Below are 57,671 nucleotides of genomic sequence, written 5' to 3'. Positions count from 1 at the left end.
CCGACGAGTTCGTAACGCATGTTTTGAACTCCTTGATTTGGTTTGAGTCGGAGGGACGTGTAGATGGGGCTTTATCGATCAAGCGCTGGTTGAAAGTGGCTTGCAGGGTAATCTATCAATTCCGTCTATCTCGATGAGTGGCATAATTCGAGCGTTGCGATCTCTCGCAACCGACAACTTTGGGAGAACAGAACATGGCCAATAGCGACTACAGGACGTTGAAGGCGCAACTCGACGCTTTGCAGGAAAAAACAGAAGCAGCACGCGTTGCGGAATTGGAGGCATTGGTTGCTGACATGCGCGCAAAAGTGGCGGAATACGGAATCACGGCCGAGCAGATTTTTGGCCGCCAACGCGTAGCCAAGGGCAAGAAGGTCGGCGGTCACGTGGCGGCAAAATACCAGAACCCGAAGACGGGTGAAACCTGGAGCGGTCGAGGCCGCGCGCCGGCGTGGATCAAGGACGTGAAGGACCGCACTCGCTTTCTCATTGGCGCAGCGGCTGAGACACAGGGTGCCTCCGGCAATGCCCCAGCTGGGGCCGCAGTCAAGAAAGCTGCGGCAAAGAAAGCCGCAAAGACCCGAAAGGGCGACGCGAAATCCGTGAAATCGGCCGGCGCGACGGCGGCTCGCAAGAAAGGGCGCGCGTTGACTACTGTTGCTGCAAAAAAGACGAGAAGCCGGCGCACTCCTGGCGTGAAAAAGGCGGCAGGCGCCGCTGTCAAGCCGGAAGTCGTCACCGAAGCCGCGAGCGAGTAAGACGGCGGTGGTCAGGCAGGCGGGTGGCAAGGAAAGGATTGTTCCCTGCCACTCGCTTTTATTGTTTGTTCCTGCTGACGTTGCATCGTTTTTCACCTGCTCCGGGTAAATCCGGCCCAGGGCCTGGATGCCGCCACAGTTGTGTAGGTGAGTTTGGAGTGCCGACATTTTTTGCGGATGATCCTGGCCCGCTGGCAACACGATCTTCGGATGGTTTTGCCCCCTCGAAGTGTGAAGTACGATCGGCCCGATTCAACTTCCAAAGATGACCACGCATCCGGCATCCCATCGCGTCCCCCGCATCGTTGTGCGGCGCTCTCCGATCCATGGCCGCGGCGTATTCGCTCGTTGCGACCTGGCCGCTGGTGAAATGCTCCTCGAATACGTCGGTGAGCGTATCGATTGGGAGGTCGCCATCAACAGACCGCCAGCCGATCCCGCCAATCCGGATCACACCTTCTTCTTCGATCTCGGCGATGGGCGCGTCATCGATGGCGCGGCAGCGGGCAACTCGTCGCGTTGGATCAATCATTCGTGCGCGCCGAATTGCGAGGCAGAAGATCGAGGCGGCCGGATTTTTATTCGAGCGCTGCGTGCGATCGATGCAGGTGACGAAATCAGCATTGACTATGCGCTCGCGGTTGACGGGCGCGTGACGCGCTCGATGCGCGACCGATACGCGTGCCGTTGTGGCGCGTCGACATGCCGCGGCACCATGCTGGCCATTCGGAGGCGCCGTAAGCAGGCGCATGAGGGCGGCCTAGTCAATACGGCGCAAGGTATGGATGATCAACCATCTGCAGTGCCTCCAGACGCGGTCCGGTCAACAGTACGCATTCTGGAGCGGCCGGGATCCGGCCGCCTCATTGTGTCGTGGCGGCAGGCCGGTCGGGGATGTTACAGCGAGCAGCTTTGGACTGCTGCGCTGGCGACTGCTGGCGGAATCTGCGTGGTGTCGGGACAGGCTTACGAACGTGGTGATGCCGTATTTCAGCCAACAGGTTCACCTGTACCGCTCAATCAGGCCGAGCGCATCTGCGCGGACAGTGTTGCGCACATTCCCCTCGACGAGGTCGCGTGACGATGTCGTTGCCGCCGAGTTTACCAAGTCAAACTAAACTTAGGGTTACACGGCCGTGATACCGTCGTTTTGCTCGCCCTTCACATGCGCGCTTCGTGGGCGATCCTGCATGCGGCAACGGGGGATGATCTAGATATGGCTTGGGCGGGTGGCCACGGTGCCGCCCTGACGGAGATCGGGAATCGGAGACGAGGCCGTTCCCGCCAGGAATCGCTTCAGCTGCTGCTCGGCGTCCATCACCTTGTAACGTGGCGCGACATTCAGTTGCCAATCATGCAGCACGAGCAGCCGTTCAAATGCCGACACGGCGTCCGCTGCGAGGATCCACTCATTCGACTCATCGGCATGCACGTGCGTGGTCTCTACCGCATGCTCGACTGCCTTGTAGCGTTCAAGAGGTTCGTCCCCGTAGCCAGCCTGCTGCAGGAACCACGCGATATACGTGGTGCGTATCAGCTCGTTGAAAAGATACGCGTTCCCTTGGCCGTCCCGACAGGCCGCCAGCGCAAGATGATGTGACAAGGACTGTGTCTGCACCGCCGTTTTGTCCAGCGGCAACAACATGGTTTTTGTTAGGGGGCGTCGCGGCGCGGCGGGCCGTCCGCGGTTTTTCTTGGAACTCATCTTGCGTCACATCGACCTGCTGGAGAAACTTCTCGCTGGGTGAGGCTGTTGTCTCAATACAGATCAGGTATTCACGGCATCTTTGAATGCTTTGCCGGCGGTAAACTTGACCGTTTTTGCGGCAGCGATCGTGATGGCTTCCCCGGTAGCGGGATTGCGGCCGGTCCGCTCGGCGCGGGCACCCGTGGAGAAGGAGCCAAAACCAATCAATTGCACCGTATCACCGCGGGTGACTGCGTGCGTCACGGCCTCGAGAATGGCATCAACAGCGGCCCCAGTGCTGGCTTTGGTGTCGCCGGTGGCAGCCGAAACAGCGTCGATGAGTTCTTGCTTGTTCATTCGTGGATTCCTCAGTCATGTCCGCTAAAAGCGGGTTGGCCATTACCCTATAACATCTACCGCAGGCAACGCAACTTCTGGATCTTTGTTGCAATTGTAATTTGCTCGACCGAGGTCAACCGGGGGAGAATTGCCCGCGTTGTACGCGCAGACATTACACGTATCGCTCGCCATGTACGACGTGCTGCGATGCTGCGATCTGAATGGGCGAGGAAGGGCCGGGACTGCTGACGCATGTAATGCGTGCCGTATGTTGGCGGCAAGTTGTCCCGAAAAGGTGCCATCATGATTGGCAGTGGCCAAACAGGCTTCGAAATCGCACCGCGACCGGCATGCTTTGCGAGCGCACGGTATCAATCAGCAGATTATTTACGATGACCAGTAAAATTCAGGCCCTGCACCAGCAGCTTGGCCACCTCAATTTGCTTCTTGATGAGGCACGGAAGAAGGAAAAGGCGGCAGTCCTCTCCGCGATTCGGGGGCAGGTGAAGGAGTACGGCATCACGGAGGTGGAATTGCTCCGTGCGGCCGGCTTTGTGAAAGACAAGCCCAAGCCGTTGCCAGCCAAATACTACGATCCTTCCTCTGGCAAATCGTGGACGGGACGCGGCGCGTGTCCGAAGTGGCTGGCTGGCAAAAACCTGGATGACTATCTGATCCGCCCGGCCGCAAAGCCTTGGTGGCCAGGGGAAAACTGATAGGCAAGACCCGTCTTTGCGCGTGCAAAGTGATCGATTGCGCGTATTCGGCAAAGCTGCTGTCACAGCGATTGGTCACTATGCCCCAAGGCCAATCGACGTAAACCAGTATCCTGTTGGCGCCCTCAATTGTGCGAGAATGCGTGCCGCTGCGGGTGTAGCTCAATGGTAGAGCAGAAGCCTTCCAAGCTTACGACGAGGGTTCGATTCCCTTCACCCGCTCCACCATGGGCCCGTAGCTCAGTTGGTTAGAGCAGTCGACTCATAATCGATTGGTCGTCGGTTCAAGTCCGGCCAGGCCCACCACACGAACCCGGATGGTGAACGCGGTAGACACTGCTGACCTAAAGTACGACTTTAGAGGGCGGCGGGATGTAGGCGCAATCAGCCATTGTATGGCGCTATCGCGCAATGCGAATGGCGACCTGCTCGTTGTGACCACCTATCCGCGACGGGCAACTCTCCACGACGTCGAGCGACGCAACCACCATCGACCGGTGGCGACGAGAACTCCGCGGCAATGCGTCCGCGTCTGTTCGACGGCGGCCCCAACGACACGTTCGGCCGCGCGCGGGGGAGTTTCGCCTCCTCCGATACAAATACGAGCGTGACTCAGCCGCAGTCGACGCTGTACACCTCCGATTCCACGCTTCCGGCCGGCGGTATCGCCGAATGCGCTACGGCTTTAGAAGCTCGAAGTGGACTTCACGTATCCGTTCGCGTCGGCATCCTATGTGGGTGCTCAATCTGTGTTGGGGAGTGTCCAGCACATCGACGCGCATGGCTCGACCGCCGATGGCCGTTCCACATTCCTCGACCTTATCGCGCTTGGACCTCATCCGATTCCGCGCAGGATGCTGGGCAGGGGAGCAATGTCGGCTAACCGAGCTGCGCGCTCATCGTTTCATCGTTAAATATTTTGATAAACTAAAAACATTCGCGAGAAATCGCCAAAGAAACCACGCGATTGGAGATTGTATGGCGAGCAAGACGCTTCAGCGCCTGATGGAGGAGGCGCCGCGCGGACAACCGCTAGACACGGAAATGCTGAAGGATATGGGCGTCAGCCCGGCGCTCGCAACCTACATGGTCAAGGCGGGGTGGCTGCAGCGACTCTCCAAGGGGGCCTACCTGCTCACGGGGGATAGCCCGAGCCGGGAAGGAATCGTCGCGTACCTGAGTCGACGCGTGCCGGGCTTGCATGTCGGGGGCAAGACAGCGCTCGACTGGCAAGGCGGACGTCACAACATCGACCTTCGTGCGAAGACCATCTTATGGGCGCAGAAGCCCTACGAGATCTCGTCGTGGGTTGAGGAGCACATGCGCTACGCGTTTCAGACCACCCAGATCTTCGACGACGCGCTGCCGTATGATGCAGGCCTCAATCCACTGGCGAACGGGAATCCGCATGTGTTCGTTTCCGTTCCGGAGCGCGCACTGCTCGAACTCGCCAGTGATATCGGCAAAGGACAATCGATGGAGGAAGCGGTCAACCTGATGGCTTCGCTGAGAAACATTCGGCCTAGCGTCCTCGAGCAATTCATGACGTACTGTAAGCGCGTCAAGGTGCTTCGGCTGGTTCGGGATCTGGGGAGGAGCGGTGACTATTCCTGGGGGGCAGACCTGCAACGACACGTTGACCGGGTTGGCGCTGGGAAGCGGTGGTCCAACGTGAACAAAGACGGCGAGCGCCTTACGCTCAATCCAAAATGAACGATGCATACCTCGATACGATCCGGTCGCACCGCTTGATCGCCCCCGACGTATTGCCGCGCCTGCACGCTGCTCGCAGTGTTCCCCATTGACCTTTGATTGTGCGTCGGGACCTCTGTCTGGTCCTCTGGAAACAATGCGACGACGTAATTGAAGTCACACACAACGCGTGCCTCATGGAACGACCTATATGTCGGACACTTTCGAACTGGTTGCCATCTCCCTGCCGCCCGACATCGCGCCGGAGGCGTTGCCGGCTGCGGTGAAGTCGATGGTTGCCGACTGCTGGCCCGGAATGAGTCGGGGACAACTCATTGCTCGCGTGCGTCGCCATGCCCTGCGACTTTCGTTGCGTGCGCGCGAAGCCTGCGCCCCGGGTGAGATCGGGAGGTTCTGTCTGTGCCTGACAGCAGACGGCGAATCCGTGCGTCTCATCGCGTACCTGCGACGTGTCCCCCGTCGTCGCAAGCCGATGCGGTCCGGGAAACCCGTGAGAAATTCGAGCACACCCGCACGGGATCCGCGTCAGACCTCGCTGTTTTGATCGCGATGTAGTGGTGAGTGCCGAGGCGGGAATACATCGGCCGAATGCAGTGGGGTGCCCCGCAATCAAAGCCCACCATCTCAGCGAACGTGAGCGCCGCCACGTCAGTCGTTGGACACGAGTGCATCGGTCGAAATGCATCACTCCCTGGCCGAGCTCGATACAATCATCGAATCAGCATGGGGGATTGCGATATGCGACAACGGACATGCGCACCTGCCTGCAAGCGTCATCGGGACGCAGGCGCTGACGGGTAACGCGATGATGGGCGAGGGAAAACCACCGCGTGATGACTGGAACACTCTCAAGCGTGATGAACTGCTGGCGGAATTGACGCGTCTTCAGGCAGAAAACGCGAGGCTCACCGCATTGCTGCCATCACAGGTCCGATCGCAGGACAAACCGATACGGATCGCTCCGTGCGAGCCATCCGCGGCGGCCCGAAACCCTGACACGCCAATGCTGTCGCCGCGGCAGAAGGTGCAGCTCTTCCGGCGGTTGTTTCGCGGGCGCACCGATGTTTATCCGCTTCGTTGGGAGAGCCGGACCTCTGGCAAATCGGGTTATGCGCCGGCCTGCGCAAATGAATGGCGGGCCGGAATCTGCGAAAAACCCCGCATCCGATGCGCGGACTGCAGCCATCGCGTGCTGCTGCCGCTCGATGACCAGGTGATCTATGGGCATCTGGCCGGCGATCATACGGTGGGGCTTTATCCGCTGATGCCGGATGGCACTTGCTACCTGCTCGCCGTCGATTTTGATGAGGCAGATTGGCGCAGCGATGCGGCAGCCTTCCGCCAGTCATGCCGGGAGCTGGGAGTCCCGGTGTCGATTGAAATCTCCCGCTCAGGCCAGGGCGCGCACGCCTGGATTTTCTTTTCGTCGGCAATCGCTGCGCGCGACGGGCGACGCATGGGCTCAGCAATCATCAGCCACACCTGTGTCCAGACCCGGCAGCTCGAACTGTCGTCTTACGACCGGCTTTTTCCGAATCAGGATCTGCTGCCTAAAGGCGGTTTCGGCAACCTGATTGCGCTGCCGCTGCAGAAGCAGCCGCGCGAACATGGATACAGTGTGTTCGTCGACGACGATTTCCAGCCCTACGCTGACCAGTGGGGCTATCTAGCGTCCGTACATGGGATGGACGGACGCGACATCGAGGGTGTGATCTTTCGCGCCACCGGTGGCGCGCACCCACTCGACGTTACGTTTATCACTGAGGAGGACCAGGCCGAACCGTGGAAGCCGCCATGCAGCCAGCCGAAGCGGTTGGCCGGAACGATGCCGGCGTCACTGACGCTGACATTCGCGAATCAGCTGTATCTCGAGAAGGCCTCGCTCCCGCAGGCGTTACTCAACCGGTTGATCCGGCTGGCGGCTTTCCAGAATCCGGAATACTACCGGGCTCAGGCGCGCGGCTTTAGTGTCTGGGATACGCCGCGCATCATCGGCCGCGCGGAGAATTGCCCGCGCCACATTGCGTTGCCGCGGGGCTGCCTCGACGACGTCATGACGCTGCTATGCGACAACGGCATCGCCTGCGATATTCGGGACGAGCGTTGCGCTGGCCAGCCGGTTACGGTTTCGTTCGCCGGTACCTTGCGCGATGACCAGCAGGCAGCGGTAGCCGACCTGTTGCAACACGATATTGGCATCCTGCATGCGCCAACGGCCTTCGGCAAGACCGTGACGGCAGCCGCAATGATCGCGCGGCGCGGCGTCAACACGCTCGTGCTTGTGCATCGCCGGGAGCTGCTCGAACAGTGGCGTGAGCGTCTGCAATCATTTCTTGCACTCGATTCGCGCGCCGTCGGGACAATTGGCGGCGGCAAGTCAAAAGCAACGGGCCTGATCGACATCGCGATGCTGCAGTCGGTCGCGCCGAACGGTGCCCGCGGTGAGCTGTTGCGGCGCTACGGTCAAGTTGTTGTCGATGAATGTCACCACGTCTCGGCCGACTCATTCGAAGCCGTGCTCAAGGCTGTCAACGCGCGCTATGTGTTGGGCCTCACGGCGACGCCTGTCCGGCGTGATAGCCAGCAACCGGTGATGTTCATGCTATGTGGGCCGGTGCGCCATGTGGCACGACCACCTGTCAACGCGCCGCAGCTGCTTGAGGTTCTCCCGCAAAGGCTCACCGCTCAGGTGGAGGTCGCGGCCGACGCGCCGATCCAGGAGGTGTTTGCGCGTCTGGCGCAGGACGCGTCACGCACGGCCATGATCGCCGATGCAATCTGCGAGCAATACCGACAGGGACGAAATGTGCTGGTGCTGACCGAGCGAACGGACCATCTCGAGAGCCTGCATCAGGCACTGGAGGATGCGGTCCATCCGTTGTTCGTGCTGCACGGGCGCTTGGCCAGGAAGGCGCGTGCGGCGCAACTGACTGCGCTTGGCGCGCTGGCAGATGATGTGCCGCGCGTCGTGTTGGCGACCGGGAGGTTGGTGGGCGAGGGTTTCGACCATCCGGCGCTGGACACGCTTGTGCTGGCCATGCCGATCTCGTGGAAGGGAACTCTACAGCAGTATGCCGGGCGGCTGCATCGAGAGCACGTGGCCAAGACCGGCGTACGGGTGCTGGATTTTGTCGATGGAGGACATCCGGCGCTGCTGCGCATGTGGGAGAAGCGCCAGCGTGGCTACCGGGCAATGGGGTACCGTGTGCACGAATGCGGGGAAGCGCTCCAGCTGGTGCTCGGCTGAAATCCGACAGGCTCATAGTAAAAAGGCTGCATCGATATTGCGTCCAAGTATCCGATGGACGGGCCCGTCGGTTCGCATTGGCCTACCATCGACACGGTATCTTGTCCGGCTGCGTCGACGCTGTCGAGGGCGCGCCGCACCTGGCACGGGCAGAGCGCCGATGGCGCTTGGGCCGAAGGCGGCTGAATTCTCTCCGCGGTGCGGAGAGAATGCTTGGCGTGCCGGTCGGGCGGTCGACTGTGGCGGGCTGATCGCGCGTCGCATCGTGTGTCCACGCTGCATGCCCGAACGCACCCGGCAATTTTCCGTACAGCAGCGCGAGGAGGTAACAACCTATGGCGACTACCCGCTTTGAAGCGCGCGTCGAGACCGACGTGCTGGCCGTGATCCGCCGGGCGGCCGAGATCCAGGGGCGCACGATGTCGGACTTCGTCGTGTCCGCCGCGCGAAGCCGCGCAACGCGCCATTTCCGACGCGGAAGTGATTCGCCTGTCGGTGGCGGATTCGGCGCGCTTCGCCTCGGCGATTCTGTCGCCAGCCCAGCCGACGGACGCATTGCAGCGTGCACTCGATCGTCACGACCAACTACTGCGTAACGAATGACCGGTCCGCAGCTGACGGTGGCTGCACTCGGCGAGGCCCATAATCGAACCGGTTTTGAATGTGGTACGCCGGCGCTTGACCGCTACTTGCGCGAGACGGTGACGCAGGACGTTCGGCGCCGCGTGGCCGCGCGCTTTGTGATGCTCGATCGCAACGTCGTCGTAGGCTACTACGCACGGTGTGCCGTCAGCATCGCCTTGGCCGATTTGCCCGTGAGGTGGCGCGCAAGTTGCTCTGCTATCCTGCGATCCCGGCGGTGCGCATGGGTCGGCTGGCCGTCGATCGCCGGTACCGGGGCAGGGGGCTGGGTGCGGCCTTGCTGGTCAATGCCCTGCGACGAGCCACCCGCTCGGAGATCCCGGCCGTCGCGTTGACCGTCGACGCGAAGGACGAGGGTGCCGCGGCGTTCTATGGACACTTCGGCTTCCAGTCCCTCACGCACGATCCGTTGGCATTGTTTCTGCCGTTGGCGACGGTGAAGTAGGCGGGGCCGCCGCCTCATGCGACGACGTCAAGTCGGCCGCGGCCGGTTTTTTTGGGGCGCGTCGTCAAGTCCGCTAATTCTTATTAGCGGCATTACGCTTTTGATGACAGTCGAGACGAACCCCAATGCATCACTTTTCCTGGGTGTTGGGGGGCGGGGGCATATAGATGTCGCCTAAACCCAGCCCCAGAAGGAAGATGTATCCGAGGATGTGCTGAAACCCGGCCTGCATAAAGAAATCCGTAATGTTGCCTACAACCGTCCCGTCAAGCTTGATTTGCTGGGAGCCGTAGTTCCCCCATTGTCTGTAATTCAGGGGGGCTGCCGTAACAATTATCCCGTCGATAAGCACCTTGATGACGTCGTTGGGCGGGGCAACTGAACCATATACCGTTTTCACGGCATCGATGGTGTATGCGTTCCATGCCATCGGCACGATGTCACACGTATTCCACACGCGGATCGCGTTGGCTTTCATTTGCTCGTCGAAGTAACCGGCAAAGATATCGTTACCCGCCGTCGGCGCGGCAAATGTTTGGCAAGTATATTTCAACGTCTGCGTCTGCAAGTCACGCTCGTTCTTCAGATACAAGACCAGCGCGGATGCTAGGGCCCCGCCCAGGCTGTGCCCGATAACATTGATCGTGCTCGAGGCCGGCACCGTCTTGAGAAAATCGACGAGCGTCACGCCGCTTGAGTCTGCAGTCAGGATAACTGACGATAATCCGATATCCGTTCCAGCCGAGATGCCAGCCGTGCTATGACACGAGGGCACGTACTTCTGGAACGACACGAGGGTTTCGTACAGGTTGTCCTCCAGAATGTCTTCGGGAGAATTGAAATCGGTGCCGCTGGTCACCACCGAATATTGTCCGGTGACTTTCGATTGCAGTACGACAGTGATGTTGGCCGCATAGCCATCCGAATCGGCGTACCGAAGCACGGCCGGCCCCCAGACGATACTGAACTGCTTGTTCTGGGCCATCCTGGAATAGCTCAGGCCATTCCTGATGTTCTGACCGCGGCGTGATCGACCACGCGGCAACGGCTGCAAGGCGCTGACCACTGGATTCGCGAAAGCGCGCCTCTCCCGAGCGGTCTGAGCACAGATGCGACCTTCGCTGCTCGAGTTTCGATCTCTTCGAGGGAAGCCATGTTCACCCCAGCAAAGGTACCGGACACGCTAGCAAAGTTAGTAAGCAGGACAACCGTCATTTGTTGCGTAACGGCAACAATCCGACAAATACTCCATTTCACCCAAACCCCTTGAAACTAGGTGGTTTGCGCTTGATCGCCGTTAGCATCGTTACTGAGCGCCGCTAGCGCTCATTGCGAACACTAACAGCAACTGCGATGACCACACGAAGAACGTTTCCTTCTTACTGCGTGAAGGAAACGTTCAATGGGAACTCGCGCCCGCCTACGATGTAACCTTCGCTCACAATCCCAAAGGAGAGTGGACCAGCCAGCACCTGATGTCGGTGAACGGAAAGTTCAAGGGCTTTGAGACCGAAGATCTGCTTGCGGAGGCCGATCGATTCAAAATTGGCACCGCGAAGGAAGGCATCGGTAAGCAGCCAGCGGTCCCCTCTTGACCGCGAGGACTTATTTGACCGACAGGAGGGCGTTAAGTCTCATCAACGCATTGTTCGCGTTGTTCTCGTCTAGTTCGCCGAAGGCATGCGCAATTGCAGCGCAGCCTAGTCTGAGCGATGCGAGGAAGTTCTCGTTAACATCGGGTTCACCCGGCTTCATCTCCGCATTTGTGTCTATGTATGCGCGCCTCGGCACATGTGTCATCGCCCATTTTAGGGTTGTCTCATGTTGCGTAATGTCCGCCTCGCCGGGATCGGGTTCGCCCCACCAATCGTCAACGAAATAGATGTGTGCATTCCCATTGCCGCTTCGAAAGCCGACAAAGATGACACTGTCGGATTTTGGCTGAATACTCCCGACTGTCGTGTCGAACCGACCGCAGACAATTTTCCCGATCCTAATCAGTGACAGGTTCGAGCTGATGCTAGAGGAAATCTGCTCACCGCCACCGACGCCCTCGACGGAGTGATCTTCTTTATGCCACGAACTCTCCTGCAACAACGTCGACGCAGAGTTTGCATTGCAACAGAAGGCAACAAGAATTCCAGTCAGTATTCTTTTCATGGGGCATTCTAGGGTTCGTCGAGTTGTCTGCCGCGTTCGGAGCGGCAGAGGCTTAATGGTGTTGCCGCGCCCGGCATCTACGGTCACGCGTTGTGCGGCCCCCGAATTTGAGAGGGGAATCGCGCCATCATGATAAGCTCCACATTCTGAATAAGCGTCCTTTATCCGTCGCCGTACTTACGCGAGATCAGGGCGGCTGCGCTTGAGGTCGAACATGGGGCGCCCGAGTCCCAGTGCAGCGAATCCACCACGCAGGTGCTGCTCCACCTGATTTGGCATGGACGGATGTGAGATGGCGAGATAATCGTAACCTCGCCATTTGAGCAGTCGCCCCGGATTGGCCTGGGCATTCTTCTTCACTCCGATCATCTTGGTTTGCGGTTCAACGAGCGGAAGCATATGGCGCCAGGCTTCCCCGCCCCAGGAAATGACGCTGGTGTTCTCAAACTTTGGTGCTAAGATTCTCAACACCTCAGCCAGCCCTTCAACACACTTAGGGTAGCTCAGCGCAGTGTTGTCTTTGATTGCACCCATTTTTCTGTCGTCCGGCTCACGGAAATCCGGGAATAGGTTGAGAAAGAAGACAGTAGGGGCATTCTTCTCGGAGTTGAAGAATGCCTCCGGGCAAGGACCGTGGTACTTTGGGGTCCAGTGAAGACCCTGGTCGAGCATCGGCGACTCGGGATCCTTACCAGCACCCAACGGGTACCAGTCATGACCTACGACCACGACCAGCCGACGGCGCGATGCCTTCGTGTCTGGGTCGAAGGTGCGCCACAGCAGATTGTCGGTCCATGGATTAAAACCCATGCTGAAACCAACGCCCTCGCTGATCGCCGCAGCTAGCAATTCATTACCCTTGTCTTTGGCCGTCAATTCATCGACACGACACCGGCGCTCGATGTTCACCGCCGCTTCGTGCAGCGCCAGCAGTTTATGCGGCGTTGCGGCATGGAAATTGGTGGTCAGGTGCGACCAAGTGCGTTGCCTGTCCCATCCCAAATAGGCGCGCAACGCTGGCGTGATTTCCTCAACAGGAAATAAGGTTCGATAGGCGGTGAGAATCTGCTCGGCTTCCGCCGGCTCGTAAATGCGGTGCTTGATGCGGACGGTTCGCGACATCTGAGATCGGATGACTTGAAAAATGAATGGTGTTTGCGTCAATGTCCCCCGGATTCTTGTTTCCGAGATAGCGCACACGACATTCGAGTTGGCTGACCGCAGAGTATCGTACCGTTAGGGAGGGCGCAACGATGAGAGTACCGGCTACCGCCGGCCGGTTTCGGACTTCGGCTGGCATCTCGACTCCGCTATTTGCGTGTCTCAAGCTTCCAGATATCCGACATTCGCAGGCAGGCGCCGACCGCGCGGTTGATCGACCTTATGGAAAGTTTCGCGTACGGCCGAGATTTAGTCCAAGACCGAAAGGAAACTGTCGGTCGTCTCCCGACAAAAGTCGTTTTTCCTCGATGCGCCGGTGAAGTCCAATGTCTGGGTGCGGAATGGCCGTGCGATAGACGCGCCTTGCAATTCAGCCGGACCCGCTTTGTTTCACATAAGCAATCGCGAGGAATGTAGGGTTTGCACTTAGCGAGGCAATGCAGGTTGCGCCTTGAGAATGCCTTATGCCGGCTATATGCTGATTCTTGTAGCGCCGCTGCCCGAACTGAAATCGAACGAATAACGCAAGGCGATTACTTCTTAGAGGGCTGCGGTCGCGTCGTATCTCGCGTCAAAGCGAGGATCGCATTTCATGCCCTACGAAACCATCTATGTCCGGCTGAGCCGGAGATGGGCCGTTGCACACAACGATCACCAGGCAACGAACGGGGGAAGGTCATGTGGAGGTCAACAGCTGTCCTAGTATTAGGCGCTTTCGCAGCGTTATGCTTTCCGCGGTTTGCCACCGATGCATCGGCACAGCAGGCGGTGTCCTCCGCAGCGCTTGCGGCAAGTGACCCAGTCCCCACGCCTGCCACGGGCGCGAGCGCGCCTGATGCCGCATCCAGCGGGGCAAATGCTACAGCGCCGGCGCCAGCTTCTAGTACTGCTCCCGAACCCAAGCCGATCGACTTCAGCAAGTATTTAAAGGACGACAAGGTCGGCTATGCCGGCCTTGCGGTTGAAAGAGCAACCATACAGAAGTCCCTCGCAGACGAACACTACCTGCGGGACGACCGCACGCATGCCGAAGCTTCCTATACGGCCACGATTGCCACCCTCGATAATGAAGCTCCCGACGAGAAGCTCACCGATACGCAGAAATCGGTCAAGAAATTGCTGCACGTGGATGTCGAATATCGGCTTCTAAACCTAAGCCTTGGCAACGACTTTTGGAGCGGCTACCGCACGGACAGGCCCAGCACGCCGCAGCAGCATCTGCTGATCTTGCAAGATCTCCAAAAGCAACTCGAAACGGATGTCAACGAAATCGATGACCTGCTTGCAAAGGGTGACCTGGATGCCGCCGAGCAAGCGCGACTGCAGGGCATGTCGATCGACCTACAGGGAAAGATTGAGGATCAAACTCTCGCCCAGGAAAAAGGAGCCATAGAAGCACGCCACCAGCGAAGCGATTTGGGAACATGGGAAGACCGTGTGCGCAGCCTCACTGGCCAGAGACTGGCAATTGAAGCACGAAGCAATCAACTCGCGGACGAACAAAGGCAGCTGTCTGCCACTGCATCGTCGCTGCTGGTCCAAGCTGTCGCGGCCAGCACAGGCGTTCCACCGGCAGTCGCTACGGCCGTCGTATCAAAAGACGTGAAGGCCGCACTATTGCAAGAGGCGAGCGCGCAACTCGGCGATCCGAATTCCGACATTAGCAAAGCGGTCGCCCACGTCAGCGCAAGTGCGCAGGAACTGCAGGACTTTTATGTCACCGCTTCCAAGAACTATCAGGCCCTTCGCGCTACGGGCAACAGTCTGAAGCAGGCAGCGGATGTCATCCAGAGGCCGACTTTCGATAGCTTGGTCGGCGCCGGCACCTCGCTGTGGGGCAAGTTGCCCGAGGCACAACGTAAGCAATTGACATCCTGGGTCATACAATCAGTGCCGACGGCTGGCCTTATGGAGTCCTATCAGCACCTCGAGCTATCGGCCCAGGACGCAACAGCTCTACGCAACAAGATTGAAACGCTGGCTCTCGAGCGGATCCCATTAAGCGATATCCGAGCAGACCTAGACACGGTCGCGAAGCAGATAGTCAAAAACCAGGACATCGCCACACTGAGGGGCAACCTCGCGACAGTCTACAAGGGCATCGCGAACGTGGAATTGACTGAAGCGGATTACCGGATCTTCGTCGAACAATTCGTGCGTATCGGTGCGTCGGACCTTTTCGCGATGATCCCCGAGCCCCAGCGAATTGTCGTAGCTCGTGCGATGGGCGAGCCGACAGTGGAGGGCGCTATAACAATGCTGGCCGAGGAGGGCATTTCCGCCCTTCCTAGAGGTAAGGTGCAAGGCAGGTTTGTCACCTTTACCGTACGTGGCAAGCCTAATACGATCGCGATCAAAACGCTATTCACGACTGCAGCCTTCGAGAATGCGACGACCGGATTGGAAAACCTTCCTGCGCTTTATGAAGCACTGGTCAAGGTGCCGCAATTGCGGCGCCTCGCGCTGGAGCAGTTCCCATCTGATATGCTCGGCACCTCCGTCGAAAACGCGCTGCGCAAGATAACCGATCCCCAGGAGCAGGAGCAGACCTGGGCAGGATTGACAGCGGGCATGTCGAGAGAGGCTACCCAGAAAGCGCACGAGATGCTCGTGCACCAAACCTTAGGGGGGCTTGTCGTTGAAGACGTCCTTCAGAGAAAGGAGGCGGTGCCACGGTTGGCGGTACCCGCAATCTCCCCCGAGACAGGCGGCAATTCTACGGGGCTGTCTCCGGAGGCGAATGCCGCGGCCATGGCCGCTTTAAATTATGCGGTACCCGGCGCTGGCGTGGCCGTCAACCTGGCTCAGGCTTTCGCAAAGATGGATGCCAACGCTGCCGAGATGAACCGGCTGGCGGACCAAAGCCTGCGGGTCATGGCGGAGCAGGAGCAACTGTATGACCTCGCCACCGAGGCCTATTTCCAGTACGCCTTGGCCGACGTTGAACAACAGCGCGCCAAGATACTTCGCGATTCGGCGGAGCGACAACTCGGCGTCTACCGATCAGAAATGGATCGGCGATCGAACGACGGCGCCAGAACGCATCTGGCACTCGGCGTGCGTCGCGGACTCACATACTATCTGTCAGAGCGACTTCGCGAAGAGTTTGATCTGTTCGATCGTTCCTTTGCGATGTGGAATACTGGGCTCAGCTCGCGCGGCGCGATCGCGTCGGAGATTCGGGCTGATCCGCAAAACGTGCGGTATGCGCTCGATTCCGACATCCATTTGTTCGATTGGCTCAATCGCGAGCGAGAGAGCACGCGGGGCGATCCTGACACACTGAGAATCCACTGGCGTCAGATGTTGACGCTGGCCAAGGAGGTCTGTCTCCAACAAGGGTGCAAGCCAGGAGACGGCACGCTGGGCCAGATAGCCGCTACGGGCAAAATCAGCTTGAAAGACACTTTGGTCCGTGCCGAGGAATGGCACCGCTTCAAAGATTGGCAACGCAACCCAAACGGCCGCTTTGTGATGCGTTTCGCCATCCTTCCAAGTGACAGGATCGTGCCGTTGCCATACGAAAACGTTCGCATTGTCGACCTACGGCTGGCGGGTCGAACCGGCACAAATTCACAGGTGCTGAACCAGATCGCCCTGAGGCACTCTGGCATGTCACAGATCCCGCGAGCCGACAAGGACAGCGATGGCGGCATCATATTTCAGCGTGAAGCGTTGCTTCCGAGGCAGTCTGCGAGGTTCAATCTCCCCGAAGACTTCGACGTGAATGCCTTGCGCACACGCTTCGATGGACCATTCATTGACGGTAATTATCCGTCGTTGCGTGACTTCGAAGGTTACGGACTGTATGCGCTCTACGAGCTCACTCTGGAGAACATCCCGCAAAACACGAGCCTCGACGACATTGAGATGAACGTCGCCTACTTCTATCACGACGCCTCGAACATCGTGTCCGAGGAAAAGTACCTGAGCAGCATTCGCGCGACGGATCCGTCTTTGCCCTTCGAGATCTTCGATTATCGGCTCGTGTCAAAGGTCTCCCCATCGTGTGCAGGACAAGCGGGAGTCGACCAGGAAGCGTCCAGCGTGACGATTCCGCCTGGCATGCGCACTGCCTTTTCAACGGCGTTCGGCCGGCTTCAGAATCCCCCCGAACACGATACCCTCGGCCTTCTTCCGGAGGCACGCAAGAAGAGTCTCGAAAGGATCCAGACATGCCTTGAAACCAGGGTCGTCAAGGTTTGCAAACCGATGAAGGATATTCGAACTATCGCGGGCTCCTGGTACGCGGCCTATCATGCTCCCCCGACTGGCAGGCTCAAAAGTTCGTTCGACCCCCTGTCTCCGACCAATGACTCATTGGTGCCCAAGGACATCCGAGAAAAATACCAATCCCTGTGCCAAGGAGGACGATCATGAGGAAAATAATTTTCGTGATAGTTGCCTTGTCCGCATTTCAATCGATCAATGCGTATGCTCAACTTTCGGGGCAGGTGTTGCCCGATCGAACGTCTTTCGAGGACGTTTTCGCGGCCACGAACAAGTTTTATCCGGGCCAGCGCCTACACATTGTTGTCGAGGGGCAGATCGACGCAAACCATCGATACTGGCAGGACCGCGAATGTAGCTGGTTCGGGCTGAGCTGTCACTACGTCGACCGAGAGTCGTCCAACCTGATGGGCGTTAGTCGCCTGCCGCTGCTCATGAGTCTCGAGCCTGTCGAGGTGCTCTCCGCACCAGCACAGATCTATCAGGCGCAATGGTATGCGAACTCAGGAGCTAGGCATCTGCCCGTGGCTGCCGATGGCATCTACGATTTCGTCATCAAAATTCCGAATGCCGATACGTCGATCGACGCTTTTTCTTCCGCTACCGTACTTCGAGCAGTAGTGGCAGACAGATACGACGGCGACACTCCGATCGACCGAGGTCAATGCCACAACCGACCACCTCAATGTAGCTCTGGATCGTACAAGGTCACTGTTGACGTCCACAATGACGAACGTCTCCGGCTCTTAACGGAACTGTTGAAGAAGAAGCGTTCGACTGGCGAGATCCTCTCTCGTGATGTCATGGACCCCCTCTTTGTTCAGGATGGCCATGTGAAGGCCGACATCGCGAATGTGTTGTTCGAGCATGCCAATGCGTTTTACAAGGGCGAGACAAATGACGTACGTCGGGACTATTTGACGATTGTTTCCTTTGCTAGCGGTCTTGACCCGACACGAGGTGACATGCTCAACGAGATAGCCGCAACATACATAGCACTAGGCGAATTCACTGCCGCAACGGCGGACGTGAAAAAGGCCCTTGACGTTAGCAAGGCCAATTATGACAAGGAACCGTCACCCCGCGAGCCCGACACAGTGATCACGCTGGCCAAGACACTTGGCTTAAAGGCCAGCATTTGGGTGCAGGAACGTGGAGCCATGGTGGGGACGGACCTGATGGTCGCGGTCGGCCTCTACCGTGAAGCTGCAGACTACTGTAATAAGGAGGCGGCGACGGCGCGCTCCGCCGCGGACAAAGCACGGCTGTACAACTGCGCGAAGGACCATCTTATCGATGCGGGAAGAACGTTGGCAATGCTGCGTACGCGGGAGAACCTGATTCTCGCGGATCAACTCCTGACAGAGGCTCAAATAGCGGCTCGCAATTCTGTCGATTCTAACTGATGTTGTTTCAATCCATAGGGGGTTCCATGCGAGCTTTTGTTCGCCTCACCTGTGCACTCGCGGTCGGCACCGTATCATTTGGCGCTCATGCGGAGGACATCCCACAATCCTGTATGGTCACGTTCAACGTAAAGGACAAGGGTTTTTCTGCCGGCGGAGCGACGATGAGCTGTCGGCTTCTGGAAGAGAGGCGAGACGAGATGTCTCGACAAATCTTGGCTACACCTGACACAGGTGAGATCGATGGCGCGGACGTGGCCGAGCAACTCGACGCACTGGAGGCACAGTTCAAAAAGCAGCAGGACTCCAAAGACTGGCTGGGCCTTGGCGCAGCCATCACCGGGAACGCTTTGGCTACCATTGGACTAGGCACGTGCCTTGAGACGCTCGGCGGCGGTTGCATGCTGGCCGGGGTTGGCAAGGTATTGGCTATGTACTCCGTCATCGACACAGCCGGTTCGGAATCTGAAAAAGCTCGACAGGCTAGTGCGATACGCGCAGAGATCACAGAGATCCGGCAACGTGTTGTCGGCAAGAAATCCCAAGCCAAGGCCTTACGCGATCAGATGATCAAGGACGCGACTGCCATGTGTATGGATGTGACAGCTAGTTGTCTCTGATTCTTCGAAGCGGACAGCGCTCGCTCTTGCAAGGGGGGGCTATGTCGTTCTACAACGTACGCGAGGCCGGTGCGCTGACGACGAGTGCCGAGAAGATTCGCTATGCCCTAGTCATCACGGTCGAGGCGCCTAAGCACATGGATCTCTACAACGATATCCTGCGAGCCTACGCCAAGATGTTGGGCCCATCCAGCCGAAGGTCACGCTGCCTATCCGTGTGTAGTTGCAAATTCGGAGAGGGACATTTCATTGCCACGCCGTACCGGCTTCGATAGGCCAAATTCAAGAAGAGATGGTGCACCGTGAGCCCACTAAATTACGAATGGTGTACTCGGCTGGGTAAGGTCACAGGTGCTCGATCTCGATGGTGCGTTCGCTGAGCTGGCCCTCCAGGGTCGTCACACGCTGACGCTCAACTACAAGGGCTTGTTCACGCGCGAGCAGTTCGGCGTCCCGAGCGACGATCATCGCCTTCACGGCAACGGGATCATCGGGTACCGGCCTGATCGAACTTGGACTCGATGTCTACGGCCCGGGCAATTGCGAGCATCCTTATCGATCCGGTCCGAGGTCATGTACCACATCTACATCGGCTATAAGAACATAGGCGGAAAACCTGATTCGTCGCGACGAACCGGGATTGAGATCTCAACCTCCTGTCAGAGTTGCCAGCTTGCTCACATACCGTCGCTAGGGATGTAATTTGACCGCGCGGCTGGCTAAGCGTGATACGGGCGACGACGCATCGCCAAGCTTGAAATTGGCGTAATCAATTCCGCTTTTCAAAGCCTCTCTAAAGCTCGACTTAGCGACGCGGCCATTGCTGCATCAATCGGGACCGTGATCTCGCGGATCGCTGAAATCGATGTGCTTCCGGATGCCCTGGAGCCCCAACATGCACGACGCAACGCATCGCTATGACGTCATCGTTGTCGGTGGAGGGCCCATGGGCCTGTCGACCGCCTACCATCTCAGCAAGCGCAAGGCCAGGACGCTGGTGCTCGAGCAGTTCACTTTCGTGAACCAGCTTGGCAGCTCGGCTGGCGTGTCGCGCCAGTTCCGCATACCCTATCCCGACGCCTACATGGTCAAGCTGGTCAAGCAGTCGATCCCCTATTGGGACGAGTTGCAAGGCTTGACGCCGCTGCCGCTCATGGACACGGTCGGCACCTTGTGGTTCGGCGATCCGTCAGTCAAGTCGACAGAGGGCAATATCCCCGCCGCCGAGCAAGCGCTGAAGGCCGAACGGGTTGCCTATGAAACGCTGGATGCGCACGAGTTGGAGAAGCGCTTTCACTTTCGTAATCTGCCGTCGACGTATACGGGACTCTTTCAGGCCCAGGGCGCCAGCATCGATCTCGCGGCCACGCAGCGGACGCTGCTCGACTGGAATCAGCGCTCTCCGTTCGTGCAGCTGTTGCAGGAGGCGCCGGTCATCGGCATCGAGCGTCGGCAGGGCCTCTTTGAAGTGAAGACTCCGCTTGGGACCTTCAGTGCCGAAAAGCTGGTGCTGACGCCGGGCCCCTATGCCGACGACGTGTTCAAGCTGCTGGGGTTCCGTATCGCGGCGACCTACTGGAATATGGCCTCGGCCTACTACCGCAAGACTCGGCCGGATATCCAGTACCCCACCTGGTTCGTTTTCCAGAACCCGGTGGGCGACAACGGCAATCAGTTCTACGGCTTCCCGGAGGTCGCCTGGAATTACCCGGGCTATATCCGTGTCGCCTCCGATTTCGTCCTTGCGCCGCTGACGTCCCCCGATCAGCGCACGCCCATTCCGAATCCTCAGGAGCTCGCGTTCACGGCCGAGTGGGTCGGCGAGCATATGGATGGCCTCGAGCCGGTTCCGCGCTTCACGTCGACCTGCCTCGTTGCACTCAGCAAGATTGCAAACAAGGAACTGCTGATCGATTTCGCGCCCGACTATGTGCCGAACCATCGCGACATCGTTATCTATGCGACGGGCTGGGCCGGAAAGTTCGTTCCGCTGCTCGGCGAGATTCTTTGCCAGTTGACGCTGGACGGTCATACCTCATTCGACATCTCACACTTCACCACCGGCAGCCGCTATTTCAACAAGCTGGCCTGAGCGCAGGCCGCGCGTTTACGGGAGCAGGACACCATGGCAAGCAAGACCTATTCGATCTTCGGGTGCGGTGCCGCCGGTCTGTACACGGCCTGGCGACTGTTGAATGGCCGGACGCGAGCGGGAGGCGATCCGCATCGGCAGTTGCAGCAAGGCGACGTCCTGGAACTCTACGACTGGGGCAAGTACGATTTTTCGGAGGAGTTTCGGGGCACCCGCGCACCCGGCGCCCGGGTCTGCACCTGGCACTACCAGAACAATCCCAACCATTCGTACCTCGAGTTGGGCGGCATGCGCTATTCGCAATGGAACGGCAAAAACGACGGTAAAGCGCAGGGCCACCGGCTGGTCACGACGGTGATCGCCAAGCTCGGGCTCGACCGCTACGCCGTGCCTTTCAACGAATCGAGCAATCCCCTCTACTACCTGCGCGCCAGGAATCTCTATCAAAACGATATTTCTTCGCGCACTCCGGCGCCATACGCGGCCAACAACTTTGGTGCCGCGACCACGCCCGACCAGGGCTTCGCCGTCGTCGAAGCGTTGTCGGTCACAAGCACCAGTGGTCCGAGCACACGCAAGCAGTGGGACGCGTTTTATCAGCATGGCCGCATCACGGCCGAACTGCCGTCGAGCTCCATCTTCCAGAAAGGCGATTTGCTCAAGGACATCGGCTATTGGAACCTGATGTACGACCAGCTCGGCTCGGAAGGCTATCAGTATGCCTCGGACGGCAACGGATACTCGTCCAACGTGATCAACTGGAATGCCGCGGTCGCCTTCGAGGCGAACAACGAATTCACGCCGGGCAATCAGTACATGACGCTGACGACCGGCTACTCGGGCATGTTTCACGCATTGTTTGCGGCCATTGAGCAGTCGGCGACGCAGCGAGGCGTCACGCTTCAGTATTACCCGAACCAGCGGCTGCGTTCCATCCATGTCGAGAACGGCGTCGTCCATTACACGATCGCGAAGCGGGAAGATCCCTACCGGGAGGCTGCCCGTCAGACCACGGCGGCCGCCTGGCTGGCCATGCCGCGCGCGGCGCTCGAACAGGTTGCCCAGGGCTCCCGCTATGACGATCGGGGCGGACTGGACGTCCTGAACGACCAGAAGGTCAAGCTCTATCTCGAGTCGGCCATCATGCAGCCGTCTTACAAGGTCGGCATGTTCTTCGAGAAGGAATGGTGGTTGGACCCGGTTACACCCTATCCGCCCCAGATCAACGGCTATGAAGTAACGGATGCCGTGATCGCGTCGCTCCAGAAGCAGGACATTCCGCCGGTGCTCGTGCAGGCGATGTCCGGTTCGGACACGATCCTGAACGTCCAATTCGCGAGCGCCGACGAGCTGGTCAAGGCTGCGGAAGAAGCTGCCGGCGAGCGGATAACCGTCAAACAGGAAACGTTGCTGCTCGCCGTCGCAAAGCGCAACACCATGGGGCCGAGCGTGACCGACACGCCGATCCGCATGGTGGTCTACTTCGGCAATAACGCGGCTGACAAGGATACAAAGCCGGTCTACGGCCTGCTGGCTTCCTACGACGACGAAACCTTCACTACGTTTTGGCGCGAGTTGGAGCTCGGGCCGAACGAAGAGCGGCATGTGCCGACCGCCGACGATATCCAACCCCTGATCGGGCCGCGCAAGGTGCCCGACAGAATGGTCAAGATGTTGCGAAAGCAGCTGGCGGAATTGCACTTTGGGCCGAATTCTGACTTTGCGAACGTGCCCGAGCCGCTCGAGGCGGCCTATGTCGACTGGTCGCTGCCGCCGTTCCGTGCGGGCTACCATGCGTGGGCCGCGCACTACGACGTTGCCGACGTCCAGCAAAAAATACGCAAGCCGTCGCAGCTGATTGACGGCAAGGATGCGCCCATCTTTATCGTCGGGGAATGCTACTCAAACGATCAGGCTTGGGTGGAAGGCGCCTATTGCACGGCGGAATCGGTGCTCAACGATTTCTTCGACATCGAGCCGTTGATTGATGATTCGGAATACCCGTTCATCTGCCAGCCACGCTGATTGTTCGGCGCATGCGGTCGCAGTTGAACGTGGCGCGGATCTCCAGGAGAGCTGGAGCCGGGAAAAGCGAGCGGGACGGGCGGTGACGCGCCCGCTCGAACGACCGCGCGGCCAGTCGAAAGACGGTTGGCGCGCATCAATACCGAAAGACCAGCCATTCCCTGTCGTTCTGCACGACCCTCTTTTTCAGACGTAGTTAATAAGGAAATAAGGAGCGGCAATGCAATCTCTCAGACTGTGGCGGCATCTCGCGCCCGGCGGTTCATCCCTGAAGGGGCTTGCGCTTGGCGAGCCGGTCGCCGAAGACACTTCCATCGAGCCTCTGCTCAAGCATGAACTGTCGACGCGCGACTACGTCACCTATCTGCTGTCCATCGACGCGGAAATCGAGCATTGCCTGATGGTGCAGTATCTGTACGCCGGCTATTCGCTGGGCGGGCCGCAGGTGCCGGAGGCGTTTCGCGACACGGTCCGCAGTTGGCAGGAAACCATCCTCGGCATCGCCAAAGAGGAGATGGGTCACCTGATCACGGTGCAGAACGTGCTGCGTCTGATCGGCTCGCCCTTGCATTTCGAGCGTGACGATTACCCGTGGGATACGCCGTTCTATCCGTTCCCTTTCATGCTCGAACCGCTGACGCTGGATTCGCTCGCGAAATACGTCTATACGGAGGCGCCGCTCGATTGGGACGGCGGCGAGCTGGGCAAGGATATCCGCCGGCGCGTCGGCGAGCAGGCATCCAGGCCTCATAAGGTCGCCGAGCTGTTTCATACGCTTATTCCGCTCGTCAGGGACCATCTGCCCGATGACGTCTTCCAGGCCGACACCTACCGCTGCCAGGCGGATTTCGCCGAATGGGGACGCGGGTACAAGGGCGGCCACAGGGGCAGCGGCGGCGGTCGCGCTCTAGGCGGAACGCCGGACGTGCTCGTGATGCCCGCCACCTCGCGCGACGACGCGGTGAACGCGCTGGATAAAATCTCCAAGCAAGGGGAGGCGCCCCACGGCAAGGATCCGTCGCATTTCGTGCGCTTTTTGCGGATCTATGTCGAGATGCTTGCGGTCCTCGAAGGCGAGCTGTGCGGCGTCGACATCTGGCTTGCCGCACGCCCCGACGACTTTCTCGAAGAAGCCTGGACGGAAGCCTATCCGGCAGCGGCGGCCGAGCTGCACGCGGCGAAGGTAGACGACATTTGGCGGCCTTCGCGGCCCGTCGCGGTGAATCCCTACGTGTCGCTCGACCCCGAGCTCGAGCCGGAGCAGGGCGGCGCACCCGTGACGCCCATCACCGAGCCGGTGACCCAGCTGTGGGCGTCGCTGTTCAACCTGCGCTACCGCATGCTGCTGCAGTACCTAATCCATAGCTTCACGCTCTACGGGGGGCTCAATGCGGCCGGGCAGTTCACGCCGCGCGGCACGATCGTCAATGCGGCGTTCGGCGAGATGTATAACCTGCGCGCGCTCTCGGAGATCCTGATGCAGTCGCGCGTGTCGATTGAGCCGGACGCGTCGCTCGCGGGGCCGCCGTTCCAGATGCCCTATACGCTCAACAGCCCGTTCGGTGAGGCAAACCGCTGGCGCGGGCACCTCGATCTGCTCGCGGCTTCGGAGAACCTCGTGGCGGCCTTGCTGGCCAAGACCGATGCCGCGCGCCATCCGTATTTGCTCAGTCTGCGTGAAGCCGACAGGAACCTGGCCGCCGTCGCCAGGCGCATCCTGTCCGGCGACGTCGACCTGGCGCTACTCTAGGAGCCGCACATGCCGATACTGGAACTCCGGATTTTGCCGCCCATCGCGGTCGGCAGGCTGGGCGCTGCGGCGACGCCGCTGGAAGCGTTCGACCTCGTCGTCGATCCCGACAACCCGCTCGACTTTCGACGCATCGTGCCGTGCACCACGCTGGAGGTGGATCCCGAAAGCGGCGAGATCGTGAAGGCCTATGTGCCCGACACGATTCGCTTCAAGGACGAGAACAAGAAGGTGCGGCCTGTCGCGCCTTTCCTTGAAGTGTTTGCGCGCACGAGCGAGGCACCCCATACGCTGCAGCCGCTCACGCTGAAATTGCTCGCGGCGGAACAACTCGATCTCGACGCCCTGCATTGGGATATCCATCTGGGCAACATCAAGATCTACCGCCGCACCAACGACGCGAATGACAAGATCCACGCGAACCTGACCGGCCTCAAGGATCACAAGCGGCACGCGATGCAAGGCCATTGCGAGCACTTTCGCCCGGGGCGGTATCTCCCGCTCGGCCACGTCCAGTTCGTCAAGCCAACGGCGCAGTTCCCCGAGATCCGCCTGCGCTACACCCCTGCCGCTGGTATCGTGTACGGCACGCGGCTGGTGCGCCGCACCTCGGACAAGGAACGCGAAGACGAGCTGAAGCTCGATCCCGTCATCGATCGCGACGATCTCCTGCTCTACGCCGAGACGCCGGGCAAGTGGCTCGGCTTCAGGGAGGCGGGCGGCCCCACGAAGGAGCATCCCGCGCCGACCAACCCCGCGCAGATTTTTGCCGGATACGCCGACAAGGATGGCAATCAAGTCAGCTGGGGCTATCTCGACGACGAATGCGATGGCTACGTGCAAGTCGTGCTGACGAGGAGAGACGGCTCCACGCTGCGAGCGCACGGCTATATCGGCGCCGGGCCGCCGGCCTATGCGCCCGATACCATGCCGGTGCGCGTGGTGTCTGACGAGATGGAGCAGATTCTCCACGGTATCCACGTCCCGGAAGAGAGCGTATCGATCGACGAAGCCACGGAGATCGTCCTGCGTGCGCTCGAAACGATCCGCCTCATGAACACCGCCGTCATGAACGGCAACCCGGTCAACGGGAGGCTCAACGTCGCGAGCACGATGGTGCGGCAGAACACGGCCGACTTCGAGCGCTATTACGAGCCGATCGCCGCCGAATCGATCGTCGACAATCTCGCGCTGCGTGCGTTGCACGAGCGCGTGTTCAGCACGCTGGCGGCGGGTGGCGCGCCGTGGTTCGCCAAGCTGCTGCGCCAGCCCGAGGACATCGGCGACCTGACCGCCGAGGGCTTGCGCAAGATGCCGGCCCTGATGCGCGGGGCGGATGGCCGTAGCCTGACGCTCACGCGCCGCCACATCAACCTGGTGATCAAGGCGGCGCGAGATGCAATGTTCGGACAACCTGATCCGAAGGGAGACAAGCATGTCGGCTAACGATCCGAACGTTCCGAAAGACCTCGAGCAGCCCCGCAACGGGGAGATCCGCGCGTCCAACCTGACCGCGCAGATTCACCATCGCGGCGTGGGCAACCCGGCCTCGATGCTGCCGCGCACGGCGATTTCGAATTGCTTCCCGGGCCTGGAGTTCGATTTCCGCAATCTCTGGCGGCGCGCATTCGTCGGCATCACGCTGGTCGAGAACAACAACTACGTCGTCGATGCGGAGCCGGGCTACGAGCATCTCAAGTCGCGCCGCCTGCTGAGCTTCGACGGCCACAAGGTCGGCACGATGGTCCTCACGAAAGGGCCGGTGCTGCCTGACGGAGATCCTGTCACGCTGGCGAGCAAGCCCAATCCCCATGCGGTGTCGTTCATGGAGTGGTCGAACTCCATCGCCCGCATCGTGCATTTGCAGGGCCAGTCGGTCGAATGCGAATTCACGGCTCACGAGAACGCCCTGGAAGAGGTGTACTACCACCAAGGCAAAACCGAGACGCTGAAGGCGACGCTGACGCTGAGGCGCTTTTTCGAGGGCGACACCGCGAGCTTCAACCGCGAGATGCTGAAGCCGGGCGAGCTGACGCAAGGGCTCTGCGCGCCCTGGCAGAACGACTATCGCGAATGCGCGTGCTACTACTGGGCCGCGTCGCGGCCCGACTTCGTCAATGTCGAGCCGGGCGACGACGGGCTGGCGCGCGGCGACATGTGGCTCTCCAAGCGCCGCACGGGCACGTACGTGCCGGACAATCGCGTCGACACGCGGCTGTGGTCCTACGACGATCTGTTCCGGTCCTGGCAGGAAGATCTTCAGTTCGTGATCCGAGGCAAGGATGCCGATGAAACCTGAACCTGCCGTCGAGCCGCGCGCGGCGGCACGGCTCGCGCCGCTGGCCTCGGCGATGGCGGCGCGCATCGTCGAGGCGTCGCGCCCGCGGCATCCCGGGATCCACGTGGTCGCGGATGCGGAGGGCGCGCAACTGTTGCTCGTGAACGGAAGCCGCCTGTTTCATGTGCCGCACGATCTGCATGACGCGTTTCAGGCGGCGCTCGAGGACGGGGATGCGCAGGCCGTCGCCTCGCTGGTCGCGAGCCGCGGGCTCGACATGCGTCCGGCGATCGACGACGAGCCCTTGACCGAGATGCCGGTGCACGCGTTGTCGCTTGCCGTCGCGCAGAAATGCAATCTCGGCTGCACCTATTGCTACGCCCAGCAAGGGGAATTTGGCGGCAAGGCGAAGAACATGCCGCTCGAAACCGCGCTTACGGCAGTCGACCTGCTGATCGAGCAGGCGAGCGAGGGCGGCAAGATCAATCTCGCATTCATGGGCGGTGAGCCGCTCGCCAATCGCGCGGTGCTGCGCGCGGCGACTTTCCACGCGCGGGAGCGCGCCGATGCCCGCGGAATCCGATGCCAGTTTTCAGTGACGACGAACGGCAGTCTGCTGCAGGAAGACGACGGGGCGTTCTTCGAAGAGCACGGCTTCGCTGTCACCGTCAGCCTCGACGGCCCCGCGCCCGTGCATGACCGCTTGCGTCCGTTCAAGGGCGGCATGGGCTCGTTCGATCACATCGTCGAGCGCGTGACGCCGTTGCTTGCGCGCCAGCGGCGCATGCAGGTCTCGGCGCGCGTGACCGTCACGCCGTTCAATCTCGACTTGCCGAGCACGCTCGATACTTTCGTCGACATGGGGTTCCACAGCGTCGGCTTCTCGCCGCTGCTGCGCGCTTCGAACGGCCGCGCAGAAATGGGCCCGGACGATATGGCAGACATGCTGCAAGGGATGATCGCCTGCGGGCTCGCGTTCGAGCAAAAGGTCATGCGCGGCGAGCGCTACCCGTTCTCGAACATGCAGAACGCGCTGCGCGAAATCCAGCGCGGCACGCATCGGCCGTATCCGTGCGGCGCAGGGGCGGGGTATTTCGGCGTCTCCGCCGATGGCGAGCTGGCGGCCTGTCACCGCTTCGTCGGCGACGAGGCCGGCGTCATGGGCCATCTCTCCACGGGCGTCGATCAGGCGCGCCAGACGATTTGGCTCGCCGAGCGTCACGTGCACAAGCAACAGCCCTGCAATGCATGCTGGGCGCGCTATCTTTGCGGCGGCGGATGCCATCACGAGGTCCTCGAGCGCGGACGCAGCGCCTGCGATTACATCCGCGGCTGGCTGCACTATGCAATCGGCGCGCACGGCAGGCTCGCGCGCTATGCGCCGGCCTGGTTTGCCGGTTCGCCTGGCGCGTCGTCTAGTGGTGCGGGAACGGCGTGAATTGCACGTTCGACATGCTCGTGGCCGGCGCCGGTCCCGCTGGCCTGTGCGTGGCGCTTCGCTTGAACCATCTCGGGCATCGCGTGCTGCTCGTCGAGCGAAGCCCGCTATGGCCTCGTCCGCAGATCGGGGAAGCGCTGACGCCGGGTGTCAGAAACATCATCGGCTACCTCGACGCGGACGAGGTGCTCGAATCCGTTCCCATCCTCGCAGGCAAGCCCACGAGCGTACGTTGGACGAGCGAATCGATCGAGACGGTGGCGCACGACGGCGCCGTCGTGGAGCGTGCCGCATTCGATGCGGCGCTGCTGCGCTTGGCCGTGGCGCGCGGCGTGGAGGTGCTGCGGCCGGCGAGCCTCGCGCAAGTCGACGGAGCGCCCGGTGCCTGGCGTGTGCAGATCGCTACGCCCGACGGGCTGCGGAACGTCGAGGCGCAGGTGCTGCTCGATGCCCAGGGCCGGCAGAGCCGGCGCGAGCCGCAGCGCTTGCACGCGCGTCGGCTGTCCACGGTATGGGCCGAAGCCACGATGGAAACGCGGGCTGTGCATGCCGATGCCGCCACGCGCGTGGAAGCGCTCGATGACGGATGGATGTGGGGCGCTGCGCTGCCGGGCGGCCGTTACCGCGTCATGTTCACGTTCGATCCGTCCGCGCGCGACGACGCGCTTGAACGCGAGCCGGAGTCTGTCTTGCGCAACGCCTGCACGCGAAGCGCGTTGTTCAAGGACATGGCAGGTTTGCCTTGGTGCGATTCGCCGCGCATGTGCGTATCGACGCCTTACGTCGACGCGCTCTCCTGGCAGGATGGACGCATCAAGCTCGGCGACGCGGCCTTCGCGCTCGACCCGATCTCGTCCTCGGGCGTCGAGAAGGCGATGCGCTTCTCGCTCCAGGCCGCTATCGCGCTCAACACGTGGTGCCGGGCAAGCGATGCCTCGGAGCGCGACCTGGCGCAGCGCTTTTACGAATCGCGCCTGATCGAAAGCGCGGCGCGTCACCTCGCATGGACCGCCGGCTACTACCGTCAGGCATGGTGCGCCGAATCGCCTTTCTGGCGCCTGCGCTCGACTCCCGCATTGACGTCCGATACGGTTGCGACGTCCTCGCTCGGCGACGAAACCGCGGCGCGCGTAGACCTCATGACGCACGCGCTGCAAGACGAATTGGCGCGCGTGCCATCGAACCAGCCCCAGCCCAGCGAGCCCGCGCCTCCGTTGCCCTTGCACAGTCCGATCCGCTTCGCCCGCAATACCGGCATTGTCGTGGTGCCTTGCGCGACCGGCGACCGCGTCACCGCGCATCCCGCCTTGCAGCATCCGAGTCTTGATCGACCCGTCGCGTTCTGGAATGGCGTGGCGCTGTTTCCGATCCTCGATATGCTGACGCGGGCAACGCATCCGCTCGAGCTGATTGCGTTTCTCGGCAGATCGATGGAAGCGGCCAGGGCGCAACAGCTGCTCGAATGGCTGTGGAGCAAGCAAATGGTCGAGCCCGCTGTCTTCGGCGCGGGAATACCTAGGCGCCACAGGAACATTCGATGAGCAACGAACAAGCCGTTTACCAACGCATAGGGGAGTTTACCGTCTCATTCCAATGGATTGAGAACAAGCTTCGGGAGATTGGATGGTTCATCCTCGATCCAGACCGCCTGAAATGGCCACCTCCCGATCTGAGAAACCTTACCAATGAAAAGCTCGTTGACCGCGTTCACGAACTCTTCTTGCAGGCGCTACCAAAGTGCGAACTGCCTCAGGCACTAGAAGCCGATTTCAAAGACTCCTTTTCATCTTCCGTCGAACGACTGCATCAACTCAGAAGGGACCGAAACCGCATACTTCACTCCGCGTACATCGAGCTCAAGGCGGGCGGAGAGGTCCAAGGGATTCTTCGCTCTGGCGCGAGGTTTCAGGTCGATGAAGAAACGGGCGAGCCACTTTTTGATCAAGAGCTACTAACCGACAAGTCGTTCACTTCCGAAATGAAGGCTATGGCCGAGTTGGCACTGTTTCTCAATCGAGCCTATATGCAACTCATTCACCGGTATCCGAACGGTGGCGCCTAACCCTTCCATCGAGAGGATCAGTCCCGGCAGCAACAGCGCGAACGACCGCTCGGCGCTGCTTTCCAACGGTTGCATCCCCGAGTTTCCAGCGGCCGAGCATATTGCCGAGCTCAGTGTTCACGACGGGCGAAACCCACGACGGTTGAGGGTGCTTGTGTAGATTTCAACGGCTGCGCTCACCAGCATTTGCCCGAAATCTGACATGGGCGTCCCCGGCCACTTGGGAGATGGCCGGTTGCGCTGTCGTGCGCGTGGCGCATCGAACCCCCTGCGGGGTTTCGCCCCTGTCGGGCTTCCATTGTTCCCTCGCTCCGCTCGGCTGACGCCTCCGGCCAGGCTTTCAGCTTCGGGCCTGCGCGCTTCGCTTGCCGTGCGGTCGGCGGTGGAAGGGGCCGTTGCCGCCGGCCCATTGGCCGCATGGTTGCGGGTCAGCGCGGCCCGCGTGTGGGGGAAGCGGTTCATGCCGCAGGTTTGCGCGGTCTTGACCGACCCACAGTGTCTCGGGGACGGTGTCTGTTCGGCTTGCTGATGCCGGGCACCATCATTCGAAGAGTCCGGGGTCGACCCGCGGCACCTCCCGCGCGAGCACAAGCAGTCGATTCGCCTGCGCACTGACGAAATCAGACACCTGGTGCACGACGTCGCGCTCGCCGCCCACGTAGACCTCAGAGGCCGCCAGCTCGGGCGCGAGCCGCAGGATGCCGCGAGCCATGACGCCTATCTCGCGAGCGAGCTGCGTGGGACGCGTGCCCGTACGGCGCGCAAAGTCCGCAAGCGCGTAGGGCGTGACCTCTTCAGGCAGGAAGGCATCGCCATAGGCCATCGCCATGTCGCGCTCGACGTGCTCGCCATAAGCGTTGACGGACACGAGGTCGTACATCGGTGCCGGTACGAGTCCGGCGGGCCGCACGTGCATCGAGAGGTTCTTACCGTGGGCGTCGCTATTGCCGAGCAGCAGCTGGAGGATGGACCAGCGCAGCAGATAGGGCCGCGCACTCGCCGGCGTCACCATCTTGTCGAGCAGCGTAAAGAGGCGCTCAAAGCTCACCCCCTCGCGGATGTTCCGCACATCCGCGCCCGCACCCAGGTTGCGCTCATACTTGAAGGTCGACGGCAGGTCCAAGGCCTGACAGGCGTCGATGACGTGCGTTCTCAGCACGTGCTTCGCACGGCCCGGGGCATCGGTATCCCATTGCACGATGCGGTCAAACCGCTCAATGAGCAGGATGGGCTCCGGCAGGCGACGAATCGACACAGGCGCAACAGGCAACTGCAGGCGCGCGAGCACATTCAGGCGTGCGGCCAGGGTCATGCAGAAGTGCTCGTTGGCCACCATGTACGGCATGTGCGGATTCCGGCTTTCGGGCTTTAGCAGATGCGTCGAGCTGAGCGAGCCGTCGGCAAGCGCGAGTTGCTCGCCCTCGACGAGGACCTGCAGCTTGTCCTGGTAGCCGGCCAAGGACAGGCGCACTTTGCCGTCCCAGACCGGAAACGGAATCGCATCGCGCTCACGGATACGGTGCCCTAGCTCTTCATTGGTGATGGGCCGACGCATCGGCTCGCCCATCTGCTCGTGGGCGATACGCGCCGCCTCATCAGGCGTCGCGTCCATTGCGAGGAAACTGAACGCTCCGACCGGCTCTTTACCCAGCAGGCGGACCAGTGCAAAGATGTTGTTCTTCGAGACCTGGTTGACGATCGACACGATGTCGAGCGCGCGGCCTTCGGGCAGCAGGTTTTCCAGAAAGCGCTGGACGGAACCGGGGCTATCCGGCGCGCGGTCGAGCGGGAGGGCGGGCGAAAGATAGTACGCCGCGGGATTGTTCTGCCACGCCGGGGCATACCCGAAGCCGTAGCGGTCCTCACGCGACTCGAAATTGAGAACCCCGACCGCGTCACCGTGCGTCGAAACGTGCAGAACGTGGTTCATACGTCGGTCTCCTTGTCTCCACGCGATGCCTCGGATGTCCGACCTCCGTGCACCATCGGCAGCGCGGGTTGCAGACGAATCGCTTCCTCCTTGGTAGTGACCAGCAGGGTGAGCCCGAGTCCGGAAAGCACGCGCAGCAGCCGATCGACTCCGACCGGCCCGCCGTTCTCCAGCCGCGAAAACACGTTCGACGCTACGCCGCACGCGTGCGCGGCGTCGTCGATGCGAAGCGATAGCTCCAGCCGGCGGCTGCGGACCAGTTCGCCCAAGGCCTTGAGGTCCTGAATTTGAGGGCCCGGTCGCGGTCCGGGCGCCGAGAGGGTACGCGCCATAGTTTCTCGATTCGGGAATTATCCGGTCATACTCAGGCAATTATATGGTAATTTCCCGTTAGAGAAACAATAACCCAATCTGGGTCAATCGGTCAATAAATTCTCTATCGAGAAATTATCCTGCTGGGTTTAACCGGCTGATTGGGCGGCACGAATCGGGGTCCCATGTATTTCGGTGCACTTTACCGGTATAGCCCACTCTAGCTGCGACAACGGTTAGCGGCCCCCAGAATTATTAATATACAAATCAAGGGCTTGCGGATTGCCCGGTTGTCGGCGTGCCGCGGAGAGCGGCAAGCGCGTGATTGATTCGCGAATGGCGCAGCCAGCGCCAGCGGACGGTCTGTCGCCGCCGCTGCCACCGCAGGCGGTCAACACGACGGCCGCCGAAATACTGAAATCGAGGTCGCGAAACGGATCGAAGATGGTCTGCAGGACATGATTTAAGCGATTGCCGCGTGTCCGTCGATCGTGTCCACGATTCTTGCCGATGTCGACCGCATCGTTGCCGGCGAACTCTGCATCGACGAACTGGTCGATGGCATCAGTGTCGACGCCAAGAAGAAGACTCTCAGTGGCGGCCATTCAGCAGCAATGCAAGTTTTGGCGATCGCTCTTTCATCAGAACGAGGTTCGCATCCCCGCCGTCACCGCCCACGGATCGAAGCCAGGCGTGACCTTCGCGGCGGTACTGCTGAGCAGCGCAAAACCTTGCGTCGAATGGCTGTTGTTCAGAATCGTTGTCGCGAAGCCGTATAGTTGCGTGCGTTTCGACAGGTAGTACACGTAGCCCACGTCGCATGCAATTGCGCGCGCATCGCCGTTCTCGATCCGTCGCGACACACCGACATTGACGTCACCGAGCCCGATTCGCATGCGCGCGTTGAGCAGCGCGGCGGACGCGAACCATCCGCTACCGTCGGTTCGCTTCGAATACACATAGTTTCCGCCGATGACCATGCGGCCGAAGTCGTATGCGGCGGTCAGTACCTGCGTGAGCTGCGACGATGCATCGGGCGCGCTCGTACTCGTGTAATACTGGTAGCGGTTGAAGCCGTACCCGACGAGCAATCCGTTCTTCGCATGCTGAACATTCGCGCCGACATTGCGGCCACTCAGGGTCTGCCCCAGAGGGTCCTGTGCGCCGAACGAATAACCGATTTCGCTCGACCAGGCGCCAAGCGTATCCGGCGTCCGGTAGCGGATGGCATTCCGGTAGAACCCGCCGGTGCCACTCGAGCCGAGCGTCGTCGTATGCTCGAGCGACATGATCGCGGCCGGATTGGCGAGCCCGTATGTGCCGACGTCGGACGCGAGAAACACCCAGTAGATCGGAAGATAGAGGTACCCGGCGTCGACGCTGCCGAACGGCCCCGACAGTCCGACCGACGCGCCACGGTTGAATTCCGTCGTGCCGCCCCCTACGCCCGTGTAAGTGTTGAAGCCTGTCTCGAGCCGGAAATTCGCACGATAGCCGCCGCCAAGATCTTCCTTGCCGAGCAATCCAAAGCGCGAGGCCTGCAGATTGCCACTCGCAGCGGACGCGGTAGCGACGGTCGTGCTATCGAAGCGCCCGTATTGCAGTGCTGCATCGACGATGCCGTACATCACCAGCGTCGACTGCGCGTGCGCGGCGTGGCCGGCGCAGGCGAGCGTGACCATACCGGCGGTGCGCAGTCCGGTTCTCAGTCGCGGCGTGAAACGGAGGCGCCAGCGCAATGCGGCGGCGCTGCGAACAGGGCAGATGGTGACAGTACGGGAAGCGAGTCGGGTCATGACAGCGGCTCTGCGAGGCGAGTGGAGTATGGAGTCAGCGGGTGAAGGAAACAGGGTGTGCGATGTCGGCGACCTGGATCGCGCGCGGAATCACGTTTGCGCGCCGGAACGTGTCGGCGACGCGTTGCTGGGCGCCGAGCACGCTCGAATTGATTGGCAGCAACCCGAACGCGGAGCGCGCGAGGTAGCGCTCGACGACCGGTTGCGGCACGCCGATCTCGCGTGCGATCAGCTGTGCGGCCTCGGTGCGGTGACTCGTAACCCATGCATCGCTGCGTGCGACCGCGGACAGGACGTCCGACAGCACCTCGGGATGGGTTTTCGCGAAATCCGGCGAGCCGAGGAAAAAGCTGTATGGCTGTACGATGCCCGTCGCATAGTCGGCGATTGTGCGTACACCGAGCGTCTGCTGAACCACCGCCAGATACGGATCCCAGATTGCCCACGCGTCGACCTTGCCGCCCTCGAAGGCCGCGCGCGCATCGGCGGGCGACAGGAACGCGGGCTTGATGTCCGCATAGGTCAGTCCGGCTTTTTCGAGCGCGGCGACGATCAGGTAGTTCGAGCTCGACCGGCGTGCGAACGCAACAGTGCGCCCTTTCAGGTCGGTGACCGTCTTCACCGGCGAGCCGTCGAGCACGATGATCGCTTCGTTGTGCGGGCCGGCAGGTTTCGCGGCGAGGTAGACGATCCTGCTGCCTGCGGCTTGCGCGAAGATCGGCGGCGGCGACCCCGTATAGCCGAGGTCGATCGAACCGGCATTCATCGCCTCGAGCAGCGGCGGGCCAGCCGGAAACTCGGTCCACGCGATGTCGAAGCCGCGCGCGACCAGCGGCTTGTCTAGCGTGCGTTGCGCTTTCAGGAGTGTGAGGGGCGAGCCCTTCTGATAGCCGATGCGCAGCGTGCGGCCACCATCCGCACGCGCGACACCGGAGAGCGGCGCGACGAGGGCGGCCACGACTGTGGCGCCTGCAGTGTGGAGAAACGAACGACGAGTGAAGGTCATGAGCGGGGGTTTCCTGGTCAAAATGATTCGTCGATGCAAGCGCGTCACATACGCACGGGGCGCCGCAGTCCGAGGTGCTCGCGCAACGTGCGGCCGCTATATGCAGTGCGAAACAACCCGCGACGCTGCAATTCCGGAACGACAAGTGCACAGAACGCATCGAGGCCGTCCGGCAATTCGGCGGGCATCACGTTGAAGCCATCCGCGGCTTCGCTTTCGAACCACGCCTGCATCAAGTCTGCGACGGTCGCTGCGCTGCCGACCACGGTGATATGTCCGCGCCCTGCCGCGATGCGCAGGTAAAGCTCGCGAATCGTCAGGCGTTCGTCGCCAGCGATTGCGGTAAGCAGCGCCTGGCGACTGCGCTGGCCGCTGTCAGTGACCGGCAAGTCGGGTAGGGGGCCGTCGACGGGATAGCCGGACAGGTCGAAGTTGCCCAGCATACGCGCGAGCATCGCGACGCCCGCGACGGGATCGACGAGGGCTTGCAGCGCGTCGAAGCGTTCGCGCGCCTCGTCGTCGGTACGCGCGACGACGACCGACAGACCCGGCATGATCTTCAGATCGCCCGGCGCGCGGCCCGCAGCAGCAGCCCGCGCCTTCATGTCGCGGTAGAACGCCCGCGCGGCATCCAGCCGCGCGTGTGCAGTGAACACCACGTCGGCCGTCTGCGCGGCGAGGTCGCGCCCCGCATCCGACGCGCCCGCCTGCACGACGACGGGCCATCCCTGCACCGGACGCGGCACGTTGAGCGGCCCCGCCACGGAGAAATGCGGGCCGTGGTGATTGAGCACGCGCAGCGTCGACGCGTCGTAATACGCGCCGCTCGCCTTGTCGCGCACGAAGCTGTCGTCGGCCCAGCTATCCCATAGGCCCGTCACGACCCGATGGAACTCCCGGGCGCGCGCATAGCGCTCGTCGTGACCGACGTGTTCGGCACGGCCGAAATTGCGGGCTTCGGCCGCGTTGTCGGACGTCACGAGATTCCAGCCGGCCCGACCGCCGCTGATGTGGTCGAGCGACGCGAACTTGCGCGCGATGTGATACGGCTCGTTGTAGGTCGTCGTCGCCGTCGCGATCAGGCCGATACGTTCCGTGACCGCAGCGAGCGCGGGCAGCAGCGTCAGCGGATCGAGGCGGTCCGAGCGGGCCGAGCGCGCTGCGCCGTCGCCCACGTTCGCGGCGACGCTGTCCGCGACGAAGACCGCATCGAAGCAAGCACGTTCGGCCGTGTTCGCCAGCGCGGCATAGGCACGAAAATCCGTGCCGGCGTCGGCCTGCACGTCCGGATGCCGCCACGCAGCTGCATGGTGTCCGGTTTCCATCAGAAAGGCCCCGAGGTGCATGAGGCGGGAAGCTGTCGTCATCCGATATCCTGTCGCGAAAGCGGCGCTGCCCCACCGGGCAGCACATCGATTCGTGCTGGCGGCCCCGTTATGGTTAGCGCTAACATTAGCAGGCAGTTTCCCGTGGCGAATTTGTCGCGTCAAATAACGAAATCAGCGGAACATATGTCCGATTCGACTAAAAGCGATGCCCGGTCACGCCGGACATCGGGGCGCTTGACACTACGTGACGTAGCCGAGCATATTGGCGTGTCGCAGATCAGCGTGTCGCGCTATTTCCAGGATCCGATGCGGCTATCCGAGCCGTTGCGCGAACGGATCGCCGGCGCGGTCGCCGAACTCGGCTACGTTCCGAATCTCGTCGCCGGCGGGCTCGCGTCGGCACGCAGTCGTGTCATCGGCATGGTCATTCCGAACATTTCGGGACCGATCTTCGCGAACACGATCCAGAGCTTCAGTGACGAAGTCACCGCGCACGGTTATCAATTGCTGCTCGCGTCGAGCTATTTCTCGACGGATCTCGAGGAGCATGCGGTGCGCGGGCTGCTCGGCTGGTCGCCTGCGGCACTCGTGCTGACTTCGCATTTCCATTCGCTTGGTACCGAGGCGTTGATCGCGCAAACGCAGGTCCCGGTGATCGAGACATGGGATTTCCAGCCGCAGCGCAAGCCATTGCAGATCGGCTTCGTCCATCAGGAGGCGGGAAGCCTCGCGGCGCGCCATTTGATCGAGCGCGGCTACCGACGCATCGCGTTCGTGCCGAACAGTGTCGCGGGCGATACGAGCGCGCTGGAGCGGGGCGATGGCTACGCCGCGGTAATGCGCGAGCATGGCCGGAAACCGATCGTGTTTTCGCCAAAGGAGGTCTCGCCGACGCACGCCGGGCGCGAGGCGCTGCTCGCGCTCGTGTCGGGACGCGCCCCGGTCGATGCGATTGTTTTCGCGAACGACAATCTCGCCTTCGGCGCACTGCTTGCGGCGCCGCGTGCCGGCATCCGCGTGCCGCAGCAATGCGCGATCGTCGGTTTCGGCGACTATCCATTGGCGGATATGCTAACGCCGAGCCTGACTACCGTGCGGCCGCCCGCACGCGAAATGGGCGAACTGGCCGCTGCACGGATTTTCACGCTACTGGGTGACGACCCGCCGTCGATCGCAACGCTGCGTCGCCGGCAGAAACCCCTGGCCTGCGAGGTCGTCGTACGTGAAAGCAGCTAGGCCGTTTTTTTATGCAAGCCGAAGGTTTTCCTCAGGCTCGCATCGACGGGGCCGCCCGGCATGAAGCGCCGCAATTTGCTCAGGAGGGAGGCTTCACCGCTCGGCGTGCGACGCATGCGCCACGCGCCGAGCGCTGCTTCGACAAGCGTGCTGGCCACGCCATCGGGCTCGGGCGCGCCTTTGATCTTTGATGCTGTTGACAACAGCGCGCGACGCAAGCGCACGCTCGCGATCATAGTCGGCGACTTTCACGCTCGCCTGCGGCGCATTGACGTCCAGGTTCGTCCGCGTATAGGACGGTTCGACCAGCGTGACGCGGATGCCGAACTGGCACCTCGTGGTCCAGCGTTTCGGTCAGCCCCTCCACGGCATGCTTGGATGCCGAATAGAGCCCCATGTAGGGAGCCGGCAAGAAGCCGAGCACCGAACTGATATTGACGATCCTTCTGCGGCGCCGTGCCCGCATGTGCGGAAGGACCGCCTGTATCGTGCGCAGGATGCTGAATACATTGGTGGCGAACAGTGTCGTCGATCTCCGCGACCGAGCGTACGGCGGGCCAGCGCCTGCTCGTTTCAGCCAGTGCGTTATCGTAGCTGTCGCCACGGCTGCCAACGGACGATTCGATACCCGCTTGGGCCAAACGTTCGCTATACCGAATGCCGACGTATTGGGCCTCTCCATCGGAGTGGTGTATCAAAGTCCCGTCGTCGCCCGGCTGGCGAGAGTACAACGCCTGCTCAAGTGCATCCAGAGCGAAGTCCGTGGTCATCGATGAACTGGCGCGCCAGCCACCGATGCGACGGGCGAACACGTCAATCACGAATGCCGCGTGCAGCCAGCCCTGCCACGCCAATACATGGCGAGATCCGACACCCACCTTCGATTTGGCCGCTCAGCCTTGAACCGCCGATCGACCCATCGAGCCTGACGCGTTGGCGTAAGCGCCCGGGCGAAGCGGGCGTTGAAGAATTGCTGGCCGAGACGATCGAAGCCGCAGCGCGGGATTCTGATATCGGCACTGGAATTGAATGGTGAAATTGCCCGGTGTCAACCTTCCGGAACACGGCCGGATGAACATCCACAAGTATGCCCTGCTCGCATTTGCGCGGTGCCTCTCGCGCGGTCGATCGCGGATGGCAGGGCGGAACTGCAGCCATCGTCGCGTACCGACGTAACCGCCGTCAGAGGACGCTCATCAGTCAATGGCTGCGGTCACGTTCATCGGCAGACGCCCGGCTCAACCATAACCGCTTAGTGAGTCATTCTGCGCTGATAGTCGTCACAGGTTTCCACTTGGCGCCTTTCACCTGATAGAGCGTCGACGTCGGGTGTTTCAGGTCACCGTACGAATCGAATTCAATCTTCCCCGTGATGCCGTCGTACTGAATAGTTCGCAACGCAGGCATGAATACCTCCGTTTTTGCGGAATTCACCTGTTTCATCGCGTTGATAGCCACCCACGCACAGTCATAGGCGAATGGCGCGTAAGTCAATGTATCCGCACCAAATCTCTTTTTGAATTTTTCCGCAAACGCTTTGCCTTGGGGAAGGGACTCGACAGGCCGTCCATACTCCCACGCCATTGCGCCCTCTGCGGCACTGCCCGCAACTCCGAGGAAGATGCTGTCGGCAATGCCACCACTTCCTACGAACTGCGTCCGCATGCCGAGTTGTCTCATCCGCTTGGTCAGGAGCGCCGCCTGGTTATCAAGGCCGGCAAAGTACAGAAGATCTGCGTTCGCCGCCTTGATGTTAGTGAGCTGCGCGTTGAATTCGACGGCCTTGTCGTTGGTGTATTCCGATGCAACGATATGGCCGCCGGCCGCGATGACTGCTTTCTTGAATTCTTCCACGGCTCCCTGGCCAAATGCCGTGCGGTCGTCCATCACTGCAATGCGCTGCGCCTTGGTGACCGTTACTGCGTACTTTCCTGCATTGCCGGAGTTCTGTGCGTCGGTGGCGATGATACGAAAGACGTTCTTCAGCCCTTGCTTGGTTATGGCTGGGTTCGTGGCAGCCGGGTCTATCAACGGAATGCCCGCCTTGGCAAATATCGGCGAGGAGGGCAACGCAACTCCGGAGTTGTAGTAGCCCACCACGGCGACCACTCCGTCGTCGACGAGTTTCTGGGCTACTTGCACACCAATGCGCGGGTCGCCCTGATCATCGACGGAGTCCAGCTCGAAGCGCACCTCCTGCCCGCCCAGCTTTGTATGCTGAGCATTGGCTTCTTCGATGGCGAGGCGAACACCATTCTCGATGTCCTTTCCGTTGGCAGCTCCGGCGCCGGTCAGCGGGGCTGACACGCCGATCTTCACGACCTGCTGCGCAATCGATTGGCTGCTTGCAAACAACATGGCGACGGCAGTCAGGCCGGTGGCAAAGCATTTTCTAGAGGGGTTAAGCATCACTACACTCCAGGATGTGACAAGAATCGGCGCGAGAGATCAAACACGCCCTGACAAAGCGATTCGACTGGTTACGTTTGGAGCATCCTGCAGCCTGACAGCCTGCCCGAAAGTGCGATGTTCTCGCTCAAAGCAGTGACAGGAGACCTGGCATTGCAGCGTAGCAAGCCAAATTGACCCCTCAAGCTACATTTTCTGCGCACATTCCCATACCTTTGGTAATGCGAGGCGCGTTGTGTAGTGTTCGCAAATTGGAATCCGAAGGGAGGGGACCCGCGACACCATTATTGGCGCGGTTTGCGGCCACAATGACCTGGATAGCTGGGCGTCAAAAGCCTCCGACCCCTGATCGTCGAGGCTGCCTTCCTAGGGAATGTCCTATGGATGCCTTTACGGGCACTGCTCCGCCTGTGCCGACGCGGCGGCGCGCGGCGCCCGCTTGCGCGTCGCGAGCCAGCACAGTACCGAGCCGCCGCACACGCAGAACGCACCGGTCCAGAAGGTTGGCGACAGCGACGCATCCAGCAGCAGCGCGGCGAGGCCGGCCGAGATGACCGGAATGAAGTACGATACGCCGGCGAGGATCGCGACGTTGCCGCGCATGATGCCGATGTTCCACGCCGAATAGCCGAAGCCCATCGCCCCCGATGCGAGCACGAAGCAGGCGAGCGCATTGAAGCTGAACACGATCGTGTGCTTGCCGTCGAGCAGGTATTTGATCCACAGCGACAGCGCGACGAGGATGAAGAACAGCGTGATGCCGTTCTTGCCCTTCGCGATCTTGATCGTGACCGTGCAATAGGCGGCCCAGATCAGCGAGCCGGCGAACGCAAGCCCGTAGCTGAGCGGGTTGTCGACGACATTGGCCACCATGCCGGCCGTGTCGAAACCGTGCTCGCCGCCGAGCACCCAGCCGACGCCGGCCATCGCGAGGATCACGCCCGGCACGATCAGCAGGTTCGCGCGCTGCCGGAGAAAGAGGATCGCGAACACCATCGTGAAGGTCGGCCACAGGTAATTGACCATGCCGACCTCGATCGCCTGGCGCGCGGTGTGCGCGTTGCCGATCGACAGCGACAGGCACCATTCGTATGCGACGAACAGCACGCTGCCCCACAGCAGGTAGCGGCGAGGGAAATCGCCGAGCCGTGGCAGCCCGGTCGTCACGAGCAGCAGCGCCGCCGCCCCCGTGTAGATCATTGCGGCACCGCCGGTTGCACCGAAGCTGTCGCTGACACCGCGAATCAGCCCTACTACCGAACTCCATAAAACGATTGCGACGAATCCGATCAGCGTCGCCCTGTTCCTGCTGTTCATGCCTGTTTCCTGCCAATACCGGGTGAATACGTTGCGCCGGGCCGATTGCCCGGCAGATGCGACAAACCGGCCGCGATCGCGCGTGGCGATCGCGGCCGGCATGCGGGTGCTGCGTGTCGATGAGATTATGCGGCGCGGGTCGGGACGTCGATCCAGATGGTCTTGATCTCGGTGTACTGGTCGTGTGCCCAGATCGACTTGTCGCGGCCGCCGAAGCCGGAAGCCTTGTAGCCGCCGAACGGGGTCGTGATGTCGCCTTCGCCGAAACAGTTTACCGTCACCACGCCGGCCTGTATCGACCGCGACAGGTGAATCGCGTCGTTCAGGTTGCTGGTGTAGACCGATGCCGCGAGGCCGTAGACCGAATCGTTCGCGAGCGCGATCGCCTCGTCGGTGTCCGTGAAGGTCGTGACGGCCAGCACCGGCCCGAACACTTCCTCCTGGAACAACGTGTGGTCACGGCTCACGCCGTCCACCACGGTCGGCTCGACGAAGATGCCGTTTTCGGTCGAGCCGCCGAACACCACGTCGAGCTTGTCCGAGCCGGCCTGGTCGAGGAACGAGCGGACCTTGTCGAAGTGCGCCTTGCTGATCAGCGAGCCGACGCGGTGCGCCGGATCGAGCGGGTCGCCCATCTTCCATTCGCGCATCTGCACGCCGATGCGCTCGAGCAGCGCCGATTTGATGTCGGCGTGCACGATCAGGCGCGACGACGCCGAGCAGTTCTCGCCCATGTTCCAGAACGCGCCGTTCACCACATGCTGCGCGACCGCGTCGAGATCCGCGACGTCGCGCATCACGACCGCCGGGTTCTTGCCGCCGCATTCGAGCACGATCCGCTTCAGGTTCGATTCCGCCGCGTAGTGCAGGAAGCGCCGGCCGGTCGCGGTCGAGCCGGTGAAGCTGACCATCGCGACGTCCGGGTGGCGGCCCAGCGGCTCGCCGACGTCCTTGCCGCCGCCCGGCACCACGTTGAACACGCCGGCCGGCACGCCGGCTTCATGTGCGAGTTCGGCCACACGCAGAGCGGTCAGCGTGGTTTCCGTCGCTGGCTTCACGACGATCGAGCAGCCCGCCGCGAGCGACGGGCCGATCTTCCACGCCAGCATCAGCAGTGGGAAGTTCCACGGCAGCACGAGGCCGACCACGCCGATCGGCTCGCGCACCACCAGCGCGAGCGCGTTCGAGCCGACCGGCGCGGTGTTGTCGTAGATCTTGTCGATCAGCTCGGCGTGCCAACGGATCGTGTGGATCGTCTCCGGCACGTCGATGTTCTGGCATTCGCGGATCGGCTTGCCGCTGTCGAGGCTCTCCATCGTCGCCAGTTCGTGCGCGTGCTGTTCGAGCAGGTCGGCGAACTTCAGCAGGATGTGCTTGCGCTGCGACGGCGGCAGCTGCCGCCAGCGGCCGTCGGCGAAGGCGGCCTTCGCGCGTGCCACCGCATCGTCCACGTCGGTGGCGTCGCACGCGGCGACATGCGCGAGCACCTGATTGGTGGCCGGATTGACCGTCGCGAAGGTCTTGCCGGAGTTGGCGGGGCGGAACGCCCCGTCGACGAAGGCCTGCGTCGGCAGCTTCAGTTCGGCCGCGAGGGCCGCGTATTGCGACGCGCTGAGCAGTTCCGCCATCAGGCCTGGCCTCCGACGACCGCCGCGATCTCGCGCTTCACGTCGGCGACGATCTGCCTGAGGGTCGCCTTGTTCGCTTCGTCGAGCGGCTGCAGCGGCGCGCGCACGCCGCCGCTGCGCAGGCCGGCGAGTTCGCTGCCGTACTTGATCGACTGCACGAACTTGCCCGCATCCTCGAGGAAATCCATCAGCGGCATCATCGCCGACATGATGCGGCGGCCCTTGCGGAAGTCGTTCTCGACCACGCACGCCTGGTGCAGCGCGACGTGTTCCGCCGGCAGGAAGTTCGAGCCCGCGCAGACCCAGCTGCTCGCGCCCCACGCGAAGAATTCGAGCGCCTGGTCGTCCCAGCCGCACGACACGCTGATGTTCGGGAATTCGCGCGCGAGCATGTGCAGCTGGGCGGTGCTGCCCGAGCTTTCCTTGATCGCGACGAAGTTCTTCGACGCGGCGGTAACCGTGCGGAAGAACTCGCGGCCCATCGACACACCCATGCGCGCCGGGTAGTTGTAGAGCATCACCGGCAGGTCGGCGGCGCGGTCCACCGCGATCGCATGCGCGGCGTTTTCCTGCTCGGTCGGCAGCGCGTACGGCGGCGAGCCGACCAGGATAGCATCGGCCTTGATGTCCTTCGCCGACTTCGCGTATTCGATCGAATCCTCGGTGCGGATCGCGCCGGTGCCGATCACGAGCGGCACGCGCGTGCCGATCACCTGCTTCGCGTACGTGCCGAGCTCGATGCGCTCCTGCATCGTGTGCGCATAGTACTCGCCGGTCGAGCCGCCGATGATGATGCCGTGCACGCCGGCGCCGATCAGGTATTCGAGGACCTCGGCGAACGCCGCCTTGTCGATGCCGCCTTCGGCGGTCAGGGGCGTGATGGCCGGCGTGTAGATGCCGTTGAACTGCATGGTGTGCTCCCGCTGGAATGAAAGTAAGCGTTGCGTGGGTAATGCCGACGCCGCGACGGGCGTGGCGTGCGTGAAATGCGTGTCAATGACTGAGCGAGGCGGCTTCCTGCAGCGACAGCGATGCCGTTTCGGGTGCGAGCGCGACCGAGGCCAGCAGGCCGACGAACGACACGGCCGCCGCCGCGTACATCGTGTTGCCGATGCCGATGTTCTGCAGCGCGATCGGGACGAGCCACGTGCCGACCGCCGCGCCGATGCGCGACAGCGACGCGCCCATGCCGACCGCGAACGCGCGGATGTCGGTCGGGAAGATTTCGTTCGGATAGACGAGCTGCAGCACCTGCGCGCCGCCGATCAGCAATGCGTATGCGCCGAACAGCACGAGGATCAGCGGGGCAGAGCCGTTCGAGCAAGCGCCGAGCGCCAGCAGCGCGAGCGCCGACCACAGGAAACTGTGGATCACGAGCGCGCGGCGGCCGAGCGTGTTGATCACGCGCGTGGCGAGCGCGCAGCCGACCACGAACAGCAGCGTGATGGCGACCGAACCGTATGCTTCCCAGTCGCCTTCGAGGTGCAGCGCCTGCAGCACGCGCGGCGCGAACGAGTAGACCGCGAACACCGGGATCACCGAGCAGGTCCAGAACAGCACCACGAACAGCATGCGCTTGCCATAGCCCGAGTGCAGCAGCGCGCCGAGCGAGATCTTCCGGTCGACCGGCTCTTCCGGCAGGTTGCGGATCGAGAACGACGGCCCGTACACCTTGCGGATCACCGCGTCGGCTTCCGCCTTGCGGCCCTTGTTGAGCAGCCAGCGCGGCGATTCCGGCGTGCCGATGCGCACCAGGAACAGCGCGACGCCGATCACGGCCGGGCTCGCCAGCACCCAGCGCCACGCGTCGGGGCCGCCTTGCGCGAGCAGGACGTTGCCGACGATGTACGCGAGCGCCGCGCCGAAGAACCAGATGATCGTCAGCAGCGCGAGGCGCGGGCCGCGGTACTTGCGCGGCATGAATTCGGTCAGCAGCGAGCCGGCTACCGGGTACTCGATGCCGACGCCAATGCCGGTGATGAAGCGCAGCACGAACAGCGCCTCGCCCGATTGCACCCAGAACTGCGCGATCGAACAGACGATGAATATCACGGGGCCGAAGAAGTAGGGCCGGCGGCGGCCCATCAGGTCGGTCAGCCAGCCGCCGAGGAAGCCGCCGACGAAGATGCCGAGCAACGCCGACGCGGCGATCATGCCTTCCCAGAAGCTGGTCAGGTGCAGCGCGGCCGAGAACTGCACCATGGCCACGCCGATGATGCTCAGCACGTAGCCGTCCATGAGCCAGCCGCCGCCCGAGCGCACGGTGAGCAGCTGGTGAAATCCGTTGAGGGGTACGTCTTCGATGGATACCGTCGTTTTTGCCATAGTGTATTGTCTCCTTCCTTCCTGATGAATGGGGCGATCTCCGTGGGGCGCGCGGTATCCGTGCGGCGCCCGATCGCTGAATCGTGGATTCGGTGGGTGGTCGTTTGATGCGGCCGGTTCAGCTCTCCAGGCCCGCCTTGCGCTGGCCCCACCAGAGCGTCGCGTTGACGCCGGCCGACAGGAACGGCTCGGGCGGCGTGCGGTTCGGGCCCGACGTCGCCAGCAGGAAATCGGTCAGCGCATTGCGCTTACCGGCCAGCCAGTCGGCGAGCAGCGTTCCCGTCACCGTGCCGCGCGTGATGCCGAGGCCGTTGCAGCAGAGCGCGCCATAGACGTTCGGCGCGAGCTGGCCGAAGAAGCCCTTGTGGTTCTGCGACAGCGCCAGCGAACCGCTCCACGTGTAATCGAACTCGACCTCCGGCAGCATCGGGAAGCGGCGCTCGAACGAGTGCCGGTGGCGCGCGAGCGCGCGTTCGCGATGGCGGTCGTTCGGGCGGCCATTCGGATTGAAGCTGAAGCTGTTGCGGATCAGGATGCGGTTGTCGTGGGTGCGGCGCACCGTGCTGCCGAACGGGTCGGCCGGAATCACGCCCCAGAACGGCTGGCCGCCCAGTCGCGCCTGCTCGGCGCCGGTCAGCGGCCGCGTGAGGCTCGCGTACAGGAACACCGGCAGCATCGTGCGCTGGAGGAAGCCGAAGCGCATGCCGAACGCGTTGTTCGAGAGCACCAGCTTGTCGACGACGATGCGGCCGCCGGCATGCCCGAGCACGATCTTGTCGCCGTATTCGACGTCGGTGATCGGCGTGTGCTCGTGCAGCGTGACGTTCGGCGGCAGGCTGTCGGCCAGGCCCTTCACCAGCGCCGACGGCTGCAGCAGCATCGTGCCGGGCGTGAACAGCCCCTTGCGGTAGAAGCCGGTGCCGATATGCGCGGGCAGATCCTTGCCTTCGATCACTTCGTACGGCTGGCCGAGCTTGTCGAGACCGCGCCGGTACGCGTCGAGCACCGCGACGCCGCGCGGCTCGACCGCCGCCTGGTACTTGCCAGACGCGCGCAGGTGGCAATCGATCCCGTGTTCGTCGACCAGCGCGCGCAGGATCGACTGGCCGAGCAGGTTCAGTTGCAGGGTCGTCTTCGCCGTATCGATGTCGCCGATGTAGTCGTCCGCGCCGATGTCGTGCGGCAGGTCGATCGCGAAGCCCGCATTGCGCCCCGACGTGCCGAAGCCGACTTCCTGCGCGTCGACCAGCACGACTTCGTCGTCCGGGAAGTTCAGCGCGAGCTGGCGCGCCGCGGCGAGCCCGGTGAAGCCGGCGCCGATCACGCCCCAGCGTGCCTTCGTGGTGCCGGTGTGGCACGGCCGCGTCACGCGCGGCGGGCTGGTGTGGTACCAGCCGCACGCCTCGTCGTCGGCGGGCAGTGCGCTGACCCGGACCTTGCGCGCATCGCGTTGAGGCTGTGCAACCGCTTCTACCGTCGGCGAAGTAACCCTAAGCATTCCTGAATCCAGTGTCTCGTTGATTGAAATGACGCGTGCGAGGGCGTCCGTGTCCTTGTTGGCGATGTCAGCCCCTGGCCGTGCCGGGGATCGGGTCGATGGCGTCGGGCCGTCGGCGGCGGTGTCCTGGTGCGCGATCCGCCTGTCCGGAAAGAATAATTTTGCCGTGCGTCTAATAAACTATACTTAGTAGACAAACTATAGTCTAACAATCGGATCGCGGGAATCGAGGGTTAACCCTCGACGCGTCTGGGCGCTCGGCTGGCGATGGGAGACGGAGAAGAAGCGAACCGGCGGCGCGAGGCATTGCATGCGGTCGCGGCGAGTGCTTCGTAACGGGAAAGAGGCGGCGGCGCACGCATCGCGTGCGGGCCGTCGGGACAGGGGACAGCGCTAGCCATGGCCCGGGGCGGGGCCGTATAGTACGCGCTTCAAAGTGATGAGGGCGTTATGAAAGGAACGGGTGGGGAGTCGGCACCGGCGGACATGGCACAAACGGTCGATCGCAAGTCGGCCCTGGGCGAGGCATTGCGGCGCCGGATCGTGAACATGGAGCTGGCGCCGGGCGCGCTGATCGACGAGGCGGCGCTGGCCGACGAGTTCGGCATGTCGCGGCCGCCGATTCGCGAGCTGATCCGGCAGATGGCCGCGGAAGGCTATATCGAGCTGGAGACGAATCGGGCGCCGCGCGTCACGTCGATGAATTTCCAGTCGCTGCGCAGCTTCTTCATTGCCGCGCCGGTGATCTATATCGCGACCACCCAGCTGGCGGCGCTGAACGCGACGCCCGACGACATCGCGCGGCTGCGGACGATCCAGGCGCATTTTCGCGCCGCGATCGAAAGCGGCAACGTCGCGAACCGCGTGTTCTACAACGACGAATTCCATCTCGAGATCGGCCGGATCGCGCAGAACGATTACCTGATGCCGAGCCTGCGCCGCCTGCTAATCGATCACGCGCGGCTCGGGAAGATGTTCTACCGCTATCCGACGACGGACACGATGCAGCACACGCTCGAAAGTGCCGTCGTCCAGCACGACCAGATCATCGATGCGCTCGAGCGGCAGGACGCCGACGCGGCGGGGCAACTGGTCCGCGACCACTTCGAGCTGTCGCGCCGCCGGATGACCGAGTACGCCGCGCCGCAGGGAATGGCGGTTGCCGTGAACCTCGGCGATCCGGTGTTGGCGCAAGACAAGAGATAGCGCAAGAGGGGCCATGGTGTCATGGTCGCCAATTAGCTGGCGGACCGGCAATCATCTGCGCTGCGAGCCGGCAGGCGACTTTGCAACGGAGGCCCGCTGGATTCACCGTACGACGCATCGCATCTTGTATTGGCGGCATTCCCCATTATCGCTTCCGATAATGGCGGCGCGGCGGGCGTTCTATCGAGAGTGGCGTCATCGCGACGCCGCTCCGGCGCCGCCGTTGCCAGCCGTCAGTCTGACTCGCAAGCTGCAATATTCAGATAATTGAAAGGTTTGCGATGAGACGACCCGCGGGCAGCCGGTGGGGCTGCAGACGACGGGTTCGTCGACGCAGCGTCCGACCTCCGTTTTGAGAGTGAAAGCCATGTCGAAGAAGCAGCTATTTGCAGACAGACTCCTCGCGCAGATGCCGTCGCTGCGCGCGCTGCGGTGTTTCGTGACGGCGGCTCGCTACGAGAGCTTCACTCAGGCAGCCGAGGTGCTGTGCGTGACGCAGGCCGCGATCAGCCGGCAGATCAAGGAACTCGAGGATTCGCTCGACGTCGCGCTGTTCGAACGGACCGGCCGGCATATCGCGCTGACGGACGCGGGGCGGATTCTCTACAACGCGTCGTATCTGTCGATCATGAACATCGCCGAGGCGGCGGAGGCGGTGCGCCGCACCGACCGGCACGCGCTGATGGTCTGCGTGTCGCACACGTTCTCCGCGCTGTGGCTGTCATCGCGGTTGCCGGCGTTTCGCGAGCAGTTTCCGGATATCCGGCTTCACGTGATCGTCACCGAGCATTTCATGGAACTCGACGGGCTCATCGAGCCCGACGTGATCATTACGAAGAATCCGCCGCGCGAGCCCGAGTTCGAAGTCGAGCCCCTGTTTCACGACATCGTGTATCCGGTGTGCAGCCCGTCGTTTCACGAGCGGCATTTTCATGGCCGGTCGCTGAAGCCGCTGGACCTGCTGTCGCGCCCGACGCTGAACCTGTCGATGCTGGGTCGCGCGCAGGTCTGCGAGCACGTTGACTGGCGCGTGTGGCGCAACTGGTTCCAGCAGAGCGACGGCACCGATACTCTCACCGAGAACAAGTATCTGGAAAGCAACGACTATCGGTTGCTCGTCGCGCAGGCCGAGGCCGGCGAGGGCACGCTGCTGGGCTGGCACCACCTCGTGCACCGGCAGATCGAGGAGGGCGTGCTGGTGCGGCCGGTTCAAGATGTCCTAGTGTTTCGTGATCGCCATCATTACCTGATCACGCACCGGAATGCGCAGCCGCGCCCGGAGTACCGGCTGTTCCGTCAGTGGCTGCGCGACGAGGTCGGTATCATGATGCGCGGCTGGCTCGATGCCGGCGTCGAAATCGGTCGATAACACGGCGCCCCCCGTCAATGAGACCTGCGTCGACCTGCCCAAATGCTATCGTCGACTGACCCCGTCCGTGATCGCGTTCGTTGAATTCGACGCGGTCGCGCGGCTCGGAAGCCGTTGGCGTTCGAAGTTTCTGCGATTTCAGTTAGGGGTTCGTGGGCGACGTAATGAGGAAAGTCGCTCGTGACGAGAGCATGGCGCGCATGTAACCGATGAACGTCAAATTGGATGCGTGCGCAACGGTTACCGGGTTGCTTAAAGCCAGTCCGTTTCGAACGGGAACGTCGACAACGGCACACACCCGGTTTCAGTGAGCAGCACCTGCTGCTCGAGCTTGACGCCTTCGTCGCCGCCTTCCGCGCCGATATAGCTTTCGATGCACAACGTCATCCCGCTCTTGAACGTGCCGTCGTAGCCGGCGCTGTCCCAATCCATGTAGTACGCGACGGACGGATACTCGTCCACCATGCCGATCCCGTGCGCTAGGCAGCTGTAGCGATTCTTCTGATACGGTTGCGGCATTTTCCAGCTACGCTCGGCGAACTCGCTGAACGCCATGCCCGGGCGCAGCAGATCCATGTTGGTCACCAACTGCGCGTACGCGGCGGCATAGAGCCGGCGCTGGGCGTCGGTCGGGCGAGCGTGGCCGACCGTCCAGGTTCGGGAGATATCCGCGCAATAGCCGAACGGGCCGACCAGATCGGTATCGAACGCGATCAGCTCACCCTGCTTCATGGTCCGCGCGCTGCATTCCTGCATCCATGGATTGGTGCGCGGCCCCGACGCGAGCAGTCGCGTCTCGATCCATTCCCCGCCAAGCCGGATATTCTCGTAGTGCAGGTGGGCCCAGAGATCCTGTTCGCTGATTCCCGGCGTCAACACGTTGTGCATGCGCCGGATGCCTTGCTCGCACACGTCGACGGCGGTCTTGATCAATTGCAGTTCGTCCGCGGATTTCACGGCGCGCGCGTGTTCCATCAACGCTTGTCCGTCCGCCACGCGGACGCCTTCTTCCTGAAGCGCATAAACGCCTTCAGGGTCGAGCCTGTCGACTGCGATACGCATCTCCGACGGCGTGTGCTGACGCAGCAGGTCGGCGACTTCGCGCGCCCATTGCCGGGCCTTGCGCGTCGATTCCGGGCCCGCGCTGAAGTAGTTCCAGCAGGTGGCACTGCGCAGCTCGACGTCGATTGTGCTGTCGTTCCACACGTGATCGCAGTTGTGGAACTCGAAACCGATGACCGGCCCGTGTGCAAACACGATCACGTAGCGCGTCGGGTTGCGCCCGGTCCAGATCTGCATGTTGGACGTATCCGTCGCATAGCGGATGTTGACCGGGTCGTAAAGAACGATGGCCGGGCAATTCCGCCGAACGAGCTCGTTCCGAACCCGCTCGATGCGGTACGCGCGCACGCGCTCAATCAGATCGTCCGGAACGCCGGCGATACAGTTCGTTTGCATCGTTGTTGCCACATGAAGCGTGCTGACCGCTGACATTGCTCCTCCAGTTCGTCGTTATGGATCCCTCCGGACTCGTGGCAGCGCCGCGTTTGCCACTCCGGGCGCCAGCGGGGTCCTTTGAGGTCAGTATCGAAACGCCGAAAAGACCGGTCAACGCACAATATTTTCACGATCGCATTACATTAAGTCATGCGAAGGACGATGCTTGACGATGGCCGCGATGTCGTCGCGTTCGACAGGAGGAGGGAGAATCAGGCGGCATCATGCCGATGCCGTTCGAATCGGGATGGGCGACAGCGATCGTCGCCTGCGCGGCGCGTCACCGGACCGGAAGTTCCTCGCGCAACCAGTCGATCAACTGCGTGACCGCGGGCGTCAACGAACGGCCGTGAGGCACGATGACGAAATAGGCATCGCTCGTCTTGCACGATCCGACCGGCATCCGGACCAGTTCGCCGGTCGCCAGGAGGTCGTGCACGAGCCGGCTCCAGCCAAGCGCGACACCCTGCCCGTATCGGGCGGCCTGTACCGCATCCGTGTAGAGGCTGCAGCGCAGCGCGTAGTCTAGCTTGGCCGGGCGGTGACCGACCGAGCGGAACCACGCTTCCCAGCCCATCCAGCCTTCGGACGTCGAGTCGGATTCGATCAGCGGAAGCGCGCCGAGCGCCTCGACGGATTCCGGCATGCCGTTTTCCTTGAGGAAGGCCGGCGAGCAGACCGGGAACACTTCCTCGTCGAACAGCGGGATCGAGGTTCCGTCCGCCCACTTCCCGTCTCCATAGCGCACCGCGACGTCGACTTCCACATGACGAAGGTCCGCGGTAAACATCTGGGTCGTCAGCCGCAGCTTCAGTGGCGGGTTCAGGTGCTTGAGCTTGGGCAGCCTCGGCAGCAGGCGGAACTGCGCGAACGATGCGGTCGACGCGAGCACGAGCTCCTGCTGGTCGGCGCCCGTCGACAGACGGTCGAATGCGCCGGCGATTCGCTGCATCGATTCGGCGACGGGGAGATAGAGCATTTCGCCTTCGTTCGTCAGCGAGATCGAACGGTGCAGACGATGGAAGAGGCGCACGTCGAGCGTTTCCTCGAGGAAACGCACTTGCCGGCTGACCGCCGCCTGGGTCACGCCGAGTTCGGCCGCCGCGTGGGTGAAGCTGCCGAGGCGGGCGACCGCTTCGAATTCGACCAGTGCAGTCAGCGACGGCACGATCCGCCGGTATCCTTTTGTTCCTTTCGTCATTTGAGTCTGTTTTTCGTGCGGCCGGGGCGAATCGTGTGTCTCCAAATTGTACCGGTCAAGTCGCCGATGTTGCGATGCGGGCTCGTACCGACTCGCGCGTTTCCAACGCGCGGATTCGGGTTAACCAAGGGGCCGGCGGCGTGCGCGTTCTTGCATAACATAAAGTAATGCGACCGAGAAAATATAGCGCGTTGACGCGTGAAATTGCCCCTCCAATACTTCGCTCAAAGTTTGAAAAAAGCATAGCGAAAATCAACCCCATTGGAGGTGTACGATGTCCGCCGTTCCGCTCAAGACCCACCGTGAACTGCTCGACAGCCGCAAACCCGGGCACGGGCTGCCGGCCGGGCTTCTCGGCCGGCAGGATGTGTTCGAGACGGACGTCGAAGTGTTCTTCGAGAAGCTCTGGATCTTCGTCGCGGTGACGGCCGACGTGCCGGAGCCGGGCGACGTCTACGCGGTCGATATCGGCAAGTCGTCCATCCTGGTCGTGCGCGACGACGACGAGAACATCCGCGCGTACCGCAACGTATGCCGCCACCGCGGCGCGCGCCTGATGAAGAGCGCGACGAAGGCCACCGTCGGCATGCTGGTTTGCCCGTATCACCAGTGGACGTACGACCTAGACGGCAGCCTGAAGCACGCGACGCACATGGGCAGGGATTTCGACACGAAGTGCCGCAGCCTAATCCCGGTGCACGTAAAGGTGGTCGGCGCGCACGTGTTCGTCTGCCTTGCTGACGAAGCGCCGGAGGATTTCTCGAAGCTCGAGACGGTGATGGCGCCGCGATTCACGCCGCACGACATGCCGCGCACGAAGATCGCGCACGAGATGACCATCGTCGAGAACGGTAACTGGAAGCTCGTGGTGGAGAACAACCGCGAGTGCTATCACTGCGGCGGTACGCACCCGGAGCTTACGCAATCGTTCCTTGCGCACGACTTCGGCTTTTGCCCGGATGGCCAGAGCGAGGAATCGCTACGCGACTACGACGCGTATCTCGCCCACAATACCGCGCGCAAGAAGGAGTGGGAAGACGACGGCTATATCTGCGAGGCATTCGAATCGGTCGACGAGAGCGTCCAGACGAATTTCCGCACGCAGCGGCTCGTCATCGCCGGCGCCTGCGAATCGCAGACGATGGATACCAGGGTCGCGTGTACGAAGCTGCTCGGCGATCTGCCGCGCCGCGATCTCGGCGACGTGCATATGTGGACCCATCACTCGTGGACGCACGTGATGAGCGACCACGCGGTCGTCGCATACATCCTGCCGATCGCGCCGGACAAGACGGTCGTGCGCACGGTGTGGCTCGTGCATGCGGATGCGGTCGAAGGCGTCGACTACGACGTCAAGACGCTGACCGAAGTGTGGGACGCCACGACCCGGCAGGACGCCGACCTCGTCGGGATCACGCATAGCGGCACGCAGGACCCCGCCTATGTCCCGGGCCCGTATTCGACGTATACCGAAGGCGCGCTCGAACAGTTCGCACGTTGGTACGACGCGCGCCTGAAAGCTCACGGCATCTGAGTACCGTCATGACTGTCAGAGAGAACTTTTGCGTGGCCGATCGGGCCGCCGCGGCGACCGACCGTTTCGCGGACCCCGCTACTTGGGAACGCGCGGACGTCCAGTGGAACAGCAGCGAACAAAAGACGCTGGTGTGCTGCCGGGTGCGGGGCGAGACGCACGACGTCCGCACCTTTGTGTTCAGCGCGAAAGACGGGCGGCCATTCAGCTTCGAGCCCGGCCAGTTCATCACAGTGTCGGCCGACGTGGAAGGCGTGCCGGTCAGCCGCTGCTATACGGTCTCGTCGCCGCCGACGCGGCCATACACGTTGACGATCACGGTCAAGCGCACGCCCGGCGGGATCATGTCGAACTGGCTGCACGACACCATGCGGCCCGGGGGCGAGCTGAATGCATTCGGCCCGTCCGGCATTTTCACGCCGGCCTCGGGGCCAGCCGCGAAGGTGCTTTACCTGTCCGCCGGCTCGGGCGTTACGCCGCTGATGTCGATGACGAGAGCGGCGATCGACCTCGGACTGAATCGCGACATCGTCTTCGTGCACAGCGCGAGAACGCCCGCCGACATCGTCTTCCGCGATGAGCTCGAGCGGTTGAGCGCGGAAGCCGACCGCCTCAAGGTGATCCACATCTGCGAGGTGCTAGGATCCGAGCCGGACTGGCGCGGACCGACCGGCCGGCTCAGCCTCGAGCTCCTGCAACAGCACGTTCCGGACTATCGCGACCGCGAAGTCTTCACGTGCGGCCCGTCGGGCTACATGAACGCCGCGAAGGCACTGCTCGCGCAAGGCGGTCATGATCCCGCCCGCTATCACCAGGAGAGCTTCAATTTCGCCGAAACGGTCGAACCTGCCGCGGACGCGGTCGACGCGCCGCAACAGGGGGCCGAGGCGGGTGTCCGTACGTATACGGTTCGCCTCGCTAAGTCGGGCAAGACCTTTCCGATGAGTGGCGCGGAGACGGTGCTGTCGGCCGCGCGCAAGGCGGGCGTCGCGCTGCCGTCGTCGTGCAGCCAGGGCATTTGCGGAACATGCAAGACCGTGGTGCTCGACGGCACGGTTGACATGCAGCACAACGGCGGTATCCGTCAGCGGGAAATCGACAAGGGGCTGCGCCTGATGTGCTGCAGCCGTCCCACGTCGGATCTCGTGCTCGATCTGTAGCGGCCGTCGTCCCGACGCGCGCCGTTCCCGATCCGGGCCGGTGCGCGTCGCCCGACACCAGTCGACCCCGTCGTCCTTCCGGCGTTGCCACCGTGCCTGATACCCCGGCTTTCCTCACTTCACGCCCGCGCCATTTCGGCTTTCTCACGCTGCCGTCGTATTCGATGATCGCGTTCTCGCATGCGATCGAAGCCCTTCGCGTGGCGAATTACGTGGACCGTACCGAACACTATCGCTGGACGGTGTTCTCCATCGACGGCCACCCAGTCGAAGCCAGCAACGGCATCGCGATGCGGCCCACGCAGGCGCTCGACGTGCCTGCTCCGCTGCCCGACGTGATGATCGTGTGCGGCGGCACGCGCATCCGCGAGATAGTCGATGCGCGCACGCGGCACGCGTTGAATGCGCTCGCGGAGCGCCGGATCGTGATGGGCGCGCTGTGCAGCGGCGCATGCGCGCTGCTGACCGCAGGACTGCTCGACCGGTACCGGGCGGGAGAACGATGGGACTGGTCTGTACTACTCCAGGGCGCGCTACTATCATCCGCGATTCAGTCGATTCGTAGCCGAGGATCCGATCGGGTTAGCGGGTGGGAGCAATCTTTACGCCTATGTTGGTGGCGATCCAATCAATCTCATTGACCCAACAGGCGAATTTGGCATCCCTGGTGCAATTGCTGGCGGAATTATCGGGGGCATCAGCGGTGGCTTGGGAGCGGCAGCTACGGGCGGGATCGTCTGGCGTGGCGCGTTGTTGGGCGCTGTTACAGGCGTGGTTGTCGGCGGTACTGGCGCATGGATTGGTGCGTCTCTGCCAGGACAGATGGCGCTGCGCGCGGCTGCAGGGGGTATCTCGAACCTACTTGGGCAAATGCAAGGCATCGGTGATCCCTGCTTTAAGGGCTTGAATGGTGCTGCAGTTGCAGGTTCGATGATCGGTGGAGCGCTTGGTGGCGTGTTGGCTCCGGGTGCCTGGGGCACTAGCTTCTCAGGTTCAATTGCCAGCCAGGTTGGTCAGCGCGCCCTTGCTGGCCTACCTGGCGCTGGCGTCTCTGGAACGGCGGGGCTAGTGGGGAATCAACTGGGCAAGTGAACAATGCGAAGGGAGGCTACAAATGCGACCTGAGTACCGCTCAAACATCTACGCATTCATGGGTCTAGCATCCATCTTGCTGGGTAGCTACGCATTGGAGCGAGCTACCGCTTACTTTGGTATGACCGGTGACTCAGTTGGAGGCGCCGCGTTTGGGTTCGCGGGATTTGGTCTATTGGTTGTTGCCGTTGCTCACTTCTACATGGCTGCTGGATACAGATTTGGCTCCCTTGAAGCAGTCGAAGGAAGTCTGGACAGTGCGACCTTGCGAACAAAGTCGGGCGTGGTTGCTAAGGCCGTTAGAATTCGCATTCTGCGAAAGCCAGATGCAAGTGACCCGAATTCGACGCCAAGCAATCGCTATGTTTTCTTCATTAGCGATTGGAGGCCGTGGGTTTGCCCGAAATCTATGTTTTTGAAGGATTGAGCTTACGGCCACCAACACAAACAACAACAACAAACAACTTTGATAGATACAATTATGTCAATTCAGCTGCGTTGTACACTCGCGAAATAATTAGAGTTCGATCGTGATCCCCGTCGAGGAAAATCACCACCACCTCGTCGGTGATCCGAGCGATATTGACCATGCCAAGCCCAAGACTGCAGCCGGAGTCTGCAGTCTTGGTTCCTTCGCCCACGTCGCAAAAACAAAGAGGAACGCTAAGCGTCCCTCTTTAATTTGTCGCCCGGCGCTGACGTCAGCTGCTATCGGTCAGCCTCTTCACAGCATCCTTCCGCCGGTTCACGACCCGCTCAACCTGATCCAACGGATCCAGCGTCTGCTTTAGAATTTGGGCGCCGGTGCTCAGCGAAGATATCCGGCGCTTCGGAACCGGACTGCTCGACCCGGAGCACGCCCTCCATAGGCAGGATTGCCGGGGCCGGGGCCGCGGTCACGTAATGTGTGCGAGGCTGAGGAGCCGATTGCGCCCCCCTCGCGACCAGCCGCGGCAGCCTCAAATTGCCGACACGCGGGGTCTGCCGACCAGGAACCACGTATGGAGCTCGCCGATGCCTTTCGCCGCGATCGTGCCGCGCGCCTCGACGACGAACGC

At 61.9% G+C, this 57,671-nt stretch carries 42 protein-coding genes, 2 tRNA genes and 7 pseudogenes (1 of these 51 running past the window's edge); 29 read left to right on the top strand and 22 right to left on the bottom strand.

From position 1 onward, the window contains the following. Positions 1 to 20, bottom strand: partial view of a hypothetical protein gene (locus DIE06_RS32235; RefSeq protein ID WP_124664894.1) — the 5' portion only. The gene continues 286 nt to the left of window position 1, outside the view; only the first 20 of its 306 coding nucleotides appear in the window; it begins with the start codon at positions 18 to 20; its stop codon lies beyond the left edge, outside the window. A gap of 174 nt (positions 21 to 194) precedes the next feature. Here DIE06_RS32235 and DIE06_RS39245 point away from each other — a divergent pair. Together DIE06_RS39245 and DIE06_RS39640 are read left to right on the top strand one after the other, a co-directional pair. Continuing rightward, positions 195 to 491 (top strand): annotated as a pseudogene (locus DIE06_RS39245) (H-NS family nucleoid-associated regulatory protein); the annotation flags it as partial. A 532-nt stretch (positions 492 to 1,023) separates the two neighbouring features. Then, positions 1,024 to 1,839: an SET domain-containing protein-lysine N-methyltransferase gene (locus DIE06_RS39640; protein ID WP_124664892.1), complete on the top strand. Its 816-nt coding sequence runs from the start codon at positions 1,024 to 1,026 to the stop codon at positions 1,837 to 1,839. A gap of 129 nt (positions 1,840 to 1,968) precedes the next feature. On the opposite strand, the gene DIE06_RS32220 is transcribed toward DIE06_RS39640, so the two are convergent. Both DIE06_RS32220 and DIE06_RS32215 read right to left on the bottom strand, forming a co-directional pair. Continuing rightward, a complete protein-coding gene (locus DIE06_RS32220; RefSeq protein ID WP_260433841.1) occupies positions 1,969 to 2,463 on the bottom strand; it encodes a hypothetical protein in 495 nt (164 codons plus the stop codon). 63 nt (positions 2,464 to 2,526) lie between these two features. After that, positions 2,527 to 2,802 carry an HU family DNA-binding protein gene (locus tag DIE06_RS32215; protein ID WP_057926889.1) on the bottom strand — a complete coding sequence of 92 codons (276 nt, stop codon included), beginning with the start codon at positions 2,800 to 2,802 and terminating at the stop codon, positions 2,527 to 2,529. 374 nt (positions 2,803 to 3,176) lie between these two features. Between DIE06_RS32215 and DIE06_RS32210 the strand changes: the two genes are divergently transcribed. The 7 genes and pseudogenes from DIE06_RS32210 to DIE06_RS32175 all read left to right on the top strand — a co-directional run bounded on the left by DIE06_RS32210 (position 3,177) and on the right by DIE06_RS32175 (position 9,547). Further along, positions 3,177 to 3,500 carry an H-NS family nucleoid-associated regulatory protein gene (locus tag DIE06_RS32210; RefSeq protein ID WP_124664891.1) on the top strand — a complete coding sequence of 108 codons (324 nt, stop codon included), beginning with the start codon at positions 3,177 to 3,179 and terminating at the stop codon, positions 3,498 to 3,500. Between the two features lie 151 nt (positions 3,501 to 3,651). Continuing rightward, positions 3,652 to 3,725, top strand: a tRNA-Gly gene (locus DIE06_RS32205). Positions 3,726 to 3,729: 4 nt separating this feature from the next. Next, positions 3,730 to 3,806 (top strand) — tRNA-Ile (locus DIE06_RS32200). 672 nt (positions 3,807 to 4,478) lie between these two features. Beyond that, positions 4,479 to 5,213, top strand: coding sequence for a type IV toxin-antitoxin system AbiEi family antitoxin domain-containing protein (locus tag DIE06_RS32195; protein ID WP_124664890.1), 735 nt, complete (start codon positions 4,479 to 4,481; stop codon positions 5,211 to 5,213). Between the two features lie 679 nt (positions 5,214 to 5,892). After that, positions 5,893 to 8,460, top strand: coding sequence for a TOTE conflict system archaeo-eukaryotic primase domain-containing protein (locus DIE06_RS32185; protein WP_260433840.1), 2,568 nt, complete (start codon positions 5,893 to 5,895; stop codon positions 8,458 to 8,460). A 335-nt stretch (positions 8,461 to 8,795) separates the two neighbouring features. Further along, positions 8,796 to 9,030 (top strand): annotated as a pseudogene (locus tag DIE06_RS32180) (DUF1778 domain-containing protein); the annotation flags it as partial. A gap of 29 nt (positions 9,031 to 9,059) precedes the next feature. Next, positions 9,060 to 9,547: pseudogene (locus tag DIE06_RS32175) on the top strand (GNAT family N-acetyltransferase). Between the two features lie 130 nt (positions 9,548 to 9,677). Here DIE06_RS32175 and DIE06_RS32170 read toward each other — a convergent pair. Next, positions 9,678 to 10,532: a lipase family protein gene (locus DIE06_RS32170; protein WP_124664888.1), complete on the bottom strand. Its 855-nt coding sequence runs from the start codon at positions 10,530 to 10,532 to the stop codon at positions 9,678 to 9,680. Between the two features lie 343 nt (positions 10,533 to 10,875). Between DIE06_RS32170 and DIE06_RS32165 the strand changes: the two genes are divergently transcribed. Continuing rightward, on the top strand, positions 10,876 to 11,142 hold the full coding sequence (locus tag DIE06_RS32165) for a HipA domain-containing protein (RefSeq protein ID WP_124664900.1): 267 nt from the start codon (positions 10,876 to 10,878) through the stop codon (positions 11,140 to 11,142). A gap of 10 nt (positions 11,143 to 11,152) precedes the next feature. Here the strand turns inward: DIE06_RS32165 and DIE06_RS32160 are convergent, their stop codons facing one another. Both DIE06_RS32160 and DIE06_RS32155 read right to left on the bottom strand, forming a co-directional pair. Further along, positions 11,153 to 11,707 carry a hypothetical protein gene (locus tag DIE06_RS32160; RefSeq protein ID WP_124664887.1) on the bottom strand — a complete coding sequence of 185 codons (555 nt, stop codon included), beginning with the start codon at positions 11,705 to 11,707 and terminating at the stop codon, positions 11,153 to 11,155. Positions 11,708 to 11,884: 177 nt separating this feature from the next. Next, entirely contained in the window at positions 11,885 to 12,829 is a 945-nt protein-coding gene (locus tag DIE06_RS32155; protein WP_124664886.1) for a hypothetical protein, read from the bottom strand. 807 nt (positions 12,830 to 13,636) lie between these two features. Here DIE06_RS32155 and DIE06_RS32150 point away from each other — a divergent pair. The 3 genes from DIE06_RS32150 to DIE06_RS32140 are packed head-to-tail and all read left to right on the top strand — an operon-like array spanning position 13,637 to position 19,124. Beyond that, complete coding sequence (locus DIE06_RS32150) at positions 13,637 to 17,248, top strand: hypothetical protein (protein ID WP_124664885.1); 3,612 nt, start codon at positions 13,637 to 13,639, stop codon at positions 17,246 to 17,248. Beyond that, positions 17,245 to 18,504 carry a hypothetical protein gene (locus DIE06_RS32145; protein ID WP_124664884.1) on the top strand — a complete coding sequence of 420 codons (1,260 nt, stop codon included), beginning with the start codon at positions 17,245 to 17,247 and terminating at the stop codon, positions 18,502 to 18,504. The genes DIE06_RS32150 and DIE06_RS32145 overlap by 4 nt, the downstream gene beginning before the upstream one ends. Continuing rightward, positions 18,504 to 19,124 carry a hypothetical protein gene (locus tag DIE06_RS32140; RefSeq protein WP_124664883.1) on the top strand — a complete coding sequence of 207 codons (621 nt, stop codon included), beginning with the start codon at positions 18,504 to 18,506 and terminating at the stop codon, positions 19,122 to 19,124. Before DIE06_RS32145 ends, DIE06_RS32140 begins: the two co-directional genes overlap by 1 nt. 345 nt (positions 19,125 to 19,469) lie before the next feature. Here DIE06_RS32140 and DIE06_RS39230 read toward each other — a convergent pair whose 3' ends face one another. Next, a complete protein-coding gene (locus DIE06_RS39230) occupies positions 19,470 to 19,601 on the bottom strand; it encodes a hypothetical protein (RefSeq protein ID WP_260433839.1) in 132 nt (43 codons plus the stop codon). Between the two features lie 418 nt (positions 19,602 to 20,019). Between DIE06_RS39230 and DIE06_RS32135 the strand changes: the two genes are divergently transcribed. The 8 genes from DIE06_RS32135 to DIE06_RS32100 all read left to right on the top strand — a co-directional run bounded on the left by DIE06_RS32135 (position 20,020) and on the right by DIE06_RS32100 (position 30,769). Then, the gene (locus tag DIE06_RS32135) at positions 20,020 to 21,216 is read left to right on the top strand and encodes an FAD-dependent oxidoreductase (RefSeq protein WP_124664882.1); all 1,197 of its coding nucleotides are present in this window, start codon (positions 20,020 to 20,022) and stop codon (positions 21,214 to 21,216) included. 33 nt (positions 21,217 to 21,249) lie between these two features. After that, entirely contained in the window at positions 21,250 to 23,241 is a 1,992-nt protein-coding gene (locus tag DIE06_RS32130) for a hypothetical protein (protein ID WP_124664881.1), read from the top strand. 220 nt (positions 23,242 to 23,461) lie between these two features. Continuing rightward, on the top strand, positions 23,462 to 24,991 hold the full coding sequence (locus tag DIE06_RS32125; protein ID WP_124664880.1) for a ferritin-like domain-containing protein: 1,530 nt from the start codon (positions 23,462 to 23,464) through the stop codon (positions 24,989 to 24,991). A 9-nt stretch (positions 24,992 to 25,000) separates the two neighbouring features. Beyond that, positions 25,001 to 26,437 (top strand): hypothetical protein, encoded by a 1,437-nt coding sequence (locus DIE06_RS32120; RefSeq protein WP_124664879.1) that lies wholly within the window; start codon positions 25,001 to 25,003, stop codon positions 26,435 to 26,437. Further along, a complete protein-coding gene (locus DIE06_RS32115; protein ID WP_124664878.1) occupies positions 26,427 to 27,290 on the top strand; it encodes a hypothetical protein in 864 nt (287 codons plus the stop codon). The genes DIE06_RS32120 and DIE06_RS32115 overlap by 11 nt, the downstream gene beginning before the upstream one ends. Beyond that, entirely contained in the window at positions 27,280 to 28,707 is a 1,428-nt protein-coding gene (locus DIE06_RS32110; RefSeq protein WP_124664877.1) for a radical SAM/SPASM domain-containing protein, read from the top strand. The genes DIE06_RS32115 and DIE06_RS32110 overlap by 11 nt, the downstream gene beginning before the upstream one ends. Before the next feature lie 14 nt (positions 28,708 to 28,721). Further along, positions 28,722 to 30,248: an NAD(P)/FAD-dependent oxidoreductase gene (locus DIE06_RS32105; RefSeq protein ID WP_260433843.1), complete on the top strand. Its 1,527-nt coding sequence runs from the start codon at positions 28,722 to 28,724 to the stop codon at positions 30,246 to 30,248. Next, positions 30,245 to 30,769, top strand: coding sequence for a hypothetical protein (locus DIE06_RS32100; protein WP_124664875.1), 525 nt, complete (start codon positions 30,245 to 30,247; stop codon positions 30,767 to 30,769). Before DIE06_RS32105 ends, DIE06_RS32100 begins: the two co-directional genes overlap by 4 nt. Positions 30,770 to 31,310: 541 nt before the next feature. Here DIE06_RS32100 and DIE06_RS32095 read toward each other — a convergent pair. Together DIE06_RS32095 and DIE06_RS32090 are read right to left on the bottom strand one after the other, a co-directional pair. Then, the gene (locus DIE06_RS32095) at positions 31,311 to 32,699 is read right to left on the bottom strand and encodes a HipA domain-containing protein (RefSeq protein WP_124664874.1); all 1,389 of its coding nucleotides are present in this window, start codon (positions 32,697 to 32,699) and stop codon (positions 31,311 to 31,313) included. Next, the gene (locus DIE06_RS32090; protein WP_124664873.1) at positions 32,696 to 33,031 is read right to left on the bottom strand and encodes a helix-turn-helix domain-containing protein; all 336 of its coding nucleotides are present in this window, start codon (positions 33,029 to 33,031) and stop codon (positions 32,696 to 32,698) included. The genes DIE06_RS32095 and DIE06_RS32090 overlap by 4 nt, the downstream gene beginning before the upstream one ends. 387 nt (positions 33,032 to 33,418) lie before the next feature. Between DIE06_RS32090 and DIE06_RS39635 the strand changes: the two are divergent. Next, positions 33,419 to 33,604: pseudogene (locus DIE06_RS39635) on the top strand (RNA polymerase sigma factor RpoD); the annotation flags it as partial. Positions 33,605 to 33,652: 48 nt separating this feature from the next. Here the strand turns inward: DIE06_RS39635 and DIE06_RS32085 are convergent. From DIE06_RS32085 to DIE06_RS32075, 3 genes are all read right to left on the bottom strand, one after another. Next, a complete protein-coding gene (locus DIE06_RS32085) occupies positions 33,653 to 34,693 on the bottom strand; it encodes a porin (RefSeq protein WP_185733523.1) in 1,041 nt (346 codons plus the stop codon). A gap of 148 nt (positions 34,694 to 34,841) precedes the next feature. After that, a complete protein-coding gene (locus DIE06_RS32080; RefSeq protein WP_124664871.1) occupies positions 34,842 to 35,813 on the bottom strand; it encodes an aliphatic sulfonate ABC transporter substrate-binding protein in 972 nt (323 codons plus the stop codon). A 44-nt stretch (positions 35,814 to 35,857) separates the two neighbouring features. Beyond that, entirely contained in the window at positions 35,858 to 37,180 is a 1,323-nt protein-coding gene (locus DIE06_RS32075; protein WP_124664870.1) for an LLM class flavin-dependent oxidoreductase, read from the bottom strand. Between DIE06_RS32075 and DIE06_RS32070 the strand changes: the two genes are divergently transcribed. Beyond that, the gene (locus DIE06_RS32070; protein WP_260433838.1) at positions 37,121 to 38,377 is read left to right on the top strand and encodes a LacI family DNA-binding transcriptional regulator; all 1,257 of its coding nucleotides are present in this window, start codon (positions 37,121 to 37,123) and stop codon (positions 38,375 to 38,377) included. The genes DIE06_RS32075 and DIE06_RS32070 overlap by 60 nt on opposite strands. On the opposite strand, the pseudogene DIE06_RS32065 reads toward DIE06_RS32070, so the two are convergent. The 8 genes and pseudogenes from DIE06_RS32065 to DIE06_RS32025 form a co-directional block, all read right to left on the bottom strand. Continuing rightward, positions 38,374 to 38,909, bottom strand: a pseudogene (locus DIE06_RS32065) (SDR family NAD(P)-dependent oxidoreductase); the annotation flags it as partial. The gene DIE06_RS32070 and the pseudogene DIE06_RS32065 sit on opposite strands and share 4 nt — an antisense overlap. A gap of 37 nt (positions 38,910 to 38,946) precedes the next feature. Further along, positions 38,947 to 39,293: pseudogene (locus DIE06_RS32060) on the bottom strand (DDE-type integrase/transposase/recombinase); the annotation flags it as partial. A gap of 344 nt (positions 39,294 to 39,637) precedes the next feature. Then, positions 39,638 to 40,786, bottom strand: a complete 1,149-nt coding sequence (locus tag DIE06_RS32050; protein ID WP_124664869.1) for a branched-chain amino acid ABC transporter substrate-binding protein — start codon at positions 40,784 to 40,786, stop codon at positions 39,638 to 39,640. Between the two features lie 390 nt (positions 40,787 to 41,176). After that, the gene (yddG, locus tag DIE06_RS32045) at positions 41,177 to 42,103 is read right to left on the bottom strand and encodes an aromatic amino acid DMT transporter YddG (protein WP_124664868.1); all 927 of its coding nucleotides are present in this window, start codon (positions 42,101 to 42,103) and stop codon (positions 41,177 to 41,179) included. A 125-nt stretch (positions 42,104 to 42,228) separates the two neighbouring features. Next, the gene (locus DIE06_RS32040; protein WP_124664867.1) at positions 42,229 to 43,731 is read right to left on the bottom strand and encodes an aldehyde dehydrogenase; all 1,503 of its coding nucleotides are present in this window, start codon (positions 43,729 to 43,731) and stop codon (positions 42,229 to 42,231) included. After that, positions 43,731 to 44,642, bottom strand: a complete 912-nt coding sequence (locus tag DIE06_RS32035; protein ID WP_124664866.1) for a dihydrodipicolinate synthase family protein — start codon at positions 44,640 to 44,642, stop codon at positions 43,731 to 43,733. The genes DIE06_RS32040 and DIE06_RS32035 overlap by 1 nt, the downstream gene beginning before the upstream one ends. An 82-nt stretch (positions 44,643 to 44,724) precedes the next feature. Further along, a complete protein-coding gene (locus DIE06_RS32030) occupies positions 44,725 to 46,056 on the bottom strand; it encodes an MFS transporter (RefSeq protein ID WP_124664865.1) in 1,332 nt (443 codons plus the stop codon). 118 nt (positions 46,057 to 46,174) lie between these two features. Continuing rightward, positions 46,175 to 47,377 carry an FAD-binding oxidoreductase gene (locus DIE06_RS32025; protein WP_260433842.1) on the bottom strand — a complete coding sequence of 401 codons (1,203 nt, stop codon included), beginning with the start codon at positions 47,375 to 47,377 and terminating at the stop codon, positions 46,175 to 46,177. A gap of 663 nt (positions 47,378 to 48,040) precedes the next feature. On the opposite strand from DIE06_RS32025, the gene DIE06_RS32020 reads away from it, so the two are divergent. Together DIE06_RS32020 and DIE06_RS32015 are read left to right on the top strand one after the other, a co-directional pair. Then, entirely contained in the window at positions 48,041 to 48,760 is a 720-nt protein-coding gene (locus tag DIE06_RS32020) for a GntR family transcriptional regulator (RefSeq protein ID WP_260433837.1), read from the top strand. Positions 48,761 to 49,127: 367 nt separating this feature from the next. Beyond that, on the top strand, positions 49,128 to 50,129 hold the full coding sequence (locus tag DIE06_RS32015; RefSeq protein ID WP_124664862.1) for a LysR substrate-binding domain-containing protein: 1,002 nt from the start codon (positions 49,128 to 49,130) through the stop codon (positions 50,127 to 50,129). 252 nt (positions 50,130 to 50,381) lie between these two features. Here DIE06_RS32015 and DIE06_RS32010 read toward each other — a convergent pair whose 3' ends face one another. Next, positions 50,382 to 51,623 (bottom strand): Xaa-Pro peptidase family protein, encoded by a 1,242-nt coding sequence (locus DIE06_RS32010; protein ID WP_124664861.1) that lies wholly within the window; start codon positions 51,621 to 51,623, stop codon positions 50,382 to 50,384. A gap of 283 nt (positions 51,624 to 51,906) precedes the next feature. Next, complete coding sequence (locus tag DIE06_RS32005) at positions 51,907 to 52,827, bottom strand: LysR substrate-binding domain-containing protein (RefSeq protein ID WP_124664860.1); 921 nt, start codon at positions 52,825 to 52,827, stop codon at positions 51,907 to 51,909. A gap of 274 nt (positions 52,828 to 53,101) precedes the next feature. Between DIE06_RS32005 and DIE06_RS32000 the strand changes: the two genes are divergently transcribed. From DIE06_RS32000 to DIE06_RS31985, 4 genes and pseudogenes are all read left to right on the top strand, one after another. Further along, positions 53,102 to 54,361 carry an SRPBCC family protein gene (locus DIE06_RS32000; protein WP_124664859.1) on the top strand — a complete coding sequence of 420 codons (1,260 nt, stop codon included), beginning with the start codon at positions 53,102 to 53,104 and terminating at the stop codon, positions 54,359 to 54,361. 8 nt (positions 54,362 to 54,369) lie between these two features. Then, a complete protein-coding gene (locus DIE06_RS31995) occupies positions 54,370 to 55,521 on the top strand; it encodes a hybrid-cluster NAD(P)-dependent oxidoreductase (protein WP_185733522.1) in 1,152 nt (383 codons plus the stop codon). A 92-nt stretch (positions 55,522 to 55,613) separates the two neighbouring features. Further along, a pseudogene (locus DIE06_RS31990) lies at positions 55,614 to 56,030 on the top strand (DJ-1/PfpI family protein); the annotation flags it as partial. A 4-nt stretch (positions 56,031 to 56,034) separates the two neighbouring features. Next, positions 56,035 to 56,613: an RHS repeat-associated core domain-containing protein gene (locus DIE06_RS31985; protein ID WP_124664897.1), complete on the top strand. Its 579-nt coding sequence runs from the start codon at positions 56,035 to 56,037 to the stop codon at positions 56,611 to 56,613. The last annotated feature ends 1,058 nt before the right edge of the window (positions 56,614 to 57,671 follow it).

Source organism: Burkholderia sp. Bp8998, from assembly GCF_003854235.1.
In the GTDB taxonomy this organism is placed as follows: Bacteria; Pseudomonadota; Gammaproteobacteria; order Burkholderiales; family Burkholderiaceae; genus Burkholderia.
The sequence above is the reverse complement of the archived record's forward strand: the minus strand, read 5'-3'. Positions and strand labels throughout refer to the sequence as shown.

What these genes read in the sequence shown, in the direction of transcription:
- DIE06_RS32030 (WP_124664865.1), bottom strand. Translation starts at nt 46,056, where the DNA reads ATGGCAAAAACGACGGTATCCATCGAAGACGTACCCCTCAACGGATTT.
- DIE06_RS32040 (WP_124664867.1), bottom strand. Translation starts at nt 43,731, where the DNA reads ATGGCGGAACTGCTCAGCGCGTCGCAATACGCGGCCCTCGCGGCCGAA.
- DIE06_RS32095 (WP_124664874.1), bottom strand. Translation starts at nt 32,699, where the DNA reads ATGAACCACGTTCTGCACGTTTCGACGCACGGTGACGCGGTCGGGGTT.
- DIE06_RS32215 (WP_057926889.1), bottom strand. Translation starts at nt 2,802, where the DNA reads ATGAACAAGCAAGAACTCATCGACGCTGTTTCGGCTGCCACCGGCGAC.
- DIE06_RS32115 (WP_124664878.1), top strand. Translation starts at nt 26,427, where the DNA reads ATGTCGGCTAACGATCCGAACGTTCCGAAAGACCTCGAGCAGCCCCGC.
- DIE06_RS32105 (WP_260433843.1), top strand. Translation starts at nt 28,722, where the DNA reads ATGCTCGTGGCCGGCGCCGGTCCCGCTGGCCTGTGCGTGGCGCTTCGC.
- yddG (WP_124664868.1), bottom strand. Translation starts at nt 42,103, where the DNA reads ATGAACAGCAGGAACAGGGCGACGCTGATCGGATTCGTCGCAATCGTT.
- DIE06_RS32035 (WP_124664866.1), bottom strand. Translation starts at nt 44,642, where the DNA reads ATGCAGTTCAACGGCATCTACACGCCGGCCATCACGCCCCTGACCGCC.
- DIE06_RS32120 (WP_124664879.1), top strand. Translation starts at nt 25,001, where the DNA reads ATGCCGATACTGGAACTCCGGATTTTGCCGCCCATCGCGGTCGGCAGG.
- DIE06_RS32155 (WP_124664886.1), bottom strand. Translation starts at nt 12,829, where the DNA reads ATGTCGCGAACCGTCCGCATCAAGCACCGCATTTACGAGCCGGCGGAA.
- DIE06_RS32015 (WP_124664862.1), top strand. Translation starts at nt 49,128, where the DNA reads ATGTCGAAGAAGCAGCTATTTGCAGACAGACTCCTCGCGCAGATGCCG.
- DIE06_RS39640 (WP_124664892.1), top strand. Translation starts at nt 1,024, where the DNA reads ATGACCACGCATCCGGCATCCCATCGCGTCCCCCGCATCGTTGTGCGG.
- DIE06_RS32020 (WP_260433837.1), top strand. Translation starts at nt 48,041, where the DNA reads ATGGCACAAACGGTCGATCGCAAGTCGGCCCTGGGCGAGGCATTGCGG.
- DIE06_RS32170 (WP_124664888.1), bottom strand. Translation starts at nt 10,532, where the DNA reads ATGGCCCAGAACAAGCAGTTCAGTATCGTCTGGGGGCCGGCCGTGCTT.
- DIE06_RS32075 (WP_124664870.1), bottom strand. Translation starts at nt 37,180, where the DNA reads ATGACGACAGCTTCCCGCCTCATGCACCTCGGGGCCTTTCTGATGGAA.
- DIE06_RS32000 (WP_124664859.1), top strand. Translation starts at nt 53,102, where the DNA reads ATGTCCGCCGTTCCGCTCAAGACCCACCGTGAACTGCTCGACAGCCGC.
- DIE06_RS32160 (WP_124664887.1), bottom strand. Translation starts at nt 11,707, where the DNA reads ATGAAAAGAATACTGACTGGAATTCTTGTTGCCTTCTGTTGCAATGCA.
- DIE06_RS32080 (WP_124664871.1), bottom strand. Translation starts at nt 35,813, where the DNA reads ATGACCTTCACTCGTCGTTCGTTTCTCCACACTGCAGGCGCCACAGTC.
- DIE06_RS32005 (WP_124664860.1), bottom strand. Translation starts at nt 52,827, where the DNA reads ATGACGAAAGGAACAAAAGGATACCGGCGGATCGTGCCGTCGCTGACT.
- DIE06_RS32090 (WP_124664873.1), bottom strand. Translation starts at nt 33,031, where the DNA reads ATGGCGCGTACCCTCTCGGCGCCCGGACCGCGACCGGGCCCTCAAATT.
- DIE06_RS32210 (WP_124664891.1), top strand. Translation starts at nt 3,177, where the DNA reads ATGACCAGTAAAATTCAGGCCCTGCACCAGCAGCTTGGCCACCTCAAT.
- DIE06_RS32140 (WP_124664883.1), top strand. Translation starts at nt 18,504, where the DNA reads ATGTTGTTTCAATCCATAGGGGGTTCCATGCGAGCTTTTGTTCGCCTC.
- DIE06_RS32220 (WP_260433841.1), bottom strand. Translation starts at nt 2,463, where the DNA reads ATGAGTTCCAAGAAAAACCGCGGACGGCCCGCCGCGCCGCGACGCCCC.
- DIE06_RS32195 (WP_124664890.1), top strand. Translation starts at nt 4,479, where the DNA reads ATGGCGAGCAAGACGCTTCAGCGCCTGATGGAGGAGGCGCCGCGCGGA.
- DIE06_RS32145 (WP_124664884.1), top strand. Translation starts at nt 17,245, where the DNA reads ATGAGGAAAATAATTTTCGTGATAGTTGCCTTGTCCGCATTTCAATCG.
- DIE06_RS32185 (WP_260433840.1), top strand. Translation starts at nt 5,893, where the DNA reads ATGCATCACTCCCTGGCCGAGCTCGATACAATCATCGAATCAGCATGG.
- DIE06_RS32135 (WP_124664882.1), top strand. Translation starts at nt 20,020, where the DNA reads ATGCACGACGCAACGCATCGCTATGACGTCATCGTTGTCGGTGGAGGG.
- DIE06_RS32085 (WP_185733523.1), bottom strand. Translation starts at nt 34,693, where the DNA reads ATGGTCACGCTCGCCTGCGCCGGCCACGCCGCGCACGCGCAGTCGACG.
- DIE06_RS32070 (WP_260433838.1), top strand. Translation starts at nt 37,121, where the DNA reads ATGGTGTCCGGTTTCCATCAGAAAGGCCCCGAGGTGCATGAGGCGGGA.
- DIE06_RS32050 (WP_124664869.1), bottom strand. Translation starts at nt 40,786, where the DNA reads ATGCTTAACCCCTCTAGAAAATGCTTTGCCACCGGCCTGACTGCCGTC.
- DIE06_RS32010 (WP_124664861.1), bottom strand. Translation starts at nt 51,623, where the DNA reads ATGTCAGCGGTCAGCACGCTTCATGTGGCAACAACGATGCAAACGAAC.
- DIE06_RS32100 (WP_124664875.1), top strand. Translation starts at nt 30,245, where the DNA reads ATGAGCAACGAACAAGCCGTTTACCAACGCATAGGGGAGTTTACCGTC.
- DIE06_RS32125 (WP_124664880.1), top strand. Translation starts at nt 23,462, where the DNA reads ATGCAATCTCTCAGACTGTGGCGGCATCTCGCGCCCGGCGGTTCATCC.
- DIE06_RS32110 (WP_124664877.1), top strand. Translation starts at nt 27,280, where the DNA reads ATGAAACCTGAACCTGCCGTCGAGCCGCGCGCGGCGGCACGGCTCGCG.
- DIE06_RS32130 (WP_124664881.1), top strand. Translation starts at nt 21,250, where the DNA reads ATGGCAAGCAAGACCTATTCGATCTTCGGGTGCGGTGCCGCCGGTCTG.
- DIE06_RS31995 (WP_185733522.1), top strand. Translation starts at nt 54,370, where the DNA reads ATGACTGTCAGAGAGAACTTTTGCGTGGCCGATCGGGCCGCCGCGGCG.